At 72.1% G+C, this 55,147-nt stretch carries 51 protein-coding genes and 1 tRNA gene; 30 read left to right on the top strand and 22 right to left on the bottom strand.

Going from position 1 to position 55,147, the window contains the following annotated elements:
- Positions 1 to 300: 300 nt before the first annotated feature.
- The 7 genes from AB0H37_RS40395 to AB0H37_RS40365 all read right to left on the bottom strand — a co-directional run bounded on the left by AB0H37_RS40395 (position 301) and on the right by AB0H37_RS40365 (position 5,930).
- Positions 301 to 726, bottom strand: a complete 426-nt coding sequence (locus AB0H37_RS40395) for an OsmC family protein (protein ID WP_360617897.1) — start codon at positions 724 to 726, stop codon at positions 301 to 303.
- Between the two features lie 99 nt (positions 727 to 825).
- Positions 826 to 2,439: a M4 family metallopeptidase gene (locus AB0H37_RS40390; protein ID WP_329093602.1), complete on the bottom strand. Its 1,614-nt coding sequence runs from the start codon at positions 2,437 to 2,439 to the stop codon at positions 826 to 828.
- 207 nt (positions 2,440 to 2,646) lie between these two features.
- The gene (locus AB0H37_RS40385) at positions 2,647 to 3,033 is read right to left on the bottom strand and encodes a transcriptional repressor (RefSeq protein ID WP_089312674.1); all 387 of its coding nucleotides are present in this window, start codon (positions 3,031 to 3,033) and stop codon (positions 2,647 to 2,649) included.
- On the bottom strand, positions 3,030 to 3,932 hold the full coding sequence (locus AB0H37_RS40380; RefSeq protein WP_179833588.1) for a metal ABC transporter permease: 903 nt from the start codon (positions 3,930 to 3,932) through the stop codon (positions 3,030 to 3,032). Before AB0H37_RS40380 ends, AB0H37_RS40385 begins: the two co-directional genes overlap by 4 nt.
- The gene (locus AB0H37_RS40375) at positions 3,929 to 4,645 is read right to left on the bottom strand and encodes a metal ABC transporter ATP-binding protein (protein WP_360617894.1); all 717 of its coding nucleotides are present in this window, start codon (positions 4,643 to 4,645) and stop codon (positions 3,929 to 3,931) included. The genes AB0H37_RS40380 and AB0H37_RS40375 overlap by 4 nt, the downstream gene beginning before the upstream one ends.
- Positions 4,642 to 5,589, bottom strand: coding sequence for a metal ABC transporter substrate-binding protein (locus tag AB0H37_RS40370; RefSeq protein ID WP_360617892.1), 948 nt, complete (start codon positions 5,587 to 5,589; stop codon positions 4,642 to 4,644). Before AB0H37_RS40370 ends, AB0H37_RS40375 begins: the two co-directional genes overlap by 4 nt.
- Before the next feature lie 32 nt (positions 5,590 to 5,621).
- Complete coding sequence (locus AB0H37_RS40365) at positions 5,622 to 5,930, bottom strand: DUF6703 family protein (protein WP_329093591.1); 309 nt, start codon at positions 5,928 to 5,930, stop codon at positions 5,622 to 5,624.
- Positions 5,931 to 5,958: 28 nt separating this feature from the next.
- Here AB0H37_RS40365 and AB0H37_RS40360 point away from each other — a divergent pair, with 28 nt between their 5' ends.
- The 3 genes from AB0H37_RS40360 (at position 5,959) to AB0H37_RS40350 (ending at position 9,308) form a co-directional block, all read left to right on the top strand.
- On the top strand, positions 5,959 to 6,243 hold the full coding sequence (locus tag AB0H37_RS40360; RefSeq protein ID WP_329093589.1) for an antibiotic biosynthesis monooxygenase: 285 nt from the start codon (positions 5,959 to 5,961) through the stop codon (positions 6,241 to 6,243).
- Between the two features lie 142 nt (positions 6,244 to 6,385).
- Positions 6,386 to 7,753, top strand: a complete 1,368-nt coding sequence (locus tag AB0H37_RS40355) for a DUF1906 domain-containing protein (protein ID WP_360617890.1) — start codon at positions 6,386 to 6,388, stop codon at positions 7,751 to 7,753.
- A 166-nt stretch (positions 7,754 to 7,919) separates the two neighbouring features.
- On the top strand, positions 7,920 to 9,308 hold the full coding sequence (locus tag AB0H37_RS40350; RefSeq protein ID WP_179833594.1) for a glycine--tRNA ligase: 1,389 nt from the start codon (positions 7,920 to 7,922) through the stop codon (positions 9,306 to 9,308).
- Positions 9,309 to 9,434: 126 nt separating this feature from the next.
- Here AB0H37_RS40350 and AB0H37_RS40345 read toward each other — a convergent pair whose 3' ends face one another.
- Positions 9,435 to 10,112 carry a hypothetical protein gene (locus tag AB0H37_RS40345; protein ID WP_360617887.1) on the bottom strand — a complete coding sequence of 226 codons (678 nt, stop codon included), beginning with the start codon at positions 10,110 to 10,112 and terminating at the stop codon, positions 9,435 to 9,437.
- 301 nt (positions 10,113 to 10,413) lie between these two features.
- On the opposite strand from AB0H37_RS40345, the gene AB0H37_RS40340 reads away from it, so the two are divergent.
- Both AB0H37_RS40340 and secD read left to right on the top strand, forming a co-directional pair.
- Positions 10,414 to 10,854, top strand: coding sequence for a hypothetical protein (locus AB0H37_RS40340; RefSeq protein WP_329093582.1), 441 nt, complete (start codon positions 10,414 to 10,416; stop codon positions 10,852 to 10,854).
- A 63-nt stretch (positions 10,855 to 10,917) separates the two neighbouring features.
- Entirely contained in the window at positions 10,918 to 13,188 is a 2,271-nt protein-coding gene (secD, locus tag AB0H37_RS40335) for a protein translocase subunit SecD (protein ID WP_360617885.1), read from the top strand.
- Positions 13,189 to 13,234: 46 nt separating this feature from the next.
- Here the strand turns inward: secD and AB0H37_RS40330 are convergent, their stop codons facing one another.
- Positions 13,235 to 14,368, bottom strand: a complete 1,134-nt coding sequence (locus tag AB0H37_RS40330; RefSeq protein ID WP_360617884.1) for a septum formation family protein — start codon at positions 14,366 to 14,368, stop codon at positions 13,235 to 13,237.
- Positions 14,369 to 14,481: 113 nt separating this feature from the next.
- Entirely contained in the window at positions 14,482 to 16,368 is a 1,887-nt protein-coding gene (locus AB0H37_RS40325) for a glycoside hydrolase family 15 protein (RefSeq protein ID WP_229809881.1), read from the bottom strand.
- 329 nt (positions 16,369 to 16,697) lie between these two features.
- Between AB0H37_RS40325 and ppdK the strand changes: the two genes are divergently transcribed.
- The 6 genes from ppdK (at position 16,698) to AB0H37_RS40295 (ending at position 24,776) form a co-directional block, all read left to right on the top strand.
- On the top strand, positions 16,698 to 19,397 hold the full coding sequence (ppdK, locus tag AB0H37_RS40320) for a pyruvate, phosphate dikinase (protein WP_329093578.1): 2,700 nt from the start codon (positions 16,698 to 16,700) through the stop codon (positions 19,395 to 19,397).
- Between the two features lie 128 nt (positions 19,398 to 19,525).
- On the top strand, positions 19,526 to 20,362 hold the full coding sequence (locus tag AB0H37_RS40315) for a YdcF family protein (protein ID WP_360617882.1): 837 nt from the start codon (positions 19,526 to 19,528) through the stop codon (positions 20,360 to 20,362).
- Positions 20,363 to 20,395: 33 nt separating this feature from the next.
- Positions 20,396 to 21,670 (top strand): deoxyguanosinetriphosphate triphosphohydrolase, encoded by a 1,275-nt coding sequence (locus tag AB0H37_RS40310; RefSeq protein ID WP_329093573.1) that lies wholly within the window; start codon positions 20,396 to 20,398, stop codon positions 21,668 to 21,670.
- A gap of 115 nt (positions 21,671 to 21,785) precedes the next feature.
- Positions 21,786 to 23,012 carry an FAD-dependent oxidoreductase gene (locus tag AB0H37_RS40305; RefSeq protein WP_360617881.1) on the top strand — a complete coding sequence of 409 codons (1,227 nt, stop codon included), beginning with the start codon at positions 21,786 to 21,788 and terminating at the stop codon, positions 23,010 to 23,012.
- A gap of 47 nt (positions 23,013 to 23,059) precedes the next feature.
- A complete protein-coding gene (locus AB0H37_RS40300) occupies positions 23,060 to 24,229 on the top strand; it encodes an MFS transporter (protein WP_360617880.1) in 1,170 nt (389 codons plus the stop codon).
- Positions 24,230 to 24,323: 94 nt separating this feature from the next.
- The gene (locus AB0H37_RS40295; RefSeq protein WP_329098338.1) at positions 24,324 to 24,776 is read left to right on the top strand and encodes a GtrA family protein; all 453 of its coding nucleotides are present in this window, start codon (positions 24,324 to 24,326) and stop codon (positions 24,774 to 24,776) included.
- 42 nt (positions 24,777 to 24,818) lie between these two features.
- Here the strand turns inward: AB0H37_RS40295 and AB0H37_RS40290 are convergent, their stop codons facing one another.
- Entirely contained in the window at positions 24,819 to 25,688 is an 870-nt protein-coding gene (locus AB0H37_RS40290) for an LLM class F420-dependent oxidoreductase (protein WP_179833605.1), read from the bottom strand.
- 130 nt (positions 25,689 to 25,818) lie between these two features.
- Between AB0H37_RS40290 and AB0H37_RS40285 the strand changes: the two genes are divergently transcribed.
- Positions 25,819 to 26,208: a MerR family transcriptional regulator gene (locus AB0H37_RS40285; protein ID WP_179833606.1), complete on the top strand. Its 390-nt coding sequence runs from the start codon at positions 25,819 to 25,821 to the stop codon at positions 26,206 to 26,208.
- Here the strand turns inward: AB0H37_RS40285 and AB0H37_RS40280 are convergent.
- Positions 26,160 to 26,585: a hypothetical protein gene (locus AB0H37_RS40280; RefSeq protein WP_360617878.1), complete on the bottom strand. Its 426-nt coding sequence runs from the start codon at positions 26,583 to 26,585 to the stop codon at positions 26,160 to 26,162. The two genes, AB0H37_RS40285 and AB0H37_RS40280, sit on opposite strands and share 49 nt — an antisense overlap.
- Positions 26,573 to 27,181 (bottom strand): TIGR03086 family metal-binding protein, encoded by a 609-nt coding sequence (locus AB0H37_RS40275; protein ID WP_360617877.1) that lies wholly within the window; start codon positions 27,179 to 27,181, stop codon positions 26,573 to 26,575. The genes AB0H37_RS40280 and AB0H37_RS40275 overlap by 13 nt, the downstream gene beginning before the upstream one ends.
- 82 nt (positions 27,182 to 27,263) lie before the next feature.
- Here AB0H37_RS40275 and AB0H37_RS40270 point away from each other — a divergent pair, with 82 nt between their 5' ends.
- Entirely contained in the window at positions 27,264 to 28,691 is a 1,428-nt protein-coding gene (locus AB0H37_RS40270; RefSeq protein WP_329093560.1) for a PLP-dependent aminotransferase family protein, read from the top strand.
- Here the strand turns inward: AB0H37_RS40270 and AB0H37_RS40265 are convergent, their stop codons facing one another.
- Entirely contained in the window at positions 28,692 to 29,966 is a 1,275-nt protein-coding gene (locus tag AB0H37_RS40265) for an ATP-binding cassette domain-containing protein (RefSeq protein WP_329093557.1), read from the bottom strand.
- Positions 29,967 to 30,236: 270 nt separating this feature from the next.
- Between AB0H37_RS40265 and AB0H37_RS40260 the strand changes: the two genes are divergently transcribed.
- From AB0H37_RS40260 to efeB, 6 genes are all read left to right on the top strand, one after another.
- Positions 30,237 to 31,781 carry a M20/M25/M40 family metallo-hydrolase gene (locus AB0H37_RS40260; protein WP_360617875.1) on the top strand — a complete coding sequence of 515 codons (1,545 nt, stop codon included), beginning with the start codon at positions 30,237 to 30,239 and terminating at the stop codon, positions 31,779 to 31,781.
- A 107-nt stretch (positions 31,782 to 31,888) separates the two neighbouring features.
- Positions 31,889 to 33,847: a DNA primase gene (dnaG, locus tag AB0H37_RS40255; protein WP_179833611.1), complete on the top strand. Its 1,959-nt coding sequence runs from the start codon at positions 31,889 to 31,891 to the stop codon at positions 33,845 to 33,847.
- 72 nt (positions 33,848 to 33,919) lie between these two features.
- Complete coding sequence (rpoD, locus tag AB0H37_RS40250) at positions 33,920 to 35,065, top strand: RNA polymerase sigma factor RpoD (RefSeq protein WP_229809939.1); 1,146 nt, start codon at positions 33,920 to 33,922, stop codon at positions 35,063 to 35,065.
- Positions 35,066 to 35,234: 169 nt separating this feature from the next.
- Complete coding sequence (locus tag AB0H37_RS40245; protein WP_179833613.1) at positions 35,235 to 35,699, top strand: heavy metal-binding domain-containing protein; 465 nt, start codon at positions 35,235 to 35,237, stop codon at positions 35,697 to 35,699.
- Positions 35,700 to 35,823: 124 nt separating this feature from the next.
- Positions 35,824 to 36,957, top strand: a complete 1,134-nt coding sequence (efeO, locus tag AB0H37_RS40240; protein WP_329093553.1) for an iron uptake system protein EfeO — start codon at positions 35,824 to 35,826, stop codon at positions 36,955 to 36,957.
- Positions 36,958 to 36,983: 26 nt separating this feature from the next.
- Positions 36,984 to 38,228, top strand: a complete 1,245-nt coding sequence (efeB, locus tag AB0H37_RS40235; RefSeq protein WP_360617873.1) for an iron uptake transporter deferrochelatase/peroxidase subunit — start codon at positions 36,984 to 36,986, stop codon at positions 38,226 to 38,228.
- A 12-nt stretch (positions 38,229 to 38,240) separates the two neighbouring features.
- Here the strand turns inward: efeB and AB0H37_RS40230 are convergent, their stop codons facing one another.
- Positions 38,241 to 39,491, bottom strand: coding sequence for a molecular chaperone DnaJ (locus tag AB0H37_RS40230; RefSeq protein ID WP_360617872.1), 1,251 nt, complete (start codon positions 39,489 to 39,491; stop codon positions 38,241 to 38,243).
- 220 nt (positions 39,492 to 39,711) lie between these two features.
- On the opposite strand from AB0H37_RS40230, the gene AB0H37_RS40225 reads away from it, so the two are divergent.
- The 10 genes from AB0H37_RS40225 (at position 39,712) to AB0H37_RS40180 (ending at position 49,195) form a co-directional block, all read left to right on the top strand.
- Positions 39,712 to 40,287: a TerD family protein gene (locus tag AB0H37_RS40225; RefSeq protein ID WP_179833617.1), complete on the top strand. Its 576-nt coding sequence runs from the start codon at positions 39,712 to 39,714 to the stop codon at positions 40,285 to 40,287.
- Positions 40,288 to 40,327: 40 nt separating this feature from the next.
- Entirely contained in the window at positions 40,328 to 40,906 is a 579-nt protein-coding gene (locus AB0H37_RS40220) for a TerD family protein (RefSeq protein WP_179833618.1), read from the top strand.
- Positions 40,907 to 40,966: 60 nt separating this feature from the next.
- Positions 40,967 to 42,097, top strand: coding sequence for a DUF475 domain-containing protein (locus AB0H37_RS40215; RefSeq protein ID WP_360617871.1), 1,131 nt, complete (start codon positions 40,967 to 40,969; stop codon positions 42,095 to 42,097).
- 51 nt (positions 42,098 to 42,148) lie between these two features.
- Positions 42,149 to 42,727 carry a TerD family protein gene (locus AB0H37_RS40210; RefSeq protein WP_179833620.1) on the top strand — a complete coding sequence of 193 codons (579 nt, stop codon included), beginning with the start codon at positions 42,149 to 42,151 and terminating at the stop codon, positions 42,725 to 42,727.
- 72 nt (positions 42,728 to 42,799) lie between these two features.
- A complete protein-coding gene (locus tag AB0H37_RS40205) occupies positions 42,800 to 43,969 on the top strand; it encodes an HpcH/HpaI aldolase/citrate lyase family protein (protein ID WP_360617870.1) in 1,170 nt (389 codons plus the stop codon).
- Entirely contained in the window at positions 43,966 to 45,324 is a 1,359-nt protein-coding gene (locus AB0H37_RS40200) for a phosphoribosyltransferase family protein (RefSeq protein ID WP_329093541.1), read from the top strand. Before AB0H37_RS40205 ends, AB0H37_RS40200 begins: the two co-directional genes overlap by 4 nt.
- Positions 45,321 to 46,433: a cysteine protease StiP family protein gene (locus AB0H37_RS40195; protein WP_360617868.1), complete on the top strand. Its 1,113-nt coding sequence runs from the start codon at positions 45,321 to 45,323 to the stop codon at positions 46,431 to 46,433. The genes AB0H37_RS40200 and AB0H37_RS40195 overlap by 4 nt, the downstream gene beginning before the upstream one ends.
- Positions 46,430 to 47,266, top strand: a complete 837-nt coding sequence (locus AB0H37_RS40190) for an HAD family hydrolase (RefSeq protein ID WP_360617867.1) — start codon at positions 46,430 to 46,432, stop codon at positions 47,264 to 47,266. Before AB0H37_RS40195 ends, AB0H37_RS40190 begins: the two co-directional genes overlap by 4 nt.
- A gap of 97 nt (positions 47,267 to 47,363) precedes the next feature.
- On the top strand, positions 47,364 to 48,683 hold the full coding sequence (locus AB0H37_RS40185; protein WP_179833623.1) for a hypothetical protein: 1,320 nt from the start codon (positions 47,364 to 47,366) through the stop codon (positions 48,681 to 48,683).
- Positions 48,684 to 48,700: 17 nt separating this feature from the next.
- Entirely contained in the window at positions 48,701 to 49,195 is a 495-nt protein-coding gene (locus AB0H37_RS40180) for a hypothetical protein (protein ID WP_179833624.1), read from the top strand.
- Here AB0H37_RS40180 and AB0H37_RS40175 read toward each other — a convergent pair.
- The gene (locus AB0H37_RS40175; protein ID WP_179833625.1) at positions 49,192 to 49,464 is read right to left on the bottom strand and encodes a YtxH domain-containing protein; all 273 of its coding nucleotides are present in this window, start codon (positions 49,462 to 49,464) and stop codon (positions 49,192 to 49,194) included. The genes AB0H37_RS40180 and AB0H37_RS40175 overlap by 4 nt on opposite strands.
- Positions 49,465 to 49,607: 143 nt before the next feature.
- Here AB0H37_RS40175 and AB0H37_RS40170 point away from each other — a divergent pair.
- A tRNA-Asn gene (locus tag AB0H37_RS40170) sits at positions 49,608 to 49,680 on the top strand.
- A gap of 88 nt (positions 49,681 to 49,768) precedes the next feature.
- Here AB0H37_RS40170 and AB0H37_RS40165 read toward each other — a convergent pair.
- From AB0H37_RS40165 to AB0H37_RS40140, 6 genes are all read right to left on the bottom strand, one after another.
- On the bottom strand, positions 49,769 to 51,013 hold the full coding sequence (locus tag AB0H37_RS40165) for a site-specific integrase (RefSeq protein ID WP_360617866.1): 1,245 nt from the start codon (positions 51,011 to 51,013) through the stop codon (positions 49,769 to 49,771).
- A 3-nt stretch (positions 51,014 to 51,016) separates the two neighbouring features.
- Entirely contained in the window at positions 51,017 to 51,223 is a 207-nt protein-coding gene (locus tag AB0H37_RS40160; RefSeq protein ID WP_360617864.1) for a helix-turn-helix domain-containing protein, read from the bottom strand.
- 229 nt (positions 51,224 to 51,452) lie between these two features.
- Entirely contained in the window at positions 51,453 to 52,634 is a 1,182-nt protein-coding gene (locus AB0H37_RS40155) for a DUF3631 domain-containing protein (RefSeq protein ID WP_360617863.1), read from the bottom strand.
- Positions 52,631 to 53,632 (bottom strand): bifunctional DNA primase/polymerase, encoded by a 1,002-nt coding sequence (locus AB0H37_RS40150; protein WP_360617862.1) that lies wholly within the window; start codon positions 53,630 to 53,632, stop codon positions 52,631 to 52,633. The genes AB0H37_RS40155 and AB0H37_RS40150 overlap by 4 nt, the downstream gene beginning before the upstream one ends.
- Positions 53,629 to 54,609 carry a DNA cytosine methyltransferase gene (locus AB0H37_RS40145; protein ID WP_360617861.1) on the bottom strand — a complete coding sequence of 327 codons (981 nt, stop codon included), beginning with the start codon at positions 54,607 to 54,609 and terminating at the stop codon, positions 53,629 to 53,631. The genes AB0H37_RS40150 and AB0H37_RS40145 overlap by 4 nt, the downstream gene beginning before the upstream one ends.
- Positions 54,606 to 55,022, bottom strand: coding sequence for a hypothetical protein (locus tag AB0H37_RS40140; RefSeq protein ID WP_360617859.1), 417 nt, complete (start codon positions 55,020 to 55,022; stop codon positions 54,606 to 54,608). Before AB0H37_RS40140 ends, AB0H37_RS40145 begins: the two co-directional genes overlap by 4 nt.
- Between the last annotated feature and the right edge of the window lie 125 nt (positions 55,023 to 55,147).

Genomic DNA, 55,147 nt, shown 5'->3' with positions numbered 1-55,147 from the left:
CGGTCTGGTGCCCCCAATGCCAACCGGATGGGGCATAGCAAGGCGGCATCGGGGCGCCTGACCCGTAAAAACCGCGTGCGATCGCTGGCATCGCTCCGGCTCGCCTTGCGGCTCGCTGCGCGATCAGATTCTTGCTTCGCTCGAATCTGCCTTCGGACGCGATCGCGACTGTTCAGGTCGTCGCGTGGCTGGGGAAGGGGTTGGGCTTGGTGGGCCCGTTCTTCCCCAGCTGAGCCTGGTGCGTTCGCCGGGTTGCTCTTGGTGCTGATCCCGGCGTACCGCCTGTCCCGGCTCGGGTGGTCAGATGAGAGCCGCGTCTAGGGTGATCTTGGTTCCGGTGAGGGCCTTGCTTACGGGGCAGCCCTCCTTGGCGGTCTGGGCGGCCTTCTCGAAGTCGGACGCGGACAGGCCGGGGACGCTGGCCCGGACGGTCAGGTGGATGCCGGTGATGCCCTCGCCCGGCTGGAAGGTGACCTCGGCCTTGGTGTCCACCTTCTCCGGCGGGGTGCCGGCGCCGGCGAGGCCGTGCGAGAGCGCCATCGAGTAGCAGGTGGAGTGCGCGGCGGCGATGAGCTCCTCGGGGCTCGTCCGGCCGCCCGGCTCCTCCGACCGCGACGCCCAGGTCACGTCGTAGGTGCCGAGCTTCGAGGAGTCAAGCGAGACCGTCCCCTGGCCCTCCAGGAGAGAGCCTTCCCAATGCGCGTTCGCGGTGCGTGTCGTAGCCATGCCCCGATTCTTCACCATGGCGCGCCCGATGGATCACCCGAACCGCGGGAACGCCCCGCGCCGGTGGCCGGCGCGGGGCGTTCCGTCTGCGGATCGGTGCTAGGCGACGTTCACCGCGGACCAGGCCGCGGCGACGGTGTTGTACTGGGTGCTGCCCGCGCCGTAGAGGTCCTTGGCCGCGTTCAGCGTCGCGGTGCGCGCGCCCGCGTAGTTGGTCGAGGACGTCATGTAGGTGGTCAGCGCCCGGTACCAGATCTTCGTGGCGGCGTCCCGGCCGATGCCGGTGATCGTGGAACCGTTGGAGGTGGGGCTGTTGTAGGAGACGCCGTTGATCGTCTTCGCCCCGCTGCCCTCGGACAGCAGGTAGTAGAAGTGGTTGGCGACGCCCGAGGAGTAGTGCACGTCGAGGTTCTTGGTGCTGGTCGACCAGGAGTCGGCGGAGCTGCCGTCCTTGCTGGGCTTGTCCATGAAGCGCAGCGCGGGCTTGCCGAAGCCGGGCAGGACGACCTCCTCGCCCACCAGGTAGTCGCCGACGTCGCCCGAGTTGTTCGCGTAGAACTCGACGGCGGCGGCCATGATGTCGGACGTCGCCTCGTTGAGCCCGCCGGACTCGCCGCTGTAGGTGAGGTTCGCGGTGGAGCTGGTGACGCCGTGGCTCATCTCGTGCGCGGCCACGTCCAGGGACGTGAGCGGGCCGAGCTGGCTGCCGTCACCGTCGCCGTAGGTCATGCAGAAGCACGAGTCGTCCCAGAAGGCGTTGGCGTAGCCGCTGCCGTAGTGGACGCGGTTGTAGGACCCCTTGCCGTCGCCCGCGATGCCGGTGCGGCCGAAGACGTTCTTGTAGAAGTCCCAGGTCTCGTTGGTGCCGAACTGGGCGTCCACGGCGACGGTGGCGCGGTCGGCCGTCGTGCCGCTGCCCCAGTGGTTGTCGGCGTCGGTGAACAGCGTGGCGGGGGCCCGGTGGAAGCACCAGCTGAGGAAGCAGAGGTCGGTGTCGTTCTGGGCGTCACCGGTGTAGGTGTTGCCGCGCGTCGGGTCCTTCAGCTGGTAGGTGCTGCCGGACAGCGTCGTCTGGAGCGGGACCGTCCCGGTGTAGAGGGACTTGCCGTCGCCCGCCTCGGTCTTGACGGTCTCCTCGCTCAGCAGCACCTTGCCGGTCGCGGCGTCCACCGAGGTGAAGACGCGGCTGGGCGTCCCGTCGGCCTTCTTCCCGACGGTCTGGACGCGCCAGGCGAGGCGCGGCGCGTGGTCGGCGGTGCGGGACTCCACGACGAGAGCGGGGGAGCCGTCGGCCTTGCGGCTCTTGGTGACGGCGCGCTTCTGGGCGGTCTTGGCGGAGACCTCCGGGCTGGAGTCCGACGGCGCCTTGGCGAGGGTGAGGCTGGTGCCGCGCCACGCCCCGGCCGCCGTCTCGTGGACGACGATGTCGCCGCCGAGGACGGGGAGGCCGTTGTAGGTGCGGGTCATGCGGGTGTGCGAGGTGCCGTCGCGGTCGATGCCGACCCTGACCACCTGGAAGGCCTGCCCGTCGCCGCCGCGCACCTCGGCGCCGCGGCCGGTGAGCGACCGGAGCGCGTGCTCGGCGGCGGCGCGCGGACCCGGTGGGGACGCCGGCTGCCGCGCGGAGGCGGGGAGCGCGGTGGCGGCCGACGCGAGCAACGTCGCCGAGGCCAGGAGCGTGATCCTTCGGCTGGTGAACGCCCGTCTTGTCATGAACGCCCTCTCGTGCGGGCGCCACGCTCCCCCGAGAACCCTCCGTCGGGCCCGCCGTGGCGACGGGACCTTTATGACATAGGGCTACTGGGAAGTAGATGTAGCAATTTGACAAGAAACGCCTACAGTGCGTGTGAAATACCGGCTCTGTCCAAGTTCAGGGGCGGCTTCGAACCGGTGGGCACGCGGGCGCGGGGTTTTCGGGCTTCAGGACGGCTTCGCGGCGCAGTTCGCGCATGTCCCGAAGACCTCGACGGTGTGGGTGATGTCGACGAAGCCGTGCTCGGCGGCGATCGTGTCGGCCCAGCGCTCCACGGCCGGGCCCTCGACCTCGACCGTCCGGCCGCAGTCGCGGCAGACCAGGTGGTGGTGGTGCTGCTCGGTGCGGCAGGCGCGGTACACGGCCTCGCCCTCGTCGGTGCGCAGCACGTCGACCTCGCCCGCGTCGCTGAGCGCCTGCAGCGCCCGGTAGACGGTGGTGAGGCCGATCTTGGAACCGTCGGCGCGCAGGTCGGCGTAGATGTCCTGGGCGCTGCGGAATCCCTCGCAGCCGGCCAGCACCTGCCGTACCGCGTCCCGGCGGGCCGTCGTCATCCCCTCAACACCTCCGCCTCGGCATCCACGCGCGGCGGGGCGCCGGGCCCGGCGTCCCCCGCGGCGACGGCTCCGGCCGCGGCGCGGGAGCGCCTGCGGCGCACCACCGAGCCCCCGGCGACCGCGGTCACGAACACCGCGAGCGCCAGCAACACGATCGAGGGGCCCGGGGGAAGATCGTACTGGAAGGAACCCGCCAGGCCCGCCACGGCCGACAGTACACCGATCCCCATCGCGGCCAGCATCGTGCTCCAGAATCCCCGCGTGAGCTGCTGCGCCGCCGCCACCGGGACGACCATGAGCGCGCTGACGAGCAGCAGCCCGATCGCGCGCATCGAGATCACCACCGTGACCGCGGCGGTCGCGGCGATCAGCACGCTGAGGAACCGGACGGGAAGCCCGGCCGCCCGCGCGACCTCCTCGTCCTGGCAGAGCAGGAACAGCTCGCGGCCGAACAGCGCGACGATCGCCAGCACGACGGCGGCGAGCCCCGCGACGACGTACAGGTCGTTCACGGTCACGCTGCTGATCGAGCCGAACAGGTAGGACTGCAGGCCCGCCGAGCCGCCGCCGTCGACGCTCGTCAGGATGACCCCGCCCGCCAGCCCGCCGTAGAACAGCAGGGCGAGCACGGCGTCCGCGCCGCTGCGGCTGCGCGCCCGCAGGACCTCGATCGCGACGGCGCCGAGCACCGACACCACCAGCGCGCCGAGGACGGGGGAGGTGCTGGTGAGCAGCCCCAGTCCGATGCCGGTCAGCGCGATGTGGCCGATGCCGTCCCCGAGCAGAGACAGCCTGCGCTGGACGACGAACGTCCCCACGGCGGGGGCGGTCAGCCCGATGAGCACCGCCATCACCAGGGCGACGCGCATGAAGTCGTATTGCAGCATCTCGCTCACGCCGGCCTTTCGAGGGGCTTGCGGGCGGTCTCGCGGACGACGCGGCCGTGCCCGAGTTCGACCGCCCGGGTGACGAGCGGTTCCATCGGCCCGAGCTCGTGCGCGACGAGGACGACCGTGCGCCCGGCGCGGGCCAGTTCGTACAGCGCCGACGCGAGCGCCGCCTGGCTGCCCGCGTCCACGCCGGCGGTCGGCTCGTCCATCACGAACGCGTCGGGCTCGCCCGCGAGGGCGCGGGCGATGAGCACCCGCTGCTGCTGGCCGCCCGACAGCAGGTGCGCCGAGTCGCGGGCCCGCCCGGTGAGCCCGACCGTCTCCAGGGCGCGTTCGACGGCGGCGCGGTCGGCCGCCCGGTCGGCGAGCGGCGCCGGCCGCCAGCGCGACCGCCGGGCCACCCGGCCGGACGCCACGACCTCGCGGACCGTCGCCGGCACTCCGCCGCCCATCGGCAGCCGCTGCGGGACGTACCCGATCCGCCGCCAGTCGCGGAACCGCGCGGGCGGCTCGCCGAAGATCTCCGTCCGGCCGGCGGCCAGCGGGACGAGCCCGAGCAGCGCCTTGACGAGCGTGGACTTGCCCGCCCCGTTCGGCCCGAGGACGGCGAGCACGTCCCCCGCCTGCACCCGCAGGTCGACGTCGGCGAGCACCGCGCGGCCGTCCCGCCGGACGAGGCCGCCGGTGATCGCGAACGGCGGGGCGGTGGTCTCGTTCATGAGCACTCCAGCGCGGGCCGCAGGGTCCGCAGGTTCTCTCGCATGATCGTCATGTAGTCGCCGGACGCCCCGTCCGCCACGCCCTCGGCCGGGTCGAGGACGGCCGTCCGCACGCCCGCCTCACGCGCCAGGCTGCCGGCCACCTTCGAACTGGCCAGGGTCTCGGTGAAGACCGTCGTCGCGCCGGTGGAGGAGACGAGCCGCGCCAGCCCCGCCAGCCGTTTCGGGGACGGCTCCCCGGACGGGTCCACGCCGGCGACCGGGATCTGCCGGAGCCGGTAGCGGTCCGCGAGGTAGCCGAACGCGGCGTGCGCGGTCACGATCTCCCGGCGCGCGCAGGAGCGCAGGCCGTCCTGGAACTCGCGGTCGAGGCCGGTCAGCGCCCGCGCGGTGGACCGGGCGCGCTCCCGGTAGCCGGCCGCGCGGCCGGGGTCGGCGGCGGCCAGCCGCTCGCCCAGCGCGGTGGCCACGGTCGCCATCCGGCTCGGGTCGAGCCAGATGTGCGGGTCATAGGACGCCTCGCGGTGCCGTACGCCGTCGTGGGCCTCTTCGTCGTCGGTCTCGCCGGGCGGGGGCAGTTTCGGCACGAGGCTCGCGGCGTCGAGCGACCCGCCCTTCGCGTGCTTGCGGACCGCGTCGTCCACGGCGGGCTGGACGCCCTTGACGTAGACGGTGTAGTCGGCGTCCTGGACGTTCGCGACCTGCCGCGCGGTCAGCTCCAGGTCGTGCGGCTCGGTTCCGGGCCGGGTGAGCGTCCGGACGAACACGTCGTCGCCGCCGACCTTCCCGGCGAGCCAGGCCATCGGGTAGAAGGACGCGACCACCGAGGTCCTGCCGGGCGGGACGTCCGCGCCCGCGTCGGCGCAGGCCGTCAGGCCCGCCGCGAGCCCGGCCAGGGCGATCGCCGCCGGCGCGGTTCGCAGGGCTGTGCGGAGAGGGGGCACATCATGATTATGGACGAAGATGAAAATGGTTGTCAAAACCGACCGATGCCGCGTCCCAGGGCGAATCCCACCAGGACGGCCAGCGCGGCGAGGCGCAGGACCCGTCCCGAGCCGTCCAGCGAGGGCCAGTTCAGGTAGGCGAACCAGCCGAGCGCGGCGGCGAGCACCAGCAGTCCGGCCGCGGCCACCCAGCCGGTCCCGGCCATGCCGACCACCAGCAGCGCGAACACGGCGGCGAGCAGGACCCACCGCGGCAGCCGGTGCAGGAACACCACGGGCACCGCGCTGCGCCGCTCGACGGCCGCCCGCAGCCCCGTCGCGCGCTCACCTCTCGTCTCCACACGCCCAACGTACTGCCAGGATGGACGGATGATCGCGATAACCCGGTACCGGGTGCCGGACGAGGACGCCGGCGGATTCGCCGAGGGCATGACCGCGGTGCTGGCGGCGCTGGCCGCGAGCACCGGCTTCCGCTCCGGCCGCCTCGCCCGGACCGTCGACGACCCCGGCCTGTGGGCCCTCGTCACCGAGTGGGACGGCGCCGGGCACTACCGCCGCGCGCTCGGCGCCTACGAGGTGCGGCTCCGGTTCATGCCGCTCGCCGCCCTCGCCGTGGACGAGCCCGGCGCCTACGAGGTGGTCTCCTCCGCCTGACCGGCCGCCCGGGCCGTCCGCCGCGGGCCCGGTCAGAATGCGGGCAATCGGCGGTCAAGAAGCGACCCATCCCGGTTTCGGCGCCTCCGCCGAGGTCATCCCTACCGCACATGATCATGCCGTGGCCTGCGGGGGAGCTGTGATGCGCCATGCCGTCCTGTTCAGTGTGTCGTCCGGGGCGGCGGCCTTCGCCGCCGCCCTCACCGTCGCCGGAACGGCCCCCGCGCGGCCCGCGGCCCATCAGGCCTCCTCGCTCTCCCTGAGGGGGCCGGCGGGGAGCGGGGGGAGCCCGCACGGCCGCGTGGTCGAGTACCGGGGGCTGCGCGTCCCCGTCCCGGCCGGCTGGGAGGTGCACCGGCTCGACCGGCATCCGTCCCAGTGCGTCCGCTACGACCGGCACGCGGTCTACCTCGGCAGTCCCGGCCCGCAACCGGACTGCCCGGCCCGCGCCGTCGGGCGCACCGAGGCCGTCCACATCCAGCCCGCGGGGCGCGGGCGGACCGCGCGGACCGTCGTGCACGCCGACAAGCTCGCCTCGCTGACCGTGCCGCGGACCGCCGACCACGAGATGCGGCTCACCCTCCCCGAGGCCGGGGTCACGATCACCGGCGTGTACGGCAGGGATCCGGGGACGCTCCAGCGGATCCTGCGGGGCACCCGGCTCTCCGGCCGGTGGACCGCCGGGCCGTCCAAGCCGGACGTCCGCCGGATGGCGACCGCCGTTCCCTCGGCGCCGCCCGAGGGGACGGCGCCCAGCGGAGGCCCGGTGCCGCCCGACGGCCCGGTGCCCGCCGAGAGCCCGTCGACCGGCCAGGGGACGGCGCTTGAGCGCCCGTGGGTGCGCGGCAGGGGGTTCGACACCTGCACGGCTCCGTCCCTGGCGACCATGAGGGCCTGGCGGCCCTCGTTCAAGGTCACCAACATCTACATCGGCGGAGTGGCGCGCGGATGCGCCCAGCCGAACCTGACCGCGTCGTGGGTGAGGCGGGTGCGGGCCATGGGCTACCGCCTCACCGCCACCTACGTGGGCCTCCAGGCCCCGTGCGGCGCGCACGCGCAGCGCTTCACCGCCGGAAGCGCCTCCCGGCAGGGCACCCGGGCCGCCGCGGACGCGGCCCGCAGGGCCAGAGCGCTCGGCATCCCGGCGGGCAAGCCGCTCTACTACGACATGGAGGCCTACAACCACAGGAAGGGCACCTGCAGGGCCGCCGTCCTCCGGTTCGTCGACAAGTGGGTCGACCGGCTGAAGACCGAGGGCTACCAGCCGTGCCTCTACAGCAGCGCCAAGTCCGGCATCCGCGACGTGGGACGGTCCTCGCTCAGCAAGCCCTCCTGCGTCTGGTTCGCCAACTGGGACCGCCGGGCCAAGGTCTATGGCGACCCGTTCGTGCCGGACGCCTGGTGGACGCCGCACCGCCGCGTCAAGCAGTACCGCGGCGGGCACCGGGAGACGCACGGCGGGGTGACCCTGAACGTCGACAGCGACATCGCCGACGGGCGCGTTTACTAGTTCCTGCTCAGGGGCCCCCGTGCCCTAAGCTGGGGGCATTCTCCGGCTGCGGCGGTGACCGCGCCGGAGCACATCACCGGGGATCACACTCGCCGCCGCCCGCCGTCGCCGCGGGACGGGGGCACTCACTGTTCCCGCCGACCGCCAGCCGGATGGAGAATCTTTCATGGCACGCCGTTCCGATGTGCTGGACACGATCGTCAACCTCGCCAAACGGCGGGGCCTGGTCTACCCGTCGAGCGAGATCTACGGCGGTCTCCGCGCCTCCTGGGACTACGGCCCCCTCGGCGTCGAGCTGAAGAACAACGTCAAGCGCCAGTGGTGGAAGTCGATGGTGCAGGGCCGCGACGACGTCGTCGGCCTCGACTCGTGCGTCATCCTTGCGCGCGAGGTCTGGGAGGCCAGCGGCCACGTCCAGGCGTTCGTCGACCCGCTCACCGAGTGCCAGTCCTGCCACAAGCGCTTCCGGGCCGACCACCTGGAGGAGGCCTACGAGGAGAAGCACGGCCGCCCGCCCGCGAACGGCCTCGCCGACATCTCGTGCCCGAACTGCGGCGTGAAGGGCTCGTTCACCGAGCCGAAGATGTTCAACGGCCTGCTCAAGACCTACCTCGGCCCCGTCGAGGACGAGTCGGGCCTGGCCTACCTGCGTCCCGAGACCGCGCAGGGCATCTTCATCAACTACCTGAACGTCCAGCAGTCCGCGCGCCGCAAGGTGCCGTTCGGCATCGGCCAGATCGGCAAGTCGTTCCGCAACGAGATCACGCCCGGCAACTTCATCTTCCGGACCCGCGAGTTCGAGCAGATGGAGATGGAGTTCTTCGTCAAGCCCGGCAGCGACGAGGACTGGCACCAGTACTGGATCGACGAGCGCATGCAGTGGTACGTCGACCTCGGCATCAGCAAGGAGAACCTGCGGCTGTTCGAGCACCCGCAGGAGAAGCTGTCGCACTACTCCAAGCGCACCGTCGACGTGGAGTACCGCTTCGACTTCGTCGGCAGCGAGTGGGGTGAGCTGGAGGGCATCGCCAACCGCACCGACTACGACCTGACGACGCACTCCAAGGCGTCCGGCGCCGACCTGTCGTTCTTCGACCAGGAGTCCGGCGAGCGGTTCACCCCGTTCGTGATCGAGCCCGCGGCGGGCGTCGACCGCTGCACGCTCACCTTCATGATGGACGCCTACGCCGAGGACGAGGCGCCGAACGCCAAGGGCAAGATGGAGAAGCGCGCCGTCATGCGGCTCGACCGGCGGCTCGCCCCCGTCAAGGTCGCGGTGCTGCCGCTGTCGCGCAACACCGACCTGTCCCCGAAGGCCCGCGACCTCGCCGCGCAGCTGCGCCGCAACTGGAACGTCGACTTCGACGACGCCGGGGCCATCGGCCGCCGCTACCGGCGCCAGGACGAGATCGGCACCCCGTTCTGCGTCACCGTGGACTTCGACACCCTGGAGGACGACGCGGTGACCGTCCGGGAGCGCGACTCGATGAGCCAGGAGCGCATCGCGCTCAGCCAGGTCGAGTCGTTCCTCGCCGCGCAGCTCGTCGGCTGCTGACCCGGCTCCGGGCGACGCCCCGGTGACGATGTGACGGGCCGCCCCGCGTGGGGCGGCCCGTACCGTTCCGGGAGCGCGTCATAGGAGGGCTTACCGTCTCCTCGGGAGCTCCGTTCCAGCCTCCGGTCAGCCGGTGACGTAGAGGGACTGGTTGAAGGTGCCGGATCCGGCGACGGTCTCGCCGCGCAGCGCGTACGTGGCGGTGACGCCGGCGGTGGTCGGGCAGAGGAAGCTGCTGCCCGACTGCTTGTTGACGGTGGCGTTCTGCACGCCGACCTGCGCCTCGCCGCTGCTGGTGACGGGCCGCGAGGCGTTGTCGCCGTTGTAGCCGTTGGCGGTGAGGTTGCCGCCGAACACGCAGGTGATGCCGCCGAGGATGTTGATCACGGCCTTCACCTTGAAGTTGGCGATCGTGACGGTGGCGTCCCGGCCGCCGGTGTGGCCGGCGTCGAAGGTGACGTTGCCGCCCGTCCACGGCAGGTTCTGCGCGGTGATCGTCGCGCTGGTGCTGCCGCTGCAGGCGCCGCCGCCGTCGCCGGTGAAGGTGGCGGCGCTGACGTTCAGCGCGCTGCCGTCGGAGTTGATGGAGCCGGTCATCGTCGACTGGCTGCAGGAGCCGCTGCCGAGCGAGCTGCTGACCGTCGCGGTGCCGAGCAGTGAGGCCTGCACTCTGCCGGAGTAGGCGGCGGCCGTGGCCGAGCCCTTGCGGATGGTCGTGCCCGCGGCGTACGCGGGGGCGACCCCCGCGGCGAGGACGGCCAGTGCGGCGGTCCCGACGATCGCGGTCTGTCTGATTCGTGCCACCGGAGACTCCTCTGTCCGGTTCGGGGTGGGCATACGCGAAAGTAATTCACATAAATGGCGCGGGCAATGGCGGGCGGCCGGCTGCGGCTTGGCCAGATCGGGACACCCGCCAGTGTCTGCTGGTAAGCCCATACGGCCGGGGGCGGGCCAGGTCTTTGTCACGCCCGCCCGCCTTGACGGACGCGCCCGCGCGGGAAACGCCTGCTGAGCCCGGACGGCGGCGCCGGCCCCGCGAACGTGGGCTAGGTTGGCGGGAACCGTCGGGCGAGCGAACCGCCGGCGATCCGGGGAGGAGGGCGGAATGGGCGACGCGCACCATCCCGCCTCCCGGCGGCCCGTCGCGCGGCTGCTCGTCGTCGTGCTCGGCCTTCTCGGCTTCGTCGCCGGACCGGTCGGGGCGGGCATGCCGGCCGGGGGCACGCCGGGCCGGGCGTCCTCCACCGGCACGATCTCCGGCGTCCGGATCGGGGCGGTGCCCCAGGGGCCGGCCCGCACCCGGATCACCACCAAGACGCGCACGGCCGGACGCACGCAGACCGCCATCGCCGCCACCGCGCTCCACGCGGCGGGGGCGGCGGCGCCGTACTCCCAGCCCGAGCACGCGACGCCCCCCGCGTCCGGCGCCGAGGTCCGGCCGCCGTCCGGGCGCCTCGTCCGGGCCGCCTCCGCGCACATCGCGCCCGAGATCGCGCCGCGGGGTGCCCCGCGCGGTCGCGCCCCGCCCGCCTCCACAGGGATCTGAGCTCTCTGTCCCCGGTGCCGCACGCCGACGTGCGGCACCGAAGTCCCCGCGTGGAGGTTCCCCTTGACTCGCGCCAACGTGGTGCGGGCGGTACTGGCGTTCGCCGTGCTCGCCACATCGTTCTACTTCGCCTGGTCCAAACCCGCCCGCCTCGGCCTCGACCTCCGCGGCGGCACCCAGATCGTCCTGGAGACGCAGGACTCCCCGGCCGTGAAGGCCGACCGGGAGTCCACCGACCGCGCCCGCGAGGTGCTGCACCGGCGCGTCGACGCGCTCGGGGTCGCCGAGTCGTCCATCACCCGGTCCGGGGACCGGCGGCTGATCGTCGAGCTGCCGGACGTCCAGGACCCGACCCGCGCCGCCGCGGCCATCGGCAAGACGGCGCAGCTCACGGCCCACCCGGTGCTGGCCGGTGCCGGCACGCCGGCGCAGGGGCAGCAGCTGATCCCCGACGAGAGCGGGCAGCAGATCCTGATCGGCCCCGCGGCGCTCACCGGCGCCGGGATCGGCTCGGCGGGCGCCTCCTACGACCCGCAGAACCTCGGCGGCTGGGCCGTCGACGTCCGGTTCAAGGGCAGCGGGGGCGACACCTGGGAGCGGCTGACCGCCAAGGCCGCCTGCGCGGCCGGCGACGAGCGCCGCGTCGCCATCGTGCTGGACGGCAAGGTGATCTCCTCGCCCCAGGTCACCGAGAGCGTCGCCTGCGGCGTCGGCATCACCGGCGGCTCCACCCAGATCACGGGGGACTTCAGCCCTGCCGAGGCCAAGGACCTTGCGGCGCTCATCCAGGGCGGCTCGCTGCCCGTCCCCGTGAAGATCATCGAACAGCGGGTGGTCGGCCCGACGCTCGGCGACGAGGCGATCGACGCCAGCGCCCGCGCCGCCGTCATCGGCATCGTCCTCACCGGCCTGTTCATCGTGGCCGTCTACCGCCTGGCGGGCCTGCTCGCCACGGTCGCGCTCGCCGGGTACGCGCTGATCTCCTACGGCGCCCTCGTCGCGGTCGGCGCCACCCTGACGCTGCCGGGGCTCGCCGGGTTCGTCCTGGCCATCGGCATGGCGATCGACGCCAACGTGCTGGCCTTCGAACGCGCGAGAGAGGAGCGCGCCGCGGCGCCGGGGCGCAGCGCGCGGACGGCGCTGGCCGTCGGGTTCACCAAGGCGTGGTCGGCGATCGCCGACTCGGCCGCCACCACCGTGCTGGCCGCCGGCCTGCTGTTCTTCCTGGCCTCCGGGCCGGTGAGGGGCTTCGGCGTCACGCTGATCATCGGCGTGCTGGGCTCCCTCGTCTCCGCGATGCTGCTGAGCCGGGTCCTCACCGACGCCGCCGCCGCGCGCATGCCCCGGCTCAGCAAGGGCAGGGCGGGCGGTATCGGCGGCGCCGGCCGCATCCGGCGGTGGCTGGAGGAGAGCGGCCCCGACCTGATGAGGCGCAGCCGCCTGTGGCTCGGCGTCTCCGCGCTCGCCGTCGTCCTCGCCGTCACGGGGATCTTCTCCCGCGGCCTGAACTTCGGCGTGGAGTTCACCGGCGGCCGCCTGGTCGAGTACTCCACGTCCCGGCACGTCGACATCGACACCGCCCGCGCCGCCGTCGCCGACGCGGGGTTCCCGCGCGCCGTCGTCCAGACCTCGGGGAAGGACGACATCTCGGTCCGGACGGCCGATGTGAGCAACGCGGAGGAGAAGCGCATCCAGGACGCCCTCGCGAAGGAGGGCGGCGGCGCCGCCAAGCAGCGCGACGAGCTGATCGGCCCCAGCCTCGGCGACGAGTTGCGGACCAAGGCCCTCATCGCCCTCGGCGTGGCCCTGCTGGCCCAGCTCGCCTACCTGACGATCCGGTTCCGCTGGACGTTCGCGGCGGGCTCGGTGATCGCCATGTTCCACGACATCGCGATCGTCACCGGGATCTTCGCCTGGCTGGGCAAGCCGATCGACGGCGTCTTCCTCGCCGCGCTGCTCACGATCATCGGCTACTCGGTGAACGACTCGGTCGTCGTGTTCGACCGCGTCCGGGAGTTGTGGACCGCGAACCCCAGGGGCCGTTTCGCCGACATCGCCAACCGGGGCACGCTGCAGACGGTCCCACGAACGATCAACACCGGTGTGGGCGCCCTGTTCATCCTGGCGGCGCTGGCCGTCCTCGGCGGCGACTCCCTCACGGACTTCGCCATCGCGCTCCTGATCGGGATCGTCGTCGGCACCTACTCCAGCGTCTTCACCGCGACGCCGCTGGCGGTCGTCCTGGAACGCCACACCAAGACCCCGCCGCCCCAGCGCAAGCAGAAGCCCGGACCGGTCCGCCGCACCCCCGACAACTCAGGCGCAGTCGTCTGACCCACCCGACCCGCCGCCGCCCACCGGGCGGCGGCGGCCCGGGACGTCACTTCTTCGGCACGAACGACCGCTTCAACGGCCCGTGCCTCCCCGTGATCAGGCAGTAGACGTCCCGATCGCCGAACTCCCAGCTTCTCTCGTTCGGCGCTGAGAACGTGGGGTCGACGCGGTCGAGCGGCGGGTCGCTACCCCAGATGTCCACCGCGCGCTTCGCGCAGTCGGCGATGACCATCTCCTCAAGTCTCTTGCTCCCCGGGTACATCCTCCCCTGGAGCTTGTACGCCGAGAGCACCTGGAACTGATGGGGCAGGGTGCATTCCACGACGGGAGAGTTCATGTACTCGTCCCACTTCTCCAGGCAGTCGCCCTGCTCGTACGCCGTCACGTACTTGGGGACGATGAAGGCGCGGACGATCGGGGCTGTGAGCGTGTTGTCTTCGCCGACGTAGACGAGCATGCACGTGACATCGCGTTTCCCGCGTTCCCAGTCCTTGCGTTCCGGAACCTCGGCCCGCGGGTCGAAGTCGGCGTCGATGATTTTCTTCACGTTGCCCGGCGTGCGTTCCTTGCACAGCGCCGCCGCCTGGGCGGTGAGCCGCTGCACTCCGGGGAACGGGCCTGCGGGCAGTGCGGCCTCGGCGATCACCTCACCGTTGTGGGGGTTGTTGCAGGGGCTGGGATACACGTACGGGTCGGCCGAGTCGTGGGTCTGCGCCGTGAAGCAGTCACCCACCTTCAGCGTCGACGGCAGAACGTAGCCGTCCGGGCGACGCGGGGCGGATCCTCCGTCTCCGGCGGAGAACAGCGAATCACCGAACAGCGCAACGGTGATGGCCGCCGCGGCGAGCCACGCTGCAGAGGCACCGAGCCCGCCGAGGGCTAGGCCCCTGCCCCTGCCTCCCCGGCGGCGGATCTGCACCAGGGCGATCACGGCGAAGGCGATCGCGAACAGGGCCAGGCCCAGGGCGCCGGTGACCAGGGCGATGATGGCGAACCGGTTCGACCGCGCCCGGACGGAGGCCACGCCGGCAACGGGAGACGGCGGGACGGCGGCGGTGGAAGACGCCCCGCCCGGCATGCCGGAGGGCGCCTTCGGCTCGGGGGTGAGCGTGTCAGGTGGAGCCCAGACGGGCGAAGCGGGGGTTCCCGGGGCGTCGTCAGGGGGCGGTGGCGTGGTCACGGCGAGACCGTAGGCCCGACTCCGGGTCAGGGGCGGGGTTTCGGGGTGGTCGTCGCCTAGTCGTGATCAAGGAATCCCGTGGCCGGGGACGGCCCGGCCACGGGTCCGGGGGGTCAGGCGAGGGGCGGCTGGTCCGTGGGGTTCTCCGCCCTGATCACCTGCATGACGGCGTTGATCAGCGCGAGGTGGGTGAACGCCTGGGGGAAGTTGCCGAGGTGCCGGCCGGTGTGCGGGTCGATCTCCTCGGCGTACAGCTGCAGCGGGCTCGCGTAGGACAGCAGCTTCTCGCACAGGGCGCGCGCCCGCTCCAGCTCGCCGACCATCACCAGGGTGCTGACCAGCCAGAAGGAGCAGATCGTGAAGGTGCCCTCGTCCGACTCGAACCCGTCGTCGGTCTCCGCCGCGCGGTAGCGCAGGACGAGGTCGTCCTCCGACAGCTCGTCGGCGATGGCGAGGACGGTCTCCCGGACGCGCTTGTCGTCGGCGGGCAGGAAGCCGAGCAGGGGGATCAGCAGCGCCGAGGCGTCGAGGGCCGTCGCGCCGTAGTGGGCGGTGAAGACGCCGCGCTCGTCGAGCGCGTTGGCGAGCACGTCGGCGTGGATCTCGTCGGCCGCCGCCTGCCAGCGGCGCGCCCGCTCCTGGTCGCCGCGGATGCGGGCGAGCCGCGCCCCGCGGTCGGCCGCGACCCAGCAGAACACCTTGGAGGAGGTGAAGTGCTGCGGCTCGCCGCGCACCTCCCACATGCCGCAGTCGGGCGTCCGCCAGTTGGCGAGGGCGTCCTCGACCTGCTTGACGACGATCTTCCACAGCCGGTCGTCGAGCCGGTCCCGCTTGCGCACGAACAGGTAGATGGAGCCGATGATCGCGCCCCACACGTCGTGCTGCGCCTGCATGTACGCCTCGTTGCCGATGCGCACCGGGCGGGCGTTGTCGTAGCCGGTGAGGTGGTCGAGCGTGGACTCGGGCAGTTCCTCGCGCCCGTCCAGCCCGTACATGATCTGCAGCTTGCCCTCGGCGGCCTCGGCGACGTCGGTGATGAAGTAGAAGAAGTCGTTGGCCTCCCAGTCGTAGCCGAGCGTGTAGAACGCCCAGAGGGCCATCGTGGAGTCGCGGATCCAGGTGTAGCGGTAGTCCCAGTTCCGGTCGCCGCCCGGCGTCTCCGGCAGCGACGTCGTCGCCGCGGCCGCGACCGCGCCGGACGGGGCGAACGTCAGGCCCTTCAGGGTCAGCGCGCTGCGCTGCAGGTGGCTGCGCCACGGGTGGTCGGGGAACCGGCCCCGGTCCAGCCAGTGCTGCCAGTGGTGGACGGTCCAGACGAGCCGGTCCTGCGCCTCCTCCCACGACGAGGGCGCCGCGTGCTCGCTCCAGGACAGTGCCACGAACCGGGACTCGCCCTGCTTCAGCAGCGTCCGGGACGTGGCGAGCGACCCCTCGAACCCGACGTTCATGTCGGTGGTGAGCCGCAGGCCGACGCCGTTGCCGCGCGCGACGGCCTCGTGGTACCCGGAGCCGGTGTGCTCCCAGCGCGCGGGCGTCTGCCCGTAGTCGAACACCGGCATGCAGTCGAGCCGGACCTGCACCTGCCCGTTCACGCACCGGACCATCCGCAGCAGGACGTGGTCGGCGTCGTAGTCGGTGGGCGCCCTGCGGTGCGTGTGGGACCGTTCCGTCTCGTGGTGCCAGGGGCCCATGAGCAGCGCGTCCGTCACGACGAGCCAGCCGCCGTGCACCCACCAGGTGGTCTCCATCACCATGGTCCCCGGGATGTAGCGCTGCGCGGCGGGCACCTCCACGCCCGCCGGGCCGACCCGGAAGTATCCGGCGTCGCGGTCCAGGATGGAGCCGAACACGCTGGGCGAGTCCATCCTGGGCAGGCACATCCACTCGATGTTGCCGCTCGGTGCGACCAGGGCGGTCGTCTCGCAGTCGGACAGGAACCCGAAATCGGCGATGGGGGCGAACGGATCTCCCGCCCGGCCGCCGGCGACCTTCGGCCTCACAACGTCACCTCCTTGATTCATCATTCCCTCTCACGCGCGATGGGCATGTCTTGGGTACGGGCCGCCTCCCCGGGACGGGGCGCCCGGGTAGTGCGGTTTATTGCGGTGTGTCGCTGGTCTCCCTAGTGGAATAGACCACTATCTGCAGTCTGAGCTGGGATAACTCCCCTCGGCGCACCGGGCGCCGAGCAAGGCTCGTGTTCGCGGGTACAGTCCCGGCAAACAGGGCAGCGGACCCGCCGCCGCCTGGGGTGATGCGATGCCGCGCGCCCCGCGGAGGCGGGCCCGGAACTGCCACTGGGTGGAACCGGAGCGAGAAGGAGCTCCCCGTGCGGAAGTTCGTGTACGACTTCACTGAGGGAAACAAGGACCTCAAGGATCTCCTGGGGGGCAAGGGCGCCAACCTGGCCGAGATGACCAATCTCGGGCTGCCCGTGCCGCCGGGGTTCACGATCACCGCGGAGGCATGCCGGCACTACCTCGAGCACGGGAGCCTGCCCGACGGCCTGGCGGACGAGGTGAACCGGCACCTGGCCGACCTGGAGTCCGCGATGGGCAAGAAGCTCGGCCAGAGCGACGACCCCCTCCTGGTCAGCGTACGGTCCGGCGCCAAGTTCAGCATGCCGGGAATGATGGAGACCGTCCTCAACGTCGGGTTGAACGACGAGTCCGTGCACGGCCTCGCCGCCCAGGCGGGCGACGAGCGGTTCGCGTGGGACTCCTACCGCCGGCTGATCCAGATGTTCGGCAAGACCGTCATGGACATCGACGGCGACCTGTTCGAGGACGCCGTCGAGGACGTCAAGCGGGCCCGGGGCAGCGACGACGACGGGGACCTGACCGCCGGGGACCTCAGAGAGCTCGTCGACCGGTTCAAGGTCATCGTACGGGAGAAGGCGGGCCGCGAGTTCCCGACCGACCCGCGCGAGCAGATGGACCTGGCCGTCGAGGCGGTGTTCGACTCCTGGAACGCGCCGCGCGCCATCCTCTACCGGCGGCAGGAGCGCATCCCCGTCGACCTCGGCACGGCCGTCAACATCTGCTCGATGGTCTTCGGCAACATGGGCCTGGACTCGGGGACGGGCGTGGCCTTCACCCGCGACCCCGCGACCGGGCAGCAGGGCATCTACGGCGACTACCTGCAGAACGCCCAGGGCGAGGACGTCGTCGCCGGCATCCGCAACACCGTCGCGCTGACGGAGCTGGAGCGCATCGACAAGGCGTCCTACGACCGGCTCGTCGAGATCATGGAGACGCTGGAGAACCACTACCGCGACATGTGCGACATCGAGTTCACGATCGAGCGCGGGAAGCTGTGGATGCTGCAGACCCGGGTCGGCAAGCGGACCGCCGGCGCGGCGTTCCGGATCGCCTGCCAGCTGCTCGACCAGGGGCTCATCGACCTGGACGAGGCCGCCCGCCGCGTCACCGGCGACCAGCTCGCCCAGCTCATGTTCCCCCGCTTCACCGACCGGGTGGACGGCGTCCAGAAGATCACCAAGGGCATGAACGCCTCGCCGGGCGCGGCCGTCGGCAAGGCCGTGTTCACCTCCGAGCGCGCCGTGGAGCTGGCCGGGCGGGGCGAGGAGGTGATCCTCGTCCGCCGCGAGACCAACCCCGACGACCTCTCCGGCATGGTCGCGGCCAAGGGCGTCCTGACCTCCCGCGGCGGCAAGACCTCGCACGCCGCGGTCGTCGCCCGCGGCATGGGCAAGACGTGCGTCTGCGGCGCCGAGGAGCTCGACGTCGACGTCAAGGGCGGCAGCTTCACCGCGCCCGGCGGCATCACGGTCAGGGAGGGCGACGTCATCTCGATCGACGGGTCGTCCGGCGAGGTCTACCTCGGCGAGGTGCCCGTCGAGGACTCGCCCGTCGTCCGCTACTTCGAGGGGCAGCTCTCGACCGAGGACGGCGGCGACCTGGTCAAGGCCGTGCACCGCGTCATGGAGCACGCCGACGCGCGGGCCGCGCTGAAGGTCCGCGCGAACGCCGACAACCCCGAGGACTCCGCCCGGGCCCGCCGGTTCGGCGCCGCCGGCATCGGGCTGTGCCGCACCGAGCACATGTTCCTCGGGGACCGGCGGCAGCTCGTCGAGAAGCTCATCCTCGCCGAGGACGACGACGGGCGGCAGGCCGCGCTGGACGCCCTGGAGCCGCTCCAGAAGAGCGACTTCGAGGGCATCTTCGAGGCGATGGACGGACTGCCCGTCACCATCCGGCTCATCGACCCGCCGCTGCACGAGTTCCTCCCCGACATCACCGAGCTGTCGGTCAGGGTCGCGCTCGCGGGCGACGAAGCGGACGCCAAGGACCGGAGACTGCTCGAAGCAGTCAACCGACTGCACGAGCAGAACCCTATGCTGGGCCTGCGCGGCGTGCGGCTCGGTTTGGTGATTCCCGGTCTGTTCGGCATGCAGGTGCGCGCGATCGCCGAGGCCGCGGCGGCGCGCAGGAGGGCGGGCGGCGACCCGCGCCCGGAGATCATGATCCCGCTGGTCGGCGCGGTCCAGGAGCTGGAGGCCGTCCGGGACGAGGCGCGCGGCATCCTCGCCGCGGTCAGGGAGTCGAGCGGGATCGACGTGCCGGCGCTGATCGGCACGATGATCGAGCTGCCCCGGGCGGCGCTGACCGCCGGGCAGATCGCCGAGGCCGCCGAGTTCTTCTCCTTCGGCACCAACGACCTCACCCAGACGACCTGGGGTTTCTCCCGCGACGACGTCGAGGCGGCGTTCTTCTCCCGCTACCTGGAACTCGGGATCTTCGGGGTTTCGCCGTTCGAGACCCTCGACCGCGAGGGCGTCGGCAGGCTCGTGCGCATCGCCGCCGAGGAGGGCCGCCGGGCGCGCCCCGGCCTCAAGCTCGGCATCTGCGGCGAGCACGGCGGCGACCCCGACTCGGTGCACTTCTGCCACGAGGTGGGCCTCGACTACGTGTCCTGCTCGCCGTTCCGGATTCCCGTGGCGCGGCTGGAGGCGGGCCGCGCGGCCATCGAGGCCGCGGACGCCCCGGGGGGCAGCGACAGCCGCTGACGTCCCGCCCGGCGGCCGGCCCCCCGCACGCCCGGAATCGGCCGCCGGGACCGATGTGGGACGGATGACACGCCGACCTGGCGAACCTGGCGCGCATGCCGGAACATCTCACTAACGTGTCCGATGCGATGACGTTGGAAGCGGAGTTGCCGGAGTTCACGCCGGAAGACGATGAGACGGACCGGCCCGAGGACCGGGCGGACGGGCCGCGGCGGCGCCGTGGGCGCGGGCGGTGGCGCCGGTCGCCCTGGTTCACGATCCCCGCCGGGGTCCTCACGGGGCTCCTGGCGATCGCGGTGCTGACGCCGCTCACCGTCGGGCTGCGGATCTGGCACCAGGCCCGCCAGGACGAGCGGCCGCGCTCCGACGCGATCATCGTGCTGGGGGCCGCGCAGTACAACGGGGTGCCGTCCCCGACGCTGAAATGGAGGCTCCAGCACGCCCTGGAGCTGTACCGCGGCGGGGTCGCGCCGGCCATCGTGACGGTGGGCGGCAAGGCGCCCGGCGACAACTACACCGAGGCCGGGGCCGGCCGCGGCTGGCTGATCACCAAGGGCGGCGTGCCGGCCTCCCGGGTCTTCGAGGTGCCCGTCGGGCGCGACACGCTGGAGAGCATGAAGGCCGTCGGCAAGGAGTTCGACCGGCACCACTGGTCGTCGGGCGTGATCGTCACCGACCCGTGGCACGGGCTGCGCTCCAAGAAGATGGCCGAGGACAGCGGCATCGAGGCCGCCGCGTCGCCGACCCGCAGCGGCCCGAGCGTGCAGACCCGCGACACCCAGTTCCACTACATCGTCCGCGAGACCGGCGGGTACCTGTCGTACGTGCTGCTGGGCAAGAGCGTCCAGGTGCCGGACGAGACCATCAAGCGCATCCACATCGACCCGTCCGAGACGCCGTCGACGTCTCAGCCCCCGTCCTCCTCGTCGTCTCCGCCCCGGTCCTCGCCGTCGCCGGGCGGCTGAGGACCCCCGCGGCCCTCTACCCTGGATAGGGACATGACGATCAACGTGACCACGGGCTACGACGGCCGTGACAAGGAACGCTGGGCGCCCGAGCCCCCCAAGCGGCGCGACCGCACGGCGTTCGAGCGCGACCGGGCCCGGGTCCTGCACAGCGCCGCGCTCCGCAGGCTGGCCGCCAAGACGCAGGTGGCCTCGCCCAGCGCCGACGCCGTGGCCGACACCGTCCAGAGCCTGCGCACCCGCCTCACCCACTCGCTGGAGTGCGCGCAGGTGGGCCGCGAGCTGGGCAAGTCGCTCGGCTGCGACCCCGACCTGGTGGAGACGGCCTGCCTGTCGCACGACATCGGGCATCCGCCCTTCGGGCACAACGGCGAGTACGCGCTCGACATCGTCGCGCGCGACTGCGGCGGGTTCGAGGGCAACGCGCAGAGCCTGCGCGTCCTGACCAGGCTGGAGCCCAAGTCCTTCGGTGTGGAGGGCCCGCCCCTGCACGGCCGCAGCGTCGGCCTCAACCTGACCCGCGCCGCGTTGGACGCCGCGATGAAGTACCCGTGGTCGCAGGCCGAGGCCGTGAACGGCAAGTTCGGCGTCTACGACGACGACGCGGACGTGGCGCGCTGGGTGCGCGACGGCGCCGAGCCGGGCCGCACCTGCTTCGAGGCCCAGGTCATGGACTGGAGCGACGACGTCGCCTACTCCGTCCACGACCTGGAGGACGCGCTGGTCGCCGGGCACGTCGACTTCGGCCGCCTCGCCGACCCCGCCGAGCGCCGCCTCGTCGCCGCCACGGCGGCCAAGCTGTACTGCCCCGACGCCGGCCAGGCGGAGCTGGAGGAGCGCTTCGCCGTGCTGCTCGCCGAGCCCTACTGGCCCGACCGCTACGACGGCACCCCGCGCAGCCTCGCCGCCCTCAAGAACCTGACCAGCACGCTGATCGGTCGGTTCTGCCTGGCCGCCGAGACCGCCACGCGGGAGGCCTACGGCGACCGCCCGCTCACCCGCTACGCGGCGGAGCTGATCGTCCCGCGGCCGCAGTGGCTGGAGAACGCCCTGCTCAAGGGCGTCACGGCGCACTACGTGTGGATCAGCCACGAGGAGGTCAGGGCCCGCCAGCGGACGCTGATCACCGAACTCGCGGAGATGATGCTCGCGGGGGCGCCGGACACGCTCGACCCGGGCTTCCGGGACGCGTTCACGGACGCCTCCGACGACGCCGCCCGGCTGCGCGCCGTGATCGACCAGATCGCCTCCCTGACCGACCTGTCGGCGATGGCCCGCCACCGCATGCTGGGCGGACGCGGGTACTGACCCGCGGGTACGGGCCGGCGCGGAGGGACACGCCTCGACGCGCCAGTCGATGGACCCTTGTCTCGTGGCATAGGCCGCTGTAGGGATAGCTACAGGTCCACTACAGGAGGTCACCATGCCCGAGGAGACGTTCGTCATCGCCGGCGCGAGCCTGGCCGGGGCCAAGGCGGCCGAGACGCTCCGCGAGGAGGGCTTCGCGGGCAGGGTGCTGCTGGTGGGGGAGGAGATCGAGCGGCCGTACGAGCGGCCTCCGCTGTCCAAGGGGTTCCTGCTGGACAAGGAACCCCGGGAGAAGGCCCACGTCCACGAGGCGGACTGGTACGACAAGCACGACGTGGAGTTGCGGGTCGGCACGTCCGTCGCGTCCATCGACCGGGGCGCGCACCAGGTCCGGCTGTCCACCAAGGAGCCGGTCTCCTACGACAGGCTGCTGCTGGCGACGGGCGCCTCCCCGCGCCGGCTGGACGTGCCGGGCTCCAAGCTCCAGGGCATCCACTACCTGCGGACGATGGCCGACTCGGCCGCGCTGAAGCAGGCGCTGGCGCCCGGCGGACGCCGGGTCGTGGTGGCCGGGGCGGGCTGGATCGGGCTGGAGGCGGCGGCCGCCGCCCGGGAGCACGGCAACGAGGTGACGGTCATCGAACCGGAACCGGTGCCGCTGCACGCCGCGATGGGGCCCGAGCTCGGCGGGATGTTCGCCGACCTGCACCGCGAGCACGGCGCCGTCCTGCGGATGGACGAGGGCGTGGCCGGGTTCTGGGGCGCCGGGCAGGTGTCGGCGGTCGTGACCTCCGGCGGCGCCGAGGTGCCCGCGGACGTCGTGATCGTCGGCATCGGGGTGCGGCCCAACAGCGGGCTCGCCGAGGAGGCCGGGCTGGAGGTGTCCGACGGGATCCTCGTCGACCAGTCGCTGCGCACGTCCGACCCCGACATCTACGCGGCCGGGGACGTCGCCAACGCCTACCACCCGCTGCTCGGCCGCCGGATCCGCGTCGAGCACTGGGCGAACGCCCTGAACGCGGGGCCCGCCGCGGCCCGCGCGATGCTCGGCCAGGACGTCGTCTACGACCAGATCCCCTACTTCTTCAGCGACCAGTACGACCTCGGCATGGAGATGTCGGGCGTCGCGGCGCCGGGGGAGTACGACGAGGTCGTGTACCGCGGGGACGTCCCGGGACGGGAGTTCGTCGCGTTCTGGCTGTCCGGCGGCCGGGTCGTCGCCGGCATGAACGTCAACGTGTGGGACGTCACCGGGGACGTCCAGGCGCTGATCCGCTCCGGGCGCCCGGTGGACGCCGCCCGCCTCGCCGACCCGGGGGCGCCGCTCGCGGACCTGGTGTGAGGCGGCCGGGACGGGCCCTGTCGCGTCAGCGACGTACAGTCGGCTGAGTGGTTACCGAGAAGATCACGACGCTGGCCCGGGCGCGCGTCGCGGTGACGCTGGCGTTCGCCGCGCACGGCCTCCTCGGCGCCGCCTGGGTCGCCCGCATCCCGCAGATCAAGGAGCATCTCGGGCTGAGCGAGGGCGCGATGGGCGTGGCGCTGCTGGGCGCGCCCGTGGGCGTCGTCGCGGCCGTCCGGTTCGCGGGCCGGATCGTCGGTCGGTGGGGAAGCCGCGCGACGACGATCGCCGCCGGGGCCGCCGGGGCGCTGGCGCTGGTCCCGCTCGGACTCGCCTGGAACCTCGGCGGGCTGATCCTCTCGCTGCTGCTGATGGGCGCCTCGCTCGGCCTGATGGACGTGGGGATGAACGCGCAGGGCGTCGCCGTGGAGCGCGGCTACGGCCGTCCGCTCATGTCCGGGCTGCACGGCTCGTACAGCATCGGCACGCTGCTCGCGGCACTGGCCGGTTCGGCGGCCGCGCACGCGGGCGTCCCCGTCCCGCTGCACCTGGCGGTCGCCGCGGCGGTGCTGATCACGCTGCTGGCCCTCGGCTGCCGGGGCCTGCTGGACCGCTCCGCCGACGAATTCCCCGAGCCGGACGAGGACGCCCCCGTCCCCGCGCGCTCCCCCCGCCGGCCGCTGATCATGCTCGGTGTCATCGGGCTGTGCTCGTTCGTCGGGGAGGGCGCCATGGCCGACTGGAGCGCGATCTACCTGCGGGAGAACCTCGGCACCGGGCCCGGCGTGGCCGGGCTCGGGTACGCCGGGTGCGCGGTGGCGATGACCGTGGGGCGGCTCACCGGCGACCAGGTCGTCGCGCGCTTCGGGCCCGTTCCGGTGCTGCGGGGCGGCTCGCTGGTCGCCGCCCTCGGGCTCGGCCTCGGGCTCGCGGCGGGCGACCCCACGGCGGCGGTGGCCGGGTTCACGCTGTTCGGCCTCGGCGTCGCGGTGGTGGCGCCCGTCACCTTCAGCGCGGCGGGCAACGTGCCCGGCGTCCCGCCCGCGGCCGGGATCTCCCGGGTCACCGGCGTCGGCTACCTCGGCCTGCTCGGCGGCCCGCCCGTCATCGGGTTCATCGCGCAGGGCGTGGGCCTGACGTGGGCGCTGGCCGTCCCGGTCGCGCTGGTCGGGCTGATCGTCCTGCTCGCCCCGGCGGCGGTGACGGCCGAGCGGTGAGGGCGAGCGGTGCCGGTCGTCCCCATTGATCTTTTGGTGGGGTTACGACTTTTGTATATGTCCTACTCAGGTAAGGTCTGGGCGAGTGAGCACCATGCAGCGGTCGAGACCGGCCGAAACGGTCACGTCCGCCCGGGCGCTGCGGACATTCCTTAGCGAACTGCTCAGTTTCGGTTTCGTGGGGTGCGTCGGCACGCTCATCATGATCTTCGGCGCGAACCTGATGCGCGCGTGGCTCGGCGGCAGCCCGGTCACGAGCGTCGTCGTGCCGACCGTGGTGTCCACGCTGAGCTCCTACCTGCTCAACCGGTTCTGGACGTTCCGGCACCGCGACAGCGACGGCTCCGGCCGGGAGGTCGCGATCTTCTTCGCGCTGAACGGCGTCGGGCTGCTGATCCAGGTGCTGTGCACCGGCTTCACCTACTACACCCTCGGGCTGCACGGCGGGATCGCCTACAACCTGGGGCTCCTCGCGGGCGTCGGCCTCGGGTCGGCGTTCCGCTACTGGTCGTACAAGAAGTGGGTGTTCACCCCCGCGACGGCATGAATCGGGCGCCGCGGGGGTTCTCCCCTCACGCGGGACCGGGTCTCACCGGCCCGCCGGGACGATCTTCTCGGTCTGCACCAGGGCCTCGGCGAGGATGCCGGCGAGGTCCTGGCCGGTGCCCTGCGAGAAGATCACATGGTCGATGCCCCGCTCGGCGAGCCGCCCGACGGTGTCGACGGCGGCGCCGACCGAGGGCGTACCGGTGAAGAAGGTCAGCGACGTCTTCTCGATCTCGGTGTGGTCGCGGCCCTCGCGCTCGCAGTGCTCCCGCAGGACCTCCAGCTTGCGGGGCAGCTCGTCGCCGTCGAAGAGGTTGCAGGCGTCGGCGTACTTCGCCACGAACCGCAGCGTCTTCTTCTCGCCGCCCCCGCCGACGAGGATCGGCGGGCGGGGGCGCCGCAGCGCGGGCGGCGAGTTGAGCGGGCGCTCCAGCGTGTAGTGCTCGCCCTCGAACGGCGACTCGTCGCCCTCCCACATCCGGTGGGCGATCCGCAGCGTCTCCTCCAGCCGCTCGAACCGCTCCGCGGTCGGCGGGAACCGGATGCCGAGGCCGCGCGACTCCTCCTCGTTCCAGGCCGCGCCGATGCCGAGCCACGCGCGCCCGCCCGACAGGACGTCCAGCGTGGTCACCGTCTTGACCAGGACGCCGGGGTGCCGGTAGGTGACCCCGGTGACCATCGTCCCGAGCGTGATCCGCTCGGTCAGCGCCGCCGCGTACGCGAGCGCCGAGTAGCCCTCCAGCATGGGGTCCTCCGGCGGGCCCACGGCTTCGATCTGGAAGAAGTGGTCCATCACCCACAGGGAGTGCAGCCCGCCCTGGTCGGCGTCGCGGGCGACGCGTCCGAAGGTGGGGCCGATCTGCTCCGGCCCCCCGGGAAAGGTGAAGCTCGGAACCTGGAGTCCGATGCGCATGGCATTCCCTTCGCGTGCTTCGTCTCGTGCGTCTCCTTCCACTCTGGGACCTGGAGTGCGCTCCAGGTCAAGCAGGCGCACCGGCCGGGACGTTGACCTGGAGTGCACTCCAGGTGCGATCCTGGGGAGCGTGAGCTCCTACTCTCCCGCCGAGACCGCCGAGAAGAGCGGTTTCAGCATCGACACGCTGCGCTACTACGAGAAGATCGGGCTGCTGTCCGGGATCGCGCGGAACGCGTCGGGACGGCGCGTGTTCTCCGACGACGACCTGCAATGGCTCGGGATGCTGCGCTGCCTGCGCGGCACCGGGATGCCGATAGCCGAGATGCTGCGCTACTCCGAGCTGGCCCGCGGCGGCGGTCGGACCGTCCAGGAGCGGCTCGACCTGCTGCAGGAGCACGACCGCCGGGTTGAGGAGCAGATCGCGACGCTGCGCGCGCAGCAGAGGCAGATCAAGGTGAAGATCGGCTTCTACCGTGAGGCGTCGATGACCTGCGAGCCCGCTCCCGCTCCCGCCTGAGCGAGGACGCGCTCCGCGCGCGCCCACGTCTCGGCCGGCTCGAAGGCGTCCGCCCACCAGGTGTCGGCGCGGATCGTCCCGCGCCGCCGGAACCTCCGCATGATGGCGACGTGCGGCGGCCAGGCGACGAATCCGCGCAGCGCGGCGTCGCCGGTCCAGACCGAGACGGAGCCGCACCTGCGCCGGCGGAGGTCCGTCCACAGCCACAGGCCGACGGCGCCCTCCAGCTCCGGCCACGACCGGCGCAGCCCCATGCCCGCGTGGAAGGCCCTCGGCAGGTCGAGGGGATGCGCGCAGGTGAAGTCGGTGACGCTGACGAGGACCGGGCCCGTCGCCCGGACGGGTCCCGCACGCCACCGGGTCCTCAGGAGCGCCATGAGGGATCCCGGCCGAGGAGGGTGAGCAGGCGCTCCCGCGACTCCGCGCCGTCCGCGGAGGGGACGGACGGGGCGAACGAGCCGCCGGGGCCCCGGCCCTCCTCGGGGACGATGGCGGCGACCTTGAGGGACGCCTCCACGAGCTCGCCGGCGGGCTCCCAGCCCGCGCCGATCGAGGCGGCGACGTCCCAGGCGTGCACGACGAGGTCGACGAAGTGGAAGCTGATCGCCAGCGCGGCGGGGAAGGCGCCGCCGTCGCGGATCTCGGGAAGGGCGAGCTCGGCGTCCAGGGCCACCTCGGCGAAGGCCGTCGTCACGAGGTCGGCGGAGGCCCGCGCCGCGGCGAGGGGGTCGTCGCCGAGATCGCCGCCGCGCCAGGCGGACAGCCGCGCGCCCTCGCCCCGGGCGGCGGCCGCGAAGCCCTCGTCCTGGCTCACCTGGTGGCGCAGCAGGCCGTGCAGCGTCCAGTCGGGGCACGGCGTCGGCAGGTGCAGCGCGTCCGGCTTCACCTGCGCGACGACGGACAGGTAGAGATCGGCCGCCTTCCGGTCGAGCGGTCGGAAATCGGTTGTGAGCAGTTCGTTCAGCAGGTCCATGCGGCCACGGTAGGGACTCGCAGAGGCCCAGGTACAGGTCCAAAATTGCACAGACTGACTGAGCCGATTTAGGGTCGGCGCCGTGGACCTCCATGTGAGCCTGGTCGGGCGCCGCGACCTTGCCGGGCAGATCTACGGCCAGCTGCGCGCCGCGATCCTGGACGGCCGGCTGCGCGCGGGGGAGGCGCTGCCGCCGACGCGCGAGCTGGCGCGGCGCCTGGCGATCTCCCGCAACACGGTCGGCGTCGCCTACGACCGGCTCGCGGCCGAGGGGTTCCTGACGAGCCGGGTCGGCGCGGGGACGTTCGTCCGGGAGACCGGCTCCGCGGCGCGCGGCGCGCCCGCGGCCTCGCCGCTGCGGCCGCGCGGCGTGTGGGAGGGAGTGTCCGTCTGGCCGGCGCCGATGCCCGGAGTCCGGTGGGACTTCCGCGCCGGGCTGCCCGACGTGCGGCTGTTCCCCTACGAGGCCTGGCGGCGGATCATGGGGGGACTGCTGCGGCCGTCGGGGCTGGCCGATCCCGCCTCGGCGGCCGACCCCGCCGGGCTGCCCGCGCTGCGCGAGGCCGTCGCCCGGCATGTGGGCGTCTCGCGGTCGGTGCGGGCGAGCGGGGCCGACGTCGTCGTCACCTCCGGTGTCCAGCAGGCCCTCGACCTGATCGTCCGGGTCCTCCTCGAACCGGGCGACGTGGTGGCCGTGGAGGACCCCGGGTACCCGCCCGTGCGGATGCTCCTCGCCGCGGCCGGGATGCGGGTGCGCGGCGTGCCGGTCGACGCCGAGGGGCTCCGGGTGGACGCGCTGCCCGGCGAGGCGCGGGCCGTCTACGTCACCCCCTCGCACCAGTTCCCGCTGGGGATGCCGATGTCGCTGCCGCGCCGCAGGGCGCTGCTCGACTGGGCGCGGCGGCGGGACGTGGTGATCGTCGAGGACGACTACGACACCGAGTACCGCTACGGCGGGCGGCCCGTCGAGCCGCTGCAGAGCCTCGACGAGGACGGCCGCGTCCTGTACACGGGCACCTTCTCCAAGATCATGCGGCCGGTGCTGCGGCTGGGGTTCCTGGTGGCGCCGCCGTCGCTGCACCACGCCTTCCGGATGGCGCGCTATGTCTCGTCCTGGCACGCCGAACTGCCCGCGCAGGCGGCGCTCGCCCGGTTCATCGACGAGGGCCTGCTCGCCCGGCACATCCGCAGGTCGCGCCGCGAGTACCGGGCGCGGCACGAGCGCGTCGCCGAACGGGTCGCCGGGCTGCCGGGGGACCGGCTCGACCCCGTCCCGTCCGAGGCGGGGCTGCACCTGAGCGCGGTGTTCCGGGACGGCGCCGACGACGCCGCCGTCGCCGCGAAGGCGCTCGGCGCGGGCGTCGGGCTGTTCGCGCTGTCGGAGTTCGCCGTGACCGGGCCGCCCGCCGCGGGCCTGGTCTTCGGGTACGGCGCGGTGACGCCGCCGGAGATCGACGAGGGGATGCGCCGGCTCGCCGGAGTCCTGCGCGGCGGGAGCGGCCGTGCGTGACTAGCGGTGCACGGGCGTGATGCGCCGGCCGTCCGCGCCGAAGAACAGGACCCGGTCCAGGTCGACCGCCAGCGCGACACGGTCGCCCCGGTCGGGCCGCCCGCCCGGCGCGATGCGGAAGACGAGGTCGGACCGCCGGTGGTGGCCCGCGTGCTCCTCGATCGGGGCCTCCTCCCCGGCCGGCCTGCCGAACAGCGCCCGCACCCGGTCGCGCAGCCCGGGCCGCTCCGCCGCGAGGGCCTGCGGCCGCTCGGGACGCCCGAGCTCGTTCGCGTCCACTGTGGGGATGCCCGCCTCGGCGTAGGCGAGCCATTCGTGCCCGTGGAACTCCAGCGCGCGCACCTGGCCCGACAGGACGGTCCCCGACGGGGCGGGGGAGCCCGGGGCGATCGGCATCATCGTGTCGGGGCGGATCCCGACGATCACGGGCCGGCCCTGATGGCTGATCAGCGCGGCCGCCCGCGGGTCGTTCCAGGGCAGGGTGAGCCGCTGCGGTCCGAGATCGAGCATCAGCCCCTGGCCCTCGACGGCCCACAGGGTGGCCTGCAGCAGGTTCATCGGAGGGGAGCTGAGGAAGGCGGCCACGAACACGGTCGCCGGGTCCTCGTAGATCTGCTCGGGGGTGCCGACGTCCTCCAGGACGCCGTCGCGCAGCACGGCCATCCGGTCGGCCATGGTCATGGCCTCGACCTGGTCGTGCGTGACGTAGACGGTGGTGGTGCCGCTGGAGCGCACCAGCGCCGCGATCTCGACGCGCAGCTCCGTGCGCAGCCCCGCGTCCAGGCTCGAAAGCGGCTCGTCCATCAGGAACAGCGACGGCTCGCGGATCAGCGCGCGCCCGATCGCGGCCCGCTGCCGCTGGCCCCCCGACAGCGTGCGCGGCAGCCGGTCGATCATCGTGTTGATGCCGAGTGCGCGCGCCAGCTCGACGACCTTCGCGGACGCCTCGGCGCGGTCGTCCCCGGACACCTCCAGCGGGAACATCATGTTGCCCTTGACCGTGCGGTGCGGGTAGAGCGCGCCCTCCTGGAACACCATCGCCACGTTCCGGTCGCGCGGCGGCAGGTCGTTGGCCACGGTGCCGTTCAGCCACAGGTCCCCGCCGGTGATCTCCTCCAGCCCGGCGATCATGCGCAGGATGGTCGACTTGCCGCAGCCGGACGGTCCGAGCAGGACGAACAGCTCCCCGGCGTTGATGCGCAGGCGGACGTCGCGGACGGCCACCTGGCCGCCGGGATACACCTTGTCGACGCCGTCCAGCACAACATCCGTCATCGAGTCCGCCTGGGGGTGGGCAAATCTACGGTGCGCCATCTCATCGCGGTGCGGTCCACGTTGTCCAGAGTAAAACCGGGGTTACTCGCCGTTAACCCGGCCGAGTTCGGCCATCGGATCGTATATTTCGACACCGCAGGATGTTCCTGACTTCGACCTGATCGGCTGCGGTGCCGGGGGACCGGCGAACCGGAGCTCTGGAGATCGGCGGGCCGCCGTGTCACCTTTGATCACGAAGCCCGTCCCCGGGGTTTCGAAGGAGGAGCTCCCATGTCCGACTCCCCACCCGCCGTCAGCCGCCGTGCCTTCCTGCACCGCACCGGCGCGGGCGCCGTCCTGCTCGCGGGCGGCGTGCTCGCCGGCGGCACCGCCGCCGCCGCGCCCGCCGGCAGGTCCGCCCTCGCCGGCCCCGCCCGCGGCCCCGCCCCCGCCGACCTCGACCCGCTGGCCCTGCTGAAGAAGATGCTGTCGTTCGACACCCAGAACTTCGGGGAGGGCGGCGTCACCCGGCCCTACGCCGAGATGCTCAAGGCCGTCTGGGACTCCGCGGGGGTCCCCGCACAGATCATCCCCACGCCGAAGAAGGACAACGTCCACCTCATCGCCCGGATCGAGGGCACCACCGCGGCGCCGCCGCTGCTCCTGCTCGGACATTCCGATGTCGTTCCGGTGGAACGTGACAAATGGTCCGTCGACCCGTTCGCCGGGATCGTCCGCAACGGTGAGATCTACGGCCGCGGCGCCCTGGACATGAAGGGGGCCAACTCCGCGAACATCGGCGCCCTGCTCCGGCACGTCAAGGAGGGCGCGCGGTTCGACCGCGACATCATCGTCCTCACCGACTGCGACGAGGAGGCCGGGCAGTACGGTTCCCACTGGCTCGCCGAAAACCACTGGGACAAGATCAACGCGGGCATGGTGCTCACGGAGGGCGGCTGGTTCCTCGCCCAGAAGGACCGGCGGACGCCGATGCTCATCACGGTGACGCGCCAGGACAAGGTCTACTTCAACCTCGACCTCGCCGCCGGCGGCACCGCCACCCACTCCTCCAAGCCCAACCCCGACTCGGCCATCGCCAAGCTCTCCCGCGCCGTCACCGAGATCGACACCTGGCTCGCGCCGGTCGCGCTCACCCCCGTCACCCGGGAGTACTTCGGCGCTCTGGCCAAGGCCACCGACGACCGCCCGCTCGAACGGGCGCTGCGGCTGCTGCTGTCCGCGCGCTCCCAGCAGGCCCGCGAGCGGGCCGCCGCGCTCGTCGTCAAGCGCAGCTCCTACCCGTGGCTGCACCAGGCCCTCCTCCGCACGACGCACGCCTTCGTGATCGAGGACGCGGGGTACAAGGAGAACGTCATCCCGTCCAAGGCCACGCTGCGCGTCAACTGCCGGGGGGTCCCCGGCGGCCAGCGTCCCCGCGACTTCCTGGCCGCGATCAGGAAGCGCCTCGCCGACCGCGACGTGACCGTCACGCTCGCGGGCAACCCGGGGGAGTCGGAGGAGGACGCCCTCAAGCGGCTGGACGAGACCTGGGCCAAGCCGCCCTCCAGCCTGGACTCGCCGCTGTTCGAGGCCATCGGCGACGCCGCCGCCGAGACCTATCCGGACGCGGTCTTCGCGCCCGCCCTCTTCGAGGCCGGGACGAGCCTGTCGCCCTGGACGTCGAAGGGCGTCCCCGGCTACGGCGTCTACCCCTACGTCGTCGACAACGACCAGCTGATCGCGATGCACGGCAACGACGAGCGCATCACCGTCGAGGCCCTCAAGCAGGGCACGGAGTTCATGTACCGGCTCTTCGGCCGCTTCCGGACGGGCTGACCTGAGACGCCCCCGCCTCCCGCGGACCCGCGGGAGACGGGGGCGCACCCATGCCCGTCGCGGTGCGATGCCCTCGATGTCACGGGCCCGCCGTAGACTCCATGGTCGTGGCAGGCCGGATTCGCAATGAGGACATCGCGCTCGTGCGGGAGCGCTCGTCCATCGCCGACGTGATCGGCGAGTACCTGCAGCTGCGCAGCGCGGGCGGCGGCAATCTCAAGGGGCTGTGCCCGTTCCATGACGAGAAGTCCCCCTCGTTCAACGTGACGCCCTCGCGCGGGCTGTACTTCTGCTTCGGCTGCGAGGCGGGCGGCGACGTCATCAAGTTCGTCCAGGAGATCGAGCACCTGACCTTCGGCGAGTCGGTGGAGCGGCTCGCCGCCCAGGCCGGGATCCAGCTGCGCTACGAGGAGGGCGGCGGGCGCGGCCCCCGCCAGGACGGCGGGCAGCGCGCCCGGCTGGTCGAGGCGCACCGGGCGGCCGCCGAGTACTACGCCGAGCAGCTGAACTCCGCCGCGGGCGCGCCCGGCCGCACGTTCCTGTCCGAGCGCGGCTTCGAGGCCGCCGACGCCGAGCACTTCGGCGTCGGGTTCGCGCCCCGCGAGTGGGAGGGCCTCGTCCGGCACCTGCGCGGGCGCGGCTTCGCCGACCGCGACATCGTCGCCGGCGGCCTGGCCAAGGAGGGGCGGCGCGGCCCGATGGACCGGTTCCGCGGCCGGCTGATGTGGCCGATCCGCGACCTGTCCGGCGACGTCATCGGGTTCGGCGCGCGGCGCCTCTTCGAGGACGACGACGGCCCCAAGTACCTGAACACCCCCGAGTCGCCGCTCTTCCACAAGAGCTCGGTGCTGTACGGCGCCGACCTCGCCAAGAAGGAGATCGCGCGGCGGCGGCAGGCCGTGGTGGTCGAGGGCTACACCGACGTGATGGCCTGCCACCTGGCGGGCGTCCCGACGGCCATCGCCACCTGCGGCACGGCGTTCGGCGACGAGCACATCAAGCTGCTGCGCCGCCTGCTGATGGACCAGGACGAGTTCCGCGGCGAAGTGATCTTCACCTTCGACGGCGACGCGGCCGGGCGCAAGGCGGCGCTGCGCGCCTTCGACGACGAGCAGAAGTTCGTCTCCCAGACGTTCGTGGCCGTCCAGCCGGACGGTCTCGACCCGTGCGACCTGCGCATCCGGCACGGCGACGCGGCGGTGCGCGACCTCGTGGCGTCCCGGCTGCCCCTGTTCGAGTTCGCGGTGCGCAGCGCGATCGAGCAGCACGACCTCGACACCGTCGAGGGACGGCTCGGCGCGCTGGACGCGGCCGCGCCGGTGGTCGCCGCCATCAAGGACCGCTCCCGCCGCCACATGTACGCGGTCAACCTGGACCGCTGGCTCGGCATCATGGACGAGCAGTTCGTGCTGCGCCGCGTCCGCGAGCTGGCCAACCGGGCGCACGGCCGCGCGCAGGCGGGGAACGGCCGCGGCCAGAACGGGCACGGGCGCGCGCAGAACGGCAACGGCCGGGCGAACGGCCCGATCGCGGAGAACGGGCGCGACGGCGGCGCGGAGTCCCGGGCGCCGCGGCGCCCCGCGTTCGACCCCACCGATCCCGAGATCCAGCGCGAGCGCGAGCTGCTGAAACTGGCGGTCCAGCGCCCGGCGCTGCTCGGCACGGCGTTCGACGAGGTTCCGGTCGAGGCGTTCATCGCGCCCCCGCACACGGCGGTGCGGGCGGTGATCGCCGAAGCGGGCGGCGTCACGGCGGCGGGGAACGCCGCGGAGTGGGTCGCCCTTCTCCTGGAGCGGGCGCCGAACGACCAGGTCAGGGATCTTCTCACCAAGCTCGGGGTGGAGCCGCTCCGATCCGCCCAGGAATCGGACGACCGTTATGCCGCGGATTTGTTGGCCAGAATTCAGGAGCGCCAGCTCACGCGGATGATCGCGAACGTGAAATCTAAACTCGGGCGGCTGAATCCGGTCGAGGCGGCCGAGGAGTACAACCGGCTCTTCGGTGATCTTGTCGCGCTTGAGCAGCAGAGACGGGTGTTGCGGGAGCGAGGGCTTGGGTCGCAATAGGCGTCCGCCCCCCGAAAATGGGTCCTGTGATCTAGGCCCCATTTGACGCAGACTGTCTGCGTGGGCCCTTCGGTGCTGCCAAGCGAGGCGCCATCAGTCGATCAGGTGGCGGACCTCGTCGCACGCGGTAGAGAGCGCGGCGGTGTGACCGTCGAGGACGTCGCTGCCGCGCTCGATCGCTCGGACTTGCCGGACGACTCCCTGGAGAGGGTCGTCCGGATGCTCGCAGAGCAGGGGGTGGAGGTCCTCGAGTCTCAGCAGGAGACCGAGGACGTCCCGCGAGCGGATGAGGGAGACCTCGGCAAGCGGGCGCCGACGAGCGACCTGGTTCGGATCTACCTGAGAGAGATCGGTCGCGTACCGCTGCTCACGGCAGAAGATGAGGTAGAACTCGCGAAATCGATCGAGGCGGGACTTTTCGCCGAGGAGAAGATGGCGCGCACCGCCGTCCTCGCCCGCGGCGAGCTGCTCGACCTCGAACTGCTCTCCCGCGAGGGGGCGCGGGCGAAGCAACGGCTGATCGAGGCCAATCTCCGGCTGGTGGTCTCGATCGCCAAACGCTACGTCGGCAGGGGAATGCTGTTCCTCGACCTGATCCAGGAGGGAAATCTCGGACTGATCCGCGCGGTCGAGAAATTCGACTACACCAAGGGGTTCAAGTTCTCGACCTACGCCACCTGGTGGATCCGGCAGGCGATCACCCGGGCGATCGCCGACCAGGCCCGGACGATCCGCATCCCGGTGCACATGGTGGAGACGATCAACAAGCTGGTCCGCGTGCAGCGCCAGATGCACCAGGACCTCGGCCGGGAGCCGAGCCCCGAGGAGATCGGCCTGGAGATGGGCCTGTCGCCCGTCCGGGTCGTGGAGATCCAGCGCATCGCGCAGGAGCCGGTCTCGCTGCAGTCGCCGATCGGCGAGGAGGACTCCGACCTCGGCGACTTCATCGAGGACGCCGACGCCGTCGTGCCGATGGAGGCCGCGGCGTTCATCCTGCTGCAGGACCAGCTGGAGGACATCCTCGCCACCCTGTCGGAACGGGAGCAGCGCATCATCCAGCTGCGCTTCGGCCTGGCCGACGGCCACCCGCGCACCCTGGAGGAGGTGGGGCGCGAGTTCGGCGTGACGAGGGAGCGGATCCGCCAGATCGAGTCCAAGACGCTGGCGAAGCTGCGCCACCCGTCCCGGGCCCAGATGCTCCGCGAGTACCTGGACTGAGGTGTAGGCCCGGACGACGGGGCCGCCCTCCCGCCCTCCCGGCCGTCCGCCGGGAGGGCGGCCGCAGGTGGCCACCGGTGGCGCCGGGCGTGGCACCGGCGGCGCGGAGAGATACGCGTTACCGCTGTTACGTCGCATTTCGTCCGGATCGTGTCCTACCGTGGGGACCATGCTGATCGTGACGACTGATGGCGTGGCGGGGTACGAGATCAGGAGCGTGCTCGGGGAGGTCCTCGGGATGGCCGTCCAAGCCGATCAGGGCGCGGCCCGGCCGCCCGGGCAGGGCGGGAGCAGCGCGACGTTCCGGGTGACGGGGGAGCAGCCGGGCGTCGGCCTGGCCGCGGCGCGCCGCGAGGCGGTGGACAGGCTCGGCGAGGAGGCCCGCCGCAAGGGCGCGAACACGGTGGTGGGCATGAGGTTCGACACCGCCGTGACCGGCGGCGGCATCGAGGTGTGCGCGTACGGGACGGCCGTCTGGGCGGAGCCCGCGGCCCAGCAGCGCGAGCAGGCGCCCCAGCACCAGCAGCGGCCGCAGCACCCGGGGCATCTGCCCCCGTACGGCGACCCGCAGGCCGGCGGCCCGCCGATGGCCGCCCGCAACCTCACGATGGGCCTGCACGACCGCCCGCGCTGAGGTGGCCCGCGCCGCGGTCTCCCGGCGTGGGATGACTCACTGTCTCCCGCCCCACTTGACGTGCTGAGGTTAGCTTTCGCTAATTTAGGTAAGCCTAACCATTTGTACGTTCCTGGAGACCCTGATGCGTCCTGTGTCCGTCCTCGCGCTCGCCGGCGCCGCCGCGGTGTCGATGTCCCTTCTGACGGCGTGCGGCGGTGACGGGGACGAGGCGGGCGCGGCGGACGCCATCGCCGTGACGGCCACCGACGACGCCTGCGAGGTCGCCAAGACCGAGCTCCCCGCGGGCAAGACCACCTTCAAGGTCGCCAACGAGGGCTCCAAGGTCAACGAGTTCGAGGTGCTCAAGCCGGACGGCAAGATCCTCGCCGAGCGGGAGAACATCGGCCCCGGCACCAGCGTCGACTTCGTCGTGAACCTGCCCGCCGGCCGGTACAAGCTGCTGTGCAGCGCCGGGCAGACCGGCAAGGGCCCGTCCCAGGACGTCACGGTCACCGGCGGCGCCGCCGGTGGCGCGGACCCGCGCCTGAGCAAGGCCGCGGCCGACTACAAGGCCTTCGTCATCGTCCAGACCGACGACACGATCGCCAAGACGAAGAAGTTCGTGGACGCGGTGAAGGCCGGCGACGTCGAGAAGGCCAAGGAGCTGTACGCGCCGTCCCGCGTCGGCTGGGAGACGATCGAGCCCGTCGCCGAGAAGTTCGGCGACCTCGACCCCAAGGTCGACGCGCGCGAGGCCGACCTCAAGCCGGAGGAGAAGAAGGACTGGTCCGGCTGGCACCTGCTGGAGAAGGCCCTCTGGAAGGACGGCTCCGTCAAGGGCAAGGAGAAGTACGGCGACCAGCTGCTGGCGGACCTCGGCACCCTGAAGTCGCGGCTGCCCGGCCTCACCCTGGACCCCGTCAACGACATGGCGGGCGGCGCCAAGGAGCTGCTGGACGAGGTCGCCACCGGCAAGGTGACCGGCGAGGAGGAGGCGTTCAGCCACACCGACCTCGTCGACTTCAAGGCCAACGTGGACGGCGCGAGGAAGATCTACGATCTGCTCAAGCCGGTCGTCCAGGAGCGGGACGCGCAGCTCGCGAAGGACCTCGACGACAACTTCGCGGGCGTCGAGACGCTGCTGAAGAAGCACGAGAAGGGCGACGGCTACGTCTCCTACGACAAGGTCGGCGAGGACGAGCGCAAGGAGCTTGCCGACGCCGTGAACGCTCTGGGCGAGCCCCTGTCCAGGCTCGCCGCCGCCGTCGCGAAGTGATCCCGAGCGAGAGGAACCGCAGCGTCATGACGGGCGAAGGGACGCAGGAGCGGTCGGGCATGTCCCGGCGGCGGATGCTGGGGTTCTCCGGCGCGAGCCTGCTCGTCGGGGCCGCCGCCGGGGCCGGCCTCGACCGGGTCGCCTCCGCCGAGGAGGACGACGGCGCGGGCGACGCGATCGCCTTCCACGGCGCGCACCAGGCGGGCATCGCCACCCCGGTGCAGGACCGGCTGCACTTCGCGGCGTTCGACGTGACGACGGGCGACCGCGACCGGCTCGTGCGGATGCTGAAGGAGTGGACGGCCGCGGCCGCCGCCATGACGGCGGGCCGGCCCGTCGGCGACGGCGCGGTCGGCGGCCCCTCGGTCGCGCCGCCCGACGACACCGGCGAGGCGCTCGGGCTGCCGCCGTCCCGGCTCACGCTGACGATCGGCTTCGGCCCCTCGCTGTTCGAGAAGGACGGCAAGGACCGGTTCGGCGTCAGGGCGCGCCGTCCCGCCGCCCTGGTCGACCTGCCGCACTTCCCCGGCGACAACCTCGACCCGGCCCGCAGCGGCGGCGACATCGCCGTCCAGGCCTGCGCGGACGACCCGCAGGTCGCGGTGCACGCCATCCGGAACCTGGCGCGCATCGGGTTCGGCGTGGTCGCGGTCCGCTGGTCCCAGCTCGGCTTCGGCAAGACGTCCTCGACGACGCCGGACGCGCAGACCCCGCGCAACCTGTTCGGGTTCAAGGACGGCACCGAGAACATCGCCGGAACCGAGGGGGACCTGCTCGACCGCCACGTGTGGGCGGCAGGGGGCGACGGGGCCGACTGGATGGCGGGCGGCTCCTATCTCGTCGCCCGCCGCATCCGGATGCACATCGAGACCTGGGACCGGACGTCGCTGCGCGAGCAGGAGGACATCTTCGGGCGGAGCAAGGGCGAGGGGGCGCCGGTGGGGCTGAAGAAGGAGCGCGACAAGCCCGTCCTGCCCCGGATGAAGCCCGATGCGCACGTGCGGCTCGCCCACCCCGACTCCAACCAGGGGACGCGCATACTCCGGCGCGGCTACTCGTTCACCGACGGGTCGGACGGCCTCGGCCGGCTGGAGGCGGGCCTGTTCTTCATCGCCTTCCAGCGCGACCCGCGGACGGGCTTCATCCGCGTCCAGAACTCGCTGGCCACCGACGCGCTGAACGAGTACATCCAGCACGTCGGGTCCGGCGTCTTCGCGTGCCCTCCGGGCGTCCGCGGGGACGGCTACTGGGGCGAGACCCTCTTCGCCTGACGGGCTTTCGGGCTACCCCTGCTGGGCGCGCTCCGAGCGAATCCGCGCCACCACGTCGCCGGCGGCCATCCTGATGGACTCCAGCTCCTGCAGGTAGGCCCAGTAGTCGGGGTGGGCGCCGGTGAGCCGCCGCGGCGCCCGCTCCAGCCGCTCGACGAGGGAGTCGAGCACGCGGGCGTGCTGGGCCGGGGGCCCGCCCGGCTGCGCCATGGCGAGCCGCTGGGCGTCGCGCACCGCGAACCGGACGCCCTCGACGGGCTTGGCCGGGTCCTCGGCGACCGCCTTCAGCTCCTCCGCCCGCCCGGTGACCTGCCCGGCGCGGCGGTCGGCCGCGTTCAGCTCGGTGCGCGCGGCGGTGAGGGCCTGCTGCGCCTGCCTCCACTCGGCGCGGCCCGCGTGCGCGGACGCCTCGTTCAGCCGCTCGCGGGCCCGGGTGACGGCCGCCTCGATCGACTCGGGGGCGCCCTTGAGGTCCTGCCAGCACGCCTGCGAGTAGCCGCGCACGAGGATCCGCATCGCCTCCTGGACGGGCCCCGTGCGGTTCGCGACGGCGTCGGCCCGCGTCCGGACGGAGGAGAGCGAGTCGCGGACCTTCTGCGCCTGCCGGGGCAGTTCCGCGGCGGCCTCCCGCGCCCGCTCGGCGAGGTCGCGGACCTCGTCGGCCTTGCGGATGGCGCCGTCGAGGCCGAGCCCGCCGAGCCCCTGGGAGCCGAGCTGCGCGAGGACCTGCTTGGCGCGGTCCAGCTCCTCCTCCGGGTCGGTGGCGTCCATCCCGGCCGCCTTGGCCGCGGTCAGGGCGGCGTCGGCGGCGGCGACGGCGTCGCGGGCGGCGGTGAGGCGCGGCGGGAGCTGGTCGAGCGCGGACTCCAGCCGGGCCATCTGCGGGGCGAGGCGCTCGGCGAAGCCGTTCAGGTCCCCCGTGATCTTCTGGAGCCGCTCGGTGGAGGCGACGAACGCGCGGCGCGCGGAGTCGTACTCGGCCGGTGACCGATCCCGGTCATCGAGGTCGTGGGCGTCCAGGACGGAGATGTAGGCCACCGAGGCGGCGTCGGCGGCCTCGGCGAGCCGGGTGAACTCGCGGCGGGCGGGCTCGGCGGCCCTGGCGTCCAGGTCCTCGAACACGGTGACGCGCCCGTTGATGTACTTCTGTGCCTGGTCCATGTCGTAGAAGGCGGCCGCTGCCGCCTCCCTCGCCTCGACGGCGCCGGCCGCCGCCTGTGCCCCGCGGCCGCCCCGGCGGCGCTGGTCGCCCGGTCCCCGCAACGCAGCCTCCCTTCGTCCGCCCCCCAGTCTGGCGCAACCGGCCCGGGTTTCGTCCATGCGCGGGGGCTGCCGGGTGCGGGACGGCGGCCGGGTGGCGACCGAATCACAAAGATTGTCGTCATCCCTTCATAAAGGATGGAACGGATAGCATCGCTGCAACGTCGATAAGGCTGGGCGCCCCATCGGCGTCCGATCCGTCATGCGATCTTGGAGGCCCATCGTGCCCGTCAGCCTGAGCAAAGGCGGTAACGTCTCGCTCACCAAGCAGGCCCCCGGCCTGTCCGCGGTGACCGTTGGTCTCGGCTGGGACCTCCGCACGACGACCGGGACCGATTTCGACCTCGACGCCTCCGCCATGGTCCTGGACACCTCCGGAAAGATCATTACCGACCAGCACTTCGTCTTCTTCAACAATCTGCGCACGCCGGACGGCGCGGTCGAGCACACCGGCGACAACACCACCGGCGCGGGCGAGGGCGACGACGAGCAGCTCAAGGTCAACTTCGGCGCGATGCCCGCCACGGCCGAACGGGTCGCGTTCGCCGTGTCGATCTACGACGCCGACAGCCGCGGGCAGAACTTCGGGCAGGTCCGCAACGCCTACATCCGGGTGCTGAACCAGGCTGACGGCGCGGAGATGGCGCGCTACGACCTGACCGAGGACGCGTCCATGGAGACCGCCATGGTGTTCGGTGAGCTGTACCGCAACGGGACGGAATGGAAGTTCAGGGCGGTGGGCCAGGGGTACGCGTCGGGCCTGGCCGGCATCGCTGCCGACTTCGGCGTCAACATCTGAACAGTCTGAACAGTCCGGACAGGAAGGGAGTAGCCCGCACATGGGGGTTTCACTCGCCAAGGGCGGCAACGTCTCGCTGACGAAGGCCGCGCCGAACCTCACCGCGGTCACCGTCGGCCTCGGCTGGGACGTGCGCGCCACCACCGGCGCCGACTTCGACCTGGACGCCTCGGCGCTGATGCTGGCGAGCACCGGCAAGGTCATGTCGGACCAGCACTTCGTCTTCTTCAACAACCTGCGCAGCCCGGACGGCTCGGTGGAGCACACCGGCGACAACCTGACCGGTGAGGGCGAGGGCGACGACGAGTCGATCAACGTCGACCTCACGGCGGTGCCGGCCGAGTGCGAGCGCGTCGTGTTCCCGGTGTCGATCTACGACGCCGACAACCGGCAGCAGAGCTTCGGGCAGGTCCGCAACGCCTTCATCCGGATCGTCAACCGGAACGACGGCAACGAGCTCGCGCGCTTCGACCTCACCGAGGACGCCTCCACCGAGACCGCCATGGTCTTCGGCGAGCTCTACCGGCACAGCGGCGAATGGAAGTTCAGGGCCGTCGGACAGGGGTACGCCTCCGGTCTGGCGGGCATCGCGATGGACTTCGGCGTCAACGTCGGCTGACCGCCGGCGCCCCCGCATCCCGGCCGCTCCGCCCGGCCGCCCTCTAGCAGAAATACGCGCATGATTCTTCGCACCTTCGGGTGGTCCTTCGGCGTCACGGTCGTCGGCCTGCTCATCGCCCTGCTCTACGACGGGGCGACCGGGCTCGCCCTGGTCGCCGTGCTGGCCGTCCTCGAGGTCTCGCTGTCGTTCGACAACGCCGTGGTGAACGCCAAGGTGCTCGACAGGATGAGCGCCTTCTGGCAGAAGATCTTCCTCACCGTCGGCATCGCGATCGCGGTGTTCGGCATGCGGCTGGTCTTCCCCCTGCTGATCGTGGGGATCACGGCCAAGCTGAGCCCGGTCGAGGCGTTCGACCTCGCCCTCAACGACTCGCACCGCTACCACGAGCTGATGAACGACGCCTACCCGATGATCGCGGCGTTCGGCGGCATGTTCCTGATGATGCTGTTCCTGGACTTCGTGTTCGAGGAGCGCGCCGACAAGTGGCTGCCGTGGCTGGAGCGGCCGCTCGCCCGCATCGGCAAGCTGGACCAGCTGTCGGTCGTGGTGGCGGGCGGCTCGCTGGCGCTCGTGGCGTGGCTGTCGGCCTCCGACCCGGGCAGCGTCATGATCGCGGGCGTGCTCGGGATGGTGACCTACATCCTGGTCAACGGGCTCGGCGAGCTGTTCTCCGAGGCGAGCGAGGACGACGAGGAAGGCGAAGAGGGCGAAGAGGAAGGCGCGGAGGCCGGGAAGGGCGGCGGGCGGTCCGGGCCGAGCTCCCTGGCCCTCGCCACGGGCAAGGCGGGATTCTTCCTCTTCCTGTACCTGGAGGTGCTGGACGCCTCGTTCAGCTTCGACGGCGTCATCGGCGCCTTCGCGATCAGCACCGACCCGATCGTCATCGCGCTGGGCCTCGGCATCGGCGCCATGTACATCCGGTCGCTGACGGTGTTCCTGGTCCGCAAGGGCACCCTGCACGAGTACGTCTACCTGGAGCACGGCGCACACTGGGCGATCGGCGCCCTGGCGGTCTGCATGCTGGTGAGCATCGGCCACCACGTTCCCGAGTGGATCACCGGCGGGCTCGGCGCCGGGCTGATCATCGCCGCGTTCGTCAGCTCCGTCGTCCGCAACCGCAACCAGGACGGGGACTCTCCCGACTCGGCGGCGGGCGGCGGGCGGCCGCTGCACTCCAGCCAGGTCTGACCGGCGTAACCGCGACCCCGCGACACACATCGATCACTGGAGGAGCCGACGATGTCCATTTCGTTGCAGAAGGGGCAGAAGGTCTCGCTGGCCAAGCCGGGCGGTGGCACCCTGACCAGGGTCAAGATGGGCCTCGGCTGGGACGCCGTCGCCAAGAAGGGGCTGTTCGGCAAGGGCAAGCCCCAGTCCATCGACCTGGACGCCTCGTGCCTGCTGTTCGACGCGTCCGGCAACCTCGCCGACCAGGTGTGGTTCCGGCAGCTGCGCAGCAAGGACGGCTCCGTCCAGCACACCGGCGACAACCTGACCGGCGAGGGCGAGGGCGACGACGAGGTCATCAACGTCGACCTGCAGAGCGTCCCCTCGGGCGTCGCCCAGCTGGTGTTCACGGTCAACTCCTTCACCGGCCAGGACTTCTCCCAGATCGCCAACGCGTTCTGCCGGCTGGTGGACGAGAGCACCGGCCAGGAGATCGCGCGCTACGAGCTGACCGGCGCCGGGCAGCACAACGCGCAGATCATGGCCAAGGTGTCGCGGGACGGGCAGGGCTGGTCGATGACGGCGATCGGGGCGACCGCGACCGGCCGCACGTTCCAGCACCTGCTCCCGGCCGTGGCGACGCACCTGTGATCCGGCGCGGCCCGTCCGCCCGGGGGCGACCCCCCGCGCTCCCCGTCGAGAGCACCGTCTGACGAGGGGTAAATGCGGCATTTCGACCATATCGACGCCGCGCGTCGCAAGCACCTGTTCTACCGGCATCCGCGCCCGTTCGGCCGGCACGACGATCGGGACGTGCTGGCGGTCGCGCTCGGCGCGACGCTGTACTGCCCGGCCACGCGCCCGGCCCTCGCCGCCGACATCGAGCGCGCGGCGAGGCGGGGCGTGATGAGCATGGTGGTGTGCCTGGAGGACGCGATCGCCGACGACGAGGTCGAGGCCGGGGAGGCCAACCTCGTGGCGCATCTGCGGACGCTGCACGCCCGCTCCGGGGTGCGCGGCGCGGAGGTCCCGCTGCTGTTCGTCCGCGTCCGCGACCCCGGGCAGATCGGTGACCTGGCCGGCCGGCTCGGCGACGCGGCGGAGCTCCTCACCGGGTTCGTGCTGCCGAAGTTCACGGCGTCCGGCGGTGGAGCGTTCCTGGACGCGCTGGAGGACGCGGCCGACCGCTCCGGGCTCCGGCTGCTGGCGATGCCGGTGATCGAGAGCCCGGAAGCCGTGTACGCCGAGACGCGCGCGGAGATGCTGCACGACGTGGCGCGGCTCCTCGCCAAGCACCGGTCGCGGATCCTCGCCGTCCGGCTGGGGGCGACCGACATGTCCGCCGCGTACGGGCTGCGGCGCCCGCCCGACCTGACGATCTACGACATCCGGCCCGTCGCGGGCGTGATCTGCGACGTGGTCAACATCCTCGGCCGCGCCGACGGCACCGGCCACGTGGTGACCGGGCCCGTGTGGGAGTACTTCTCGCAGGGGGAGCGGATGTTCAAGCCGCAGCTGCGGCAGTCGCCGTTCGAGCGGCAGAGCGCCGCGCCGCTGCGGCAGCGGCTCATCACCGCCGACCTGGACGGGCTGATCCGCGAAGTGCACCTGGACAAGGCGAACGGGCTCACCGGCAAGACCGTCATCCATCCCAGCCATGTGGCGGCCGTCCACGCCCTGTCGGTGGTGACGCACGAGGAGTACAGCGACGCGGCCGACATCCTGGGCGTCGCCGGGGGCGGTGCGATGGCCAGCTCGTACGCCAACAAGATGAACGAGGCCAAGCCGCACCGCGCGTGGGCGCAGCGGCTGATGCTGCGCGCCCGGGTGTTCGGGGTGGCGGCGGAGGGCGTCACGTTCGTCGAGCTCCTGGAAGCGGCGGACAGCCGGTGACCGGTTCCTGGGTGGGGGCGCGGCTGGGCGTTCGCCTCGTTGACGGCGCGAGGCCTGCCGGCGCAGGGCTCTCGTCGCTCGTGGGGCTCGCCGTGCGCCGCAATCCGAAGCGCGCGCATCTGCTGGTGTCCGCGGTGCTGGGCAAGCACGTGCCGACCGACCCGCGCCTGGTCTACGGGTCGGGTCTGCTGCTGGGCGGGCTGGTGCGCGCGCGCCTGCGGGGTGACGAGCCGTCCCGTCCCGGTTCGCTTCTCTTGGACGGGCTGCGGGGCGAGCCGGACGCCGCCCCCGCACTGCGTGACTTCATGCGCGTTCCCCAGAACCCCGTGGACGCGATCGTGCTGGGTTACGCCGAGACCGCGACGGCCTTGGGGCATTCGGTGGCGGATGCTCTCGGCGGTGCGTACTACCTGCACTCCACGCGGCGTCCGGTTGAGGGGTTCGCCACCTACGGCGGATTCGAGGAGGAGCACAGCCACGCCACGAGCCATCTGCTGCTGCCCGCCGACACCGCGCCGCTCGACCGCGACGTACCGGTGGTCCTGGTGGACGACGAGCTCTCCACCGGCCGGACGGTGCTGAACACCATCGAAGCCCTGCATGCCGTTCGTCCCAGGAGCCACTACGTGCTGGCGGCCCTGGTCGACTTGCGTGCCCCTGCCGACCGGGCCCGAATGGACGATCTCGCCGTCCGGCTGGGGACCCGCATAGACGCGGTGGCTCTGGCCGGGGGACGGGTCGAGCTTCCAGAAGGCATCCTTGAGGCGGGCAGGGCGCTCGTGGCCGGGATCTCGTCCCCGCACTTCACTCCCCAGGGGGAACCGGCGTTCGCGGTGTCCCGGGTCGAGCTGGACTGGCCGGCTGCCGTACCGGACGGCGGGCGCCACGGATTCCTGCCTGAGCACCGGACGCGGCTGGAGAAGGAACTGGCCCGGATGGGCGACGTCCTCGCGGCGAGTCTCGGAGAGGACGCCTCCCGCGTCCTCGTGCTCGGGTTCGAGGAGCTGATGTACGCGCCGTTGCGCCTCGCCGAGGCCCTCGCCGACGCCCGGCCGGACGTGGACGTCCGCTACTCCACGACGACGCGGTCCCCCGTGCTGGCCGTGGACGACCCCGGTTACGCCATCAGAACCCGCCTGGTGTTCCCGTCCCATGACGACCCCGCCGACGGGCCGGGGGAGCGGTACGCCTACAACGTCGCCCCCGGGGCAGGTCAACGCCGCTTCGACAGGATCGTGTTCGTGGTGGACGACGTCGGCGACACCGCGGCGCTCGCCAACGGCCTGCTGGAACGGCTCCGCGCGCTCGCCCCCGTGACGGTCGCCGCCGTCCCGTCCCCCAGGAGGGCATCGTGAAGCCGCTGTACGGGCCTGCCTTCGGCAGCTACCCGGCGGAGGACGTCGCCTGGCTGCTCAAGGACCTCTCGCATGCGCGGCTCGAAGCGCCCACGGAGGAACGCGAGGCGGCGATCCAGTCGGGACGGGCGCACTACGCCGAGTCGCTCCCGGTCGAGTACCAGCCGGGTCCGGAGTACCGGCGGCTGTTCCACGACGCGCTGGAGGCGTCCGCCGAGCGGCTCGCCTACGCGACCGGGCTGGTCACCGAGATGATCCTCGCCGAGCGCGGCCCGGACGCCGTCCTGGTGTCGCTGGCGCGGGCCGGAACGCCCGTCGGCATCCTGATGCGCCGCTGGGCACGGTACGCGCATGGCCTCGACGTCCCCCACTACGCGGTCAGCATCGTCCGCGGCCGGGGCATCGACACGGCCGCGCTGCGGTATCTCGCCGAGCACCATGACCCGGCGTCGGTGATGTTCGTGGACGGCTGGACGGGCAAGGGCGCCATCACCAGGGAACTGACCGCCGCCCTGGCGGAACACCCGTTCCCGTCCGATCTCGCCGTGCTGGCGGACCCGGGGCGGTGCACGTCCCTGTACGGCACCCGGGACGACTTCCTGATCCCGTCCGCCTGCCTCAACTCGACCGTGTCGGGCCTGGTGAGCCGGACGGTCCTGAACGACTCACTCATCGGGCCAGGCGACTTCCACGGCGCGAAGTTCTACGCCGACCTGGCCCCGGACGACGTCTCGGACGTCTTCCTCGACGCGGTCTGCGCGCGTTTCGCACACGTGGCCGAACGCGTCGCGAAGGACCTGCCGGAGCTCCGCGCCGCCGACCGCGCGCCCGACTGGTCGGGATGGGAGGCCGTCCGGCGCATGGCCGGGGCGGAGGGCGTCGACGACCTGAACCTCGTCAAACCGGGGATCGGAGAAACGACGCGTGTGCTGCTGCGGCGCGTCCCGTGGAAGGTGCTCGTGCGGGCCGACGCCGGTCCGGAAGTGACCCACATCAGGCTTCTCGCCCGCGAACGCGGCGTGCCCGTCCACGAGGTCGAGCCCGGCCGCTTCCCCTACGCGTGCATGGGGTTCATCCATCCCCGGTTCGGCGAGGGGGCCGCGCAGTGACCGTCCTGGTGTGCTCCGACCTCGACCGCACGCTCATCTACTCGACCGCGGCCTTCGCCCTGGAAGGCCCGGACGAGACCATGCCGCGCCTCCTGTGCGTGGAGTTCTACCAGGGGGCGCCGCTCTCGTACATGACCGAAGCGTCCGCGCGGACACTGGAGGCACTCGCGACGGCTTCCACGTTCGTCCCTGCGACGACGCGCACTCCCGAGCAGTACCGGCGCGTCCACCTCCTGGAGAAGCCGCCCCCGTACGCCGTCTGCGCGAACGGCGGCCACATCCTCGTCGACGGCGACGAGGACCCGGACTGGGCGGCGGCCGTCCGTGGCCGGATCGCCGACGGATGCGCCCCGCTCGCCGACGTCCAGCAGCACCTCACCCGCAACGGCGGCGACTTCGTCCTCAAGCGGCGCACCGCCTCCGACCTGTTCGCCTACACGGTGGTGGACCGGGCCGCGCTGCCGTCCGGCTGGGTCGAGGACCTCACCGGGTGGTGCGCGGAACGCGGCTGGCGGACGTCCCTCCAGGGCCGCAAGGTCTACTGCCTGCCCGCCGGCCTGACCAAGGCCGCCGCCGCCCGGGAGGTCGCCCGCCGCGCCGGCGCGTCCACCATGATCGCCGCCGGGGACGCGCTCCTGGACGCCGAACTGCTGGAGGCCGCCGACCTGTCCATCCGCCCCGCCCACGGGGAACTGCACGACACCGGCTGGACGGCACCGGCCACCGCCGTCACCGCCGCGCGGGGCGTCGCGGCCGGCGAGGAGATCGCGCACTGGCTCCTGGCCCGGGCCGCGGCACCGCAAATATTCACAGACCGATCTCCCGGTCGGTAGACAACCGTCGCCGCCCGAGGGGTCGCCGTGACGGCGATCTGAGGCGACAATCAAGGATGCATCCTTCTCTCGCTCAGGAGGAGGTCACCTGGACCACATGAGCTCCCGTCTCACCGGCGACGAGACCGCGCTGTGGAAGGCCGCGGCCCGGGCCCTCGACGCGAACTGGACGGGCAACGCCACCGCCGCCTCGCCCGGCCTCTACCCGCACCAGTGGAGCTGGGACTCGGCCTTCATCAGCATGGGCCTGGCCCGCCACCGCCGCGACCGCGCCGAGGCCGAGCTGATCTCCCTGTTCCGCGGCCAGTGGGCGGACGGGATGCTGCCCCACATCGTGTTCAACACGCGCCTCGACCGGCACGCCTTCTTCCCCGGCCCCGAACTCTGGCGCAGCGACCGGCAGCCGGACGCCCCGCGCGGCGTGCACACCTCCGCCCTCACCCAGCCGCCGCTGCACGCCCTCAGCGCCCTGCGCCTGCACGAGTGCGCCGTCGACGGGGAGAGCAGCCGGGCGTTCCTCGCCCGCCTGTACCCGATGCTGACCGCCCAGCACCACTACCTGGCCGACTGCCGCGACCTGGACTCCAGCGGCCTCATCGCCATCTGCCACCCGTGGGAGTCGGGCCTCGACAACAGCCCCGCCTGGGACCGCCCGCTCGGCGCCCTCCCGCTTCCCCCGTCCTCCTACGCACCCGGCCTGCGTCCCCACAGCCTGCCGACCGGCGAGGACTACGACCGCTACGTGCGACTCGTCGCGCTCATGCGGGAGGCCGCCTACAGGCCCGGCTACCTACGCGACGCGCACCCGTTCGCGGTCGAGGACCCCCTCGTCAACGCCGTCTACCTCGCCTCCACGCACGCCCTCGCCGCCATCGCCGAGATCATCGGCGCCGACCCCGTCCCGCACCGCGAACGCGCCCAGCGCGTCCACGAGGCCGTGCTCGCCCGCCTCTGGGACGCCGAGACCGGCTGCTTCCGTGCCCGCGACCTGCGCGACGACCGCCTGCTGCCCGTCATCACCGCCGGCTCTTTCGGTCCGCTCCTCGACCCCGAACTGCCGGCCCCGATCGTCCGCAACCTCGTCGACCTGCTGCTGTCGGCCCGCTTCGCCGGCGCCGCCGGCTACCCCGTCCCGACCTGCGACATCCAGGCGCCCGCCTTCGACCGCGCCGGCTACTGGCGCGGCCCCACCTGGATCAGCACCAACTGGCTCGTCTGGTACGGCGCCCTCACCCACGACCTGCCCGTCGTCGCCGACCTGCTCTACGGCTCCACCATGCGGCTCGTCCGCCAGTCCGGCTTCCGCGAGTTCTTCGACCCGTTCGACGGCACCGGCCGCGGCAGCCACGACTACGCCTGGTCGGCGGCCCTCGTCCTCGATCTTCTCGGGGCCCGCCGCGCCTCCCAGGCGGCCTGATCGCCTACCGTGGGGGCATGCGCCTGAACCGGGGTCCCCTGCCCGCAGCGGTCCGCGCCGAACTCGCGCTGGAACGCGGCGAACGCGTCCTCGCGGCGGCCCCCACCCGCGGCGGTTCCCACGTCACCGCCACGCTCCTCGCCCTGCACGTGCCGACCCCCTCGGGCGGCTTCACCCGCATCCCCTGGGAACGCGTCGACCACGCCACCTGGAAGGACGGCTGGCTACACGTCAAGGAGACCTCCGGCGGCGCCGAGCACCACGTCCGGCTCACCGACCCCGGCTCGGTGCCCGAGACCGTCCGGGAACGCGTCACCGCCACCATCGCCGTCACCCACCACGCCACCCTCCCCGGAGGCGGGAAGGTGCGCATCGCCGGCCGGCGCCCCGCAGCCGGCGGCGATGTGCGCTGGACGTTCGTCTTCGACGCCGGGCTCGACCCGTCCGACCCGGGCCTGCGGGCCCAGGCCGAACAGGTCCTCGAAGACCTGCGCCGTCAGACCGGCCTCTAGCCGGGGTAGACGGGCGGCTGCTCCTCCTCCTTGCGGCCCCCCGTCACCTGCTCGGGCACCCGGTCCTTCAGGTGCCCCGCCTTGTCCCGCGCGGCCCCGGCGAACGTCTCACCCTTCGACCGGATCTTCCCGGCGGCCTCCTGCACGTTCGGGTTCTCCGACACCTGCTTGGAGAGCTGCTTGATCTGCTCGTACCGCTCACGCCCGGCCTTCGTCCCGAAGACGTAGCCGACCGCGGCGCCTGCCATGAACATCGTGCGAGCCTTCATGTCCAACTCCTACTGACGGCGGAATCGTGACACCCCCTATACCCGCCCTCGCCGCCTCAATCCCCGCGCATGCGCGAACAGCCCCGGACATGCGCTAACCTAGACGCGCCGCCAGGGGCCAACGAACCCCGGTGGACGCACGATCCCGCGTAGCTCAATCGGCAGAGCAGCCGGCTGTTAACCGGCAGGTTATTGGTTCGAGTCCAATCGCGGGAGCTTCCTTGCCTCAGCGATACCCCAGATCAGAGCCTCTGTCCGTGGACGGACAGAGGCTCTAACCCTCTCTGAGTGACCAACTGCGTGACTATGGCTCCCCGTGGCTCCCCGGGAAGAGTTGATCCATGGCGGTCGCGCCGTCCTCGATCACCGGCCGAATCTGGTGCCGGTAGATCGTCTCCGTGACGTTGGTCCCGCTGTGGCCCACCAGCCGGGCGATCTGCTCCAGCGGCATCCCGCTGTCGGACAGCAGGGAGACGAAGCTGTGACGCAGCTCCCTCGGCGTCCACTGGGCGCCCTTGAGGTCGGCCCGGTCGGCCACCCTACGGAACGCCCGTAGGACGTTCATGGGGCCGCGCTTGTCTCCGTTCTCGTCAGGGAACACCAAGCCGGCACCCTTGCCCGTCGCGCGGGCCGCGGCCTGGTTGTCCCAGAGGGCGGCGAGGGCCACCACGCAGCGCCGAGGAAGTTTCAGCGTGCGCCGGGACTTCAAGGTCTTCGTGTCGCCGCCCTTGCGGACGGAGCGCCATACGTAGACGGCGAACTCTTCGCCCTGCCATCCCGCTTCTTCCACCGACACCCATCCCTTGCGGTCTGGAACGTACGTGACGACGTGCGACCACGTGAGTTCCCGCAACTCCTCCGTGCGGGCGCCGGTGAGAAGCGACAGCACGATGTACGCCCCCATCGCTGAGCCGTCCTCAGCAGCGTTCAGAAGCGCGTCGGCTTGCTCGAACGTCAACGCCTTGGATGGGCGTCCCGGTTGCCCTGTGGGGACTTCACAGAGCAGCACAACGTTCCGCTTGACCTTGTCCCGCGCTTGTGCGCGTGCAACCGCACGCTTGAGAACGGAGCGAATTTCTCGAAGTGTCTTCGTGCTGAGTTTCTTCGACTTCTCGGCGAGCCACCGATCAACGTCATCGGCGGACAACTCGGTGAGCTTTCGCGCGCCGAGGTCGGAGATGACGTGATTCTCGGCGAGGCTGCGCCGATTCTTGACTGTGTTCGCGTCACGGTTGCTGAGCCCGTACTTGAGCCAGTCTTCGACGGCCTGAGCGACGGTGTAGCTCCCGTCTTCCGCCGGCAGGCCGTCTTCGTGCTCGCGCATCTTCCGCTTGAGCTTCGCTAGCGCGCCGGTCTTGGTCCTGTCGCTGGCCTTACGGACGATGCGCTTACCGGCTGGGGTGTAGCCGATGGTGACCTCTGCGATCCACCGTTGCCGGTCTTCGCTCCAATAGAGGCCACCGTCACCGCGACCTCGCCGCTTTCCCTGCGATGGCCGCTTCATCTGGGCCTTGTGGTCCTCTGGCGAGTCGATCGTTTCTTCGCTCATTGCTTAGGCCGCCTTCGCCTCGCGCTCCAAAAGCGCGATGTACTCGGCGATTGCGCGAGCGGTCACGAGTCGGACGCCGCCCTCCTTGACGGTGCGGAGACGCCCCGACCGGATGAGTTCGTAAACCTTGGCGCGGCTCTGCGAGAGGAGGCGCGCCACTTCCGGGATCCTGTACAACGGCTTGTCGAGAATCTGCTCAGTGCTGGTCACCATGAGCGCCTTTCAGGGCGGGTGCGAACGGTTGGTCGTGCGGTGGCCGGCGGCGGGCTTGGTGGCTTGTGCGCCGGGCCGGTGCGCGGCAGGGCGAGAGGTAGCCGTACCAGCCGTACCAGCCTCGTTTTTGCTGGTCAGATGTGGTACGGCTTGGCGGGTGGTACGGCTTGAGCCGTACCAGGGGGCGGGCGTTGGTACGGCTTGAGCCGTACCAGTCGGGCAAGCCTCATTGGGTCTGACCTGCGGTGTTGAGGCTGGTACGGCTGGTACGGCCTGCCCCCGGCAAGGGCAGGACGGTGACCGTTCGCGAGTCGCTGGACGGAGTGTGGTCGGCGGCGCAGTAGCGGCCCCACGCGTCGATGAAGTCGGTGCGGCGGTAGCCCTTGGCCTGTCCGGTCTGGAATCGGATGGTGTCGGACCGGATCTCGTATTCGCGCAGGATGGTGCCGAGCTTCATCGCGGTCAGCCCGTTGGGCCCGTAGTCGGGCCACGGCGATTCGGGGTCGGCCTTGAGCCGGTCGAGGAGAACGGCGGTGGGCAGCGCGGGATCAGTGCCGAATGCGGTCCGGCAGTCGGTGAGCAGGCGGAGGCGGGTGGACATCTGGCCGTTGTCTTCGGCGTCGGTGGTGAGGGCCAGGACGGCGGCGCGGGCGCGGTCGGGCCAGTGGGCGCCAGCGTGGTCGGCGACGGCCACCAGGGGCTCCCAGGTGTCGGCGGCGCGGTCTTCCACGGGCATGGGCGGTTCGGCCGATTCCAGGGTGGTCAGGTCGGCGCGCAGCCATGCGGCGAGGTCGGCGGCGAGCTGGCGGAGCGCGGGCCGGTCGCGGCGGTGCCGGAACGGGGCGACGGTTTCGCCGGGGCCGCGGCGCCGCATCCGGATGACGACGGCGCGGTCTTCGATGGTGTCGGGCATGGCGCCGATTCCGGCGAGCGCGGCCATAGCGAATGTCGGGATGGACTCCACGCGGCCGGTGTTGGCGTCGTAGCGCTTGGCGGGGCGGTTGCGCTGGTGTCCGGCGTTCAGCAGCCCGCGCAGATCCTCGTTGCCCTCGGCCTTGGGGCCAAAGATGGTGTCGGCCTCGTCGACGAGCAGGGTGGGCGGGTCGTCGGTGATGGACCGGTAGACCGCGGCCGGGGAGGAGTTGACGGTGATGAACGGGCCGTGGCACGTCGCCTCGACCACGTCGAGCAGGCGGGACTTTCCGCATCGCTTCTCGGGCGCGCGGATGACGAGGCGGGGGGCGTGGGGCCAGGCGGGTTGGGCGTGGGTGGCGGCGATCCAGAGCGTAACGGCGTCGGCGGCCTGCGGGGTCGGCAGGATCACATAGCGGGTGAGCGCGGCGCGTAGGGCGTCCAGCAGTGCGGCGCCGTCGATCGCCGTCGATCGGTCGTCGGGCAGGTTGGTCATGCGGGGTTCCCCCTGGTGATGGTGCGCGGGTTGCGGGCGCCAGCGGCGAGCGCGGAGCGGATGGTGGCGCGTGCTTCGGTCGGAGTGACGTCGGCGCGGGTGGGGCCGAAGTGGACGGCGGCGGCCTCGAACAGCACGGTCGCGGCGGTCTCGGGGTCGAGGGCGCCGGCGCCGGTGAGGCGTCCGAGGTTGTAGGCGGCTTTGTTCAGGGCGTGGTTGCGTCCGCCGGTCACGGCGTCGGCGACCCGGGCCGCTTCCCCCTTGAGTGCCGCTTGGACGTAGGCGGGCAAGTCCGCCACCGTCCCGGCCACAGACGAGGCACTCAAGAGGGGAGCGGGGAGCGGGGCGGACGTCAGGAGCCGGGCCAGCCATTGCGGTAGCTCGGCGGGCGGCGCGTCGTTGGTGACTTGGTAGGGGCCGGTTCCGTCGGGCAGGTCGACGTAGCTGCCCGGGGCCACGACGTAGCCGCCGCACGCGCGGGTGTCGATGAGCCATCCAAGGCCCGTGGTGTGCCGCCCGGAGGTGTTGCGCAACTCGGTGCCAGGCGGGGCGGTGAAGTACAGATGTGTCCCGCCGCGGCGGGTGGTCACGGTGAAGGTGTCGAGCGGAAACGGTGCGCCGTGCCGGTCAGCTAGGACGGCGAGTACGTCGGCGCCCTCGTTGACGCCCGGCATTGCCCACTGGGGCGGCGGGGTCTCGCCGGGCTTGGGCATGTCGAGGTCCACCACCAACAGCCCGGACGGGCCGCACGCGATGCCGACGTTGAACGGTCCGGCCTTCCAGCACCGGCGGATCCGGTCGGCGTCGAGGGTGGCGCGGTCCTCCCACTTGCGGTGGCCGCCGACGCACAGCCCGGCCCGGGGGCATCGCGCTTCGCTGTGCAGCGCGGGTTGCTTGTCGCGGCGGCGCAGCGGGAACACGTGCCAGCCGCGCGACGCGCACGCCAGCGCCGCGGCGGCCATGCCCTCGGCTTCGCCTGGGACGGCTTTGGTCGTCATGCCGCCCTCCCCTCGTTGGATGTGCGGTCGATGGCCAGGCGGCCGAACAGGGCGGCCAGGGCGGCGGCGCCCTGCCGCGGGGCGACGCCGTTGCCCAGCAGGGTGAGTTGCTGGTTACGGGACAGGCCGGGGACGGCGGTGACCCATCCGTCCGGAAGGCCCATGAGCCACTCGACGAAGGTCGGCGTCAGGCGAGGCTGGCCGTTCAGTCCAGGCTCAGTCGGAGCTGGTGCGGGCCGTCCGAGGAGTTGCTCCCATCGATGGACGGCAGCGGCGTAGGGTCCCCACTCCAGAACACGTCCAGCAGTGTCCGGCTCGTGGTGGTGGTCGTCGGCTTCGGGTCTCGGCGGTTGGCCGTGGCGCAGCGGGACCAGTGCACGGCGGTCGGGGTCGGCAGCAGCGTCACGGCCGTCCGTAGGTCCAGGCCCCCGCTCCCGTGGCGGCCGGCGCCGTTGGTGTCGGAGGTCCGGGGCGTCGGCAGCAGCGTCCCAGGCGAGGACGATGAGGCGGCGACGGTGGTGGGGAGCGCCGACGTCTGACGCGCTCGCAATGCACCACTCCGCATCGAACCCGAGGGCGGCAAGGTCGGCGAGGACGTCGGCGAATCCAACTCGAAGATGGCGTTCGACGTTCTCCAGCACGACGAGGCGGGGTCGTAGGACGCGAATGGCGGCGGCGACGTTGGGCCAGAGGTGCCGCTCATCGGCAGTTCCCTTCTTGAGGCCGGCGGCGCTGAACGGCTGGCACGGGTAGCCGGCGGCGAGGATGTCGACGGTCACGGCGTCCTCCCACCGCACGGCGGTGATGTCGCCGAGGTTGGGGACGCCGGGGAACCGGTGGGCCAGCACGACGGCGGCCCCGGGGGCGGGGTCGGCGACCCACACCGGGGTCACGTCGAGCACCTCGGCGACGGCCAGGTCCAGCCCGCCGTAGCCGCTGCACAGCGAACCGAGGGACAGTGCGGTCGGCGCGGTCATAGAGCCTCGCCGTCCCGCGGGTCGCGCCTGTCGCGCGGCCAGAGCGGCGCCCAGTCCGACAGGTCCTCATTGCCGGGGGTGATGATGATCCCTTCGGGGGTGAGTACGAACTCGTGGCCGTGCTGGCAGGTCCACAGGTCGCCGGGGGTGTCGGGGGCAAGCGCGGCCCAGCACGTGACCTCGGTGAGGCAGTTAGGGCAGTCGGGGCCGTCGTTGACGGGCCAGCGGGTGACGGGGATCGCCCAGTCGGCCGGGCAGGCGCGACAGCGCCAGACGTTGACCTCGGCGCCCTTGGCGAACGTGGCGGGGCCGATCCATGCCACGTCGGTGGGGCGGTGGCAGGTGGGGCAGTCGGGCGCGGCCAGCACGGGCCATTGCTGGATGGGTGGGAAGTCGGGCGGATTGTGCGTCATGATGTGGAGACCTCCATCTCGCGGAGCCTTGTTGGGGCACGTGAGCGGTTGGGGCAGGGCGGTCCGGCGGCGTGCTTGGTGGCTTGTGCGCCGGGCCGCCCGTCTTGCTGTCGGGTGGTCGGCGG

The organism is Actinomadura sp. NPDC023710, assembly GCF_040639875.1.
GTDB classification, from domain to species: Bacteria; Actinomycetota; Actinomycetes; order Streptosporangiales; family Streptosporangiaceae; genus Spirillospora; species Spirillospora citrea.
The sequence above is the reverse complement of the archived record's forward strand: the minus strand, read 5'-3'. Positions and strand labels throughout refer to the sequence as shown.

Coding starts and splice junctions, on each gene's coding strand:
- AB0H37_RS40355 (WP_360617890.1), top strand. CDS start 6,386: ATGCGCCATGCCGTCCTGTTCAGTGTGTCGTCCGGGGCGGCGGCCTTC.
- AB0H37_RS40265 (WP_329093557.1), bottom strand. CDS start 29,966: ATGACGGATGTTGTGCTGGACGGCGTCGACAAGGTGTATCCCGGCGGC.
- AB0H37_RS40155 (WP_360617863.1), bottom strand. CDS start 52,634: ATGACCAACCTGCCCGACGACCGATCGACGGCGATCGACGGCGCCGCA.
- AB0H37_RS40180 (WP_179833624.1), top strand. CDS start 48,701: ATGCGCCTGAACCGGGGTCCCCTGCCCGCAGCGGTCCGCGCCGAACTC.
- AB0H37_RS40220 (WP_179833618.1), top strand. CDS start 40,328: ATGGGGGTTTCACTCGCCAAGGGCGGCAACGTCTCGCTGACGAAGGCC.
- efeO (WP_329093553.1), top strand. CDS start 35,824: ATGCGTCCTGTGTCCGTCCTCGCGCTCGCCGGCGCCGCCGCGGTGTCG.
- AB0H37_RS40245 (WP_179833613.1), top strand. CDS start 35,235: ATGCTGATCGTGACGACTGATGGCGTGGCGGGGTACGAGATCAGGAGC.
- AB0H37_RS40280 (WP_360617878.1), bottom strand. CDS start 26,585: ATGGCGCTCCTGAGGACCCGGTGGCGTGCGGGACCCGTCCGGGCGACG.
- AB0H37_RS40290 (WP_179833605.1), bottom strand. CDS start 25,688: ATGCGCATCGGACTCCAGGTTCCGAGCTTCACCTTTCCCGGGGGGCCG.
- AB0H37_RS40310 (WP_329093573.1), top strand. CDS start 20,396: ATGACGATCAACGTGACCACGGGCTACGACGGCCGTGACAAGGAACGC.
- AB0H37_RS40395 (WP_360617897.1), bottom strand. CDS start 726: ATGGCTACGACACGCACCGCGAACGCGCATTGGGAAGGCTCTCTCCTG.
- AB0H37_RS40140 (WP_360617859.1), bottom strand. CDS start 55,022: ATGACGCACAATCCGCCCGACTTCCCACCCATCCAGCAATGGCCCGTG.
- efeB (WP_360617873.1), top strand. CDS start 36,984: ATGACGGGCGAAGGGACGCAGGAGCGGTCGGGCATGTCCCGGCGGCGG.
- AB0H37_RS40165 (WP_360617866.1), bottom strand. CDS start 51,013: ATGAGCGAAGAAACGATCGACTCGCCAGAGGACCACAAGGCCCAGATG.
- AB0H37_RS40385 (WP_089312674.1), bottom strand. CDS start 3,033: ATGACGACGGCCCGCCGGGACGCGGTACGGCAGGTGCTGGCCGGCTGC.
- AB0H37_RS40340 (WP_329093582.1), top strand. CDS start 10,414: ATGGGCGACGCGCACCATCCCGCCTCCCGGCGGCCCGTCGCGCGGCTG.
- AB0H37_RS40175 (WP_179833625.1), bottom strand. CDS start 49,464: ATGAAGGCTCGCACGATGTTCATGGCAGGCGCCGCGGTCGGCTACGTC.
- AB0H37_RS40210 (WP_179833620.1), top strand. CDS start 42,149: ATGTCCATTTCGTTGCAGAAGGGGCAGAAGGTCTCGCTGGCCAAGCCG.
- AB0H37_RS40275 (WP_360617877.1), bottom strand. CDS start 27,181: ATGGACCTGCTGAACGAACTGCTCACAACCGATTTCCGACCGCTCGAC.
- AB0H37_RS40150 (WP_360617862.1), bottom strand. CDS start 53,632: ATGACGACCAAAGCCGTCCCAGGCGAAGCCGAGGGCATGGCCGCCGCG.
- AB0H37_RS40260 (WP_360617875.1), top strand. CDS start 30,237: ATGTCCGACTCCCCACCCGCCGTCAGCCGCCGTGCCTTCCTGCACCGC.
- AB0H37_RS40205 (WP_360617870.1), top strand. CDS start 42,800: ATGCGGCATTTCGACCATATCGACGCCGCGCGTCGCAAGCACCTGTTC.
- AB0H37_RS40295 (WP_329098338.1), top strand. CDS start 24,324: ATGCAGCGGTCGAGACCGGCCGAAACGGTCACGTCCGCCCGGGCGCTG.
- AB0H37_RS40185 (WP_179833623.1), top strand. CDS start 47,364: ATGAGCTCCCGTCTCACCGGCGACGAGACCGCGCTGTGGAAGGCCGCG.
- AB0H37_RS40375 (WP_360617894.1), bottom strand. CDS start 4,645: ATGAACGAGACCACCGCCCCGCCGTTCGCGATCACCGGCGGCCTCGTC.
- AB0H37_RS40315 (WP_360617882.1), top strand. CDS start 19,526: ATGACGTTGGAAGCGGAGTTGCCGGAGTTCACGCCGGAAGACGATGAG.
- AB0H37_RS40215 (WP_360617871.1), top strand. CDS start 40,967: ATGATTCTTCGCACCTTCGGGTGGTCCTTCGGCGTCACGGTCGTCGGC.
- AB0H37_RS40390 (WP_329093602.1), bottom strand. CDS start 2,439: ATGACAAGACGGGCGTTCACCAGCCGAAGGATCACGCTCCTGGCCTCG.
- AB0H37_RS40350 (WP_179833594.1), top strand. CDS start 7,920: ATGGCACGCCGTTCCGATGTGCTGGACACGATCGTCAACCTCGCCAAA.
- AB0H37_RS40305 (WP_360617881.1), top strand. CDS start 21,786: ATGCCCGAGGAGACGTTCGTCATCGCCGGCGCGAGCCTGGCCGGGGCC.
- AB0H37_RS40360 (WP_329093589.1), top strand. CDS start 5,959: ATGATCGCGATAACCCGGTACCGGGTGCCGGACGAGGACGCCGGCGGA.
- AB0H37_RS40145 (WP_360617861.1), bottom strand. CDS start 54,609: ATGACCGCGCCGACCGCACTGTCCCTCGGTTCGCTGTGCAGCGGCTAC.